We start from the raw sequence: 57,334 nt of genomic DNA on the forward strand, positions 1-57,334 counted from the left end.
GGCGGATAAGAGTTTAAATCAACGCCGGAATACACAACTTTTGTGATGTCCTCGGCTTCAGGGAAACGTTCAATGACGGTTTGTTTAATAAATTCGCTCACAGTTGTGATCATGGAGACATTGTCGAGTACTTCTTTTCCTTGCGCGAAGGTCATCTTTTTTTCAGAAAACATTTCGTTATGCAGGCTCAGAACGATCTTGCTGTTTGGTGAGGCTTTTTTATATAAAGAGACATTTAAAGGCCTATTGAACACATGAATGAGGTCAAAGGAAGAGGCTCGCAGCTCTTCGGCTACCGCCTCGCGGTAATGTTCTTTTGGCAGATGGATATAATGTACGCCGTCTTTTGTTTCTCTTTTTGGGAGCGATGGATCTTCTATTGAAAAAATGGTCAGGTCGTACCTGCTGCTGAAATAGGGCGTGACACCGTCAATCATCATTTGAATAGCGCCGCCGCGTACTGCGGGCGCCGGCAGCTTTTCTGTACAGATAAAGGCAAGCTTCATTTTTATTCCCCCTGATACAGCGACGATAAATAGGCGATTTCGTTGGTCAAGCCATCCTTTAAGGATGTGGCGGGATCATAATGCAAGAGCTGCTTTGCTTTTGAAATATCCGCCCACGTGTTGCTCGGTTCCCCTGCTATTTTGTCCGAAAAGTGCAGTGTTGCTTTTCTACCGGAAATATCCTCAATGAGGGAGACAACCTTTAAGACTGAGGCACGCTCAGCACCGCCGATATTTACTGTTTCACCAATAAGGTGGGTTTTCCCAAGAACAGCGGTGATGCCTTTGACACAGTCGCCGATATAAGTGAAATCTCTTGACTGCTGCCCATCACCGAAGATGGTAAGCGGCTTTTGCTGAAGGTGCTGCTTAATGAGCCGGTGAAAAGCCATATCCGGCCGCTGTCTTGGCCCGTATACGGTAAAAAAACGGAGAATCACAATTGGAATGCCAAAGCTTTGTTGATACACATGGCAAAGCTTTTCTCCCGTAAGCTTTGTTACCCCGTACGGAGATAAAGGAGAAAGCGACGTGTTTTCGCTGACTTTTCCTTGTTTTTCGCCATAGACCGAAGAGGTGGATGCAAAGACGAACGTTTGAATAGAATGTTCCCGGCACGCCTCGAGGAGCCTTTGGAGCGCTTGGATATTATGTGCGGCATATGGGTGAAAATGATTGCCCCAGCTTGAGCGGACACCCGGTATGGCCGCCAAATGAAAGATGACGTCCACTCCTTCCAGTAAGGGAGCAAGATCCGCTGTCAGCAGATTTTCCTTTATGAACGTAAATCGCTTTTCCGGCAGCAGGTTTTTAAGGTTTTTTAGTTTCAAGGAAAATGGAGTAGGACCGATAAAGTCATCGATTCCGATAATGTTATGTTTCTTATCTTTTAGTAATTCTTCGCAGAGGTGGGAGCCGATAAAGCCCGCTGCTCCTGTGACGAGTATTTTCATGGACGGCCAACTCCCGTACAGATCAGGCCGCAAGCCTCGATCAGTTCTTTTTTCAGTACGTTGCGCCCGTCAATCACAAGACGCCCTTTCATGATATCTGCAGCCTTTTTCCAATCAAACGCTAAAAACTCAGGCCATTCTGTCGCCAAAAATAAAAAGTCACTCTCTTCGACCGCATCAAAAGCTTGAGAATGCTGAGTTACATGTTGCCGCAAATGTTCTGGAAGTACAGCTTCAGGATCATATGCATGAACATCACATCCCAGCTCCGCCAGCCTTTCCATCAGTCTGACAGCCTGAGAATTCCTGATGTCATCGGTATTCGGTTTGAAGGAAATGCCGAGTACAGCCGCTTTCTTGCCTTGAAGTGTTTCGAAGAATGACTGTATTTTTTTGATATACAGGCCGAGCTGGGTGTCATTAATGTGCTGCACGGCCCGGAGCAGGAAGGTCTCCGTGTTTTTTTCCTGGGCAGCAAATTGCAGCGCCTGCAGATCCTTTGGAAAACAAGAGCCTCCGTATCCGATGCCTGCCTGCAAAAAGTGCTCCCCGATCCTTGGGTCTAGACCGATAGCGCGGGAAATATCTGAGATATCTGATTGATAGGCTTCACATATGCGGGCCATTTCGTTAATGAACGAAATTTTGGCCGCTAAAAAGAAATTGTTGGCATATTTGATCAGCTCTGCTCCCGCTAAGCTTGTAACGATAAAAGGGGTATCAATGTGTTTGTAAATGGATTTGACGATGGCTGCCGATACGTGATCTTCTTCCTGAACACCGATGACTGTTTTGTCAGGATGCAGCATGTCATATAAGGCATTGCCTTCCCGCAGAAACTCCGGATTGGATACGATATTAAAGAGGTTTTTAGACACTCCGGAGGCAATCAGAAGTTTTGCTATGTTTTCATTAGTCCCGGGCGGAACAGTGCTTTTCGTAATAATGGTTTTATACGATCGGATCGCCTCGCTTAAATCACCGATGACGGACTGCAGGGCTTTCGTATCAGCTGATCCGTCCGAACGCGGCGGAGTTCCGACTGCGATAAAAATAACGGGACATTCCTCCATGCTCGATTTCACTTCAGAAGAAAACGAGAGATTGCCGCAACGAAGTATTACATCTGAAAGCCCAGGCTCGTAAAAGGGAATGACTCCTTTTTTCAGCTGCCCGATTTTTTTGACGTCTTTGTCTGTGCATATCATGTCATGTCCGATGGATGCCAGTGCCGCTGATAGGGTTAAACCGACATACCCGGCGCCAACCACACAAATTTTCATCACCTGAGCTCCTTTACAAGATTACTGGTCATATATCAATATCCTATTAAAAAAGGGCTGGTTCGTGATTCCGCTTTCTGCCCAGTTGCTCCCGCCTAATTTCAGATGTACAAACATCGGGATGCGCTCTTGGAATATCATGTAATAAACATGAGCTGAGGGGAAAATAACATGATAAAAAAAGCGATCATTCCTGCAGGCGGATTCGGCACGAGAAATCTGCCGGTGACGAAGGTGATTCCGAAAGAAATGTTTCCGGTAGGATCTAAGCCTGTGATTCATTATCTTGTTGAAGAATTAAAGGAGTCAGGCATTGAGGACATTTTGATGGTTGTATCGAGCCATAAAAATCTGATTGTCGACTATTTTGATTCCTCTTTGGCACTTGAGGCTTTTTTGGCCTCTAAGAATAAACTGCATTTGCTTAGTGAGCATCCCATTCCGGATATACGGATTCACTATGTGCGCCAGCCTTATGCAAAGGGTCTTGGCGACGCCATTTCTTTCGGAAAGCAATTTGCAGGCAAAGAGCCTTTTGCCGTCGTTTTGCCAGATGATCTGATTTTTTCCGCCAATCAGCCGGCTTTAGGACAGCTGATTGAAGCGTATACGAAATATCAGTCCAGTGTGATCGGCTTAAAAGAAACAAAAACGGAGGATTTACATCATTACGGGGTGATAAAAGGGGAGCCTGTTGAAAAAGGGCTTTATCGCATACAGGATATTGTGGAAAAGCCTAAACAAAACCCTCCGTCTCATTTTGCCGCAGCAGGGCGTTATATTTTCACACCTGATATTTTTAATGAGCTGGAGGCATTAGAAGCTGATAGCGGAGGAGAAGTGCAGGTAACGGATGCGATAAAAGCTTCGCTCGGGGCATGTACTGTATACGGGAAATTGCTAGAGGGCGAGCGGTATGACATCGGCCTGCAAAAGGATTATCTGAAGCTGATTTACGATATGCTGAAAATGGAAAAGAACCCCCAATAATCGGGGGTTCAATCAGCGTGGAGATCGCCGAATGTGGTCATGATTCCCTCTTCGTCAAGTTCTTCTTCATAGCGCTCATGGGCTCTGCTTTGATAAACGGTAATTTCTTTTCCAGTGATATCTGTAGCGATGAAATTTTCGTAAGACTCCGTATTGCCGATATTCTCTTCGGCATTCATCGTCATATCATCATAGCTGAGCGGAGGGTTTTCCATATCCTGCGGCGTTTGTGAGTTACCATATTTTTCGACATCCTGATAGGAATCCTCACTGTCATATGGCGCTCTGATTTCTTCATCATCATCAAATTCAAATTGCCCGAACGGTGTTTCTTCTTCAATCGGACGGTCTTTGGAAACCACGTCCTGTGACGAATACTCCGCGAGGGTTGTGGCAGTCGGAAGCGCTTCAAGTCGTTCGAAAGGGATTTCCTTTCCGCTGACTTCACAAATGCCATACGTACCGTTTTCTATCGCCTTCAATGAATGCTCAATGTCCCGAAGGTGCTCTCGCTCATGTAAATCGAGAGCGATGTCTTTCTCACGCTCGTAAAGTTCTGTCGCCTGATCGCCGGGATGGTTGTCGTATGCCGAAAGCTCACCCCACGAATCATAAGGAAAGGCTGAGTTAAGCTGAAAATGGTCATTGTCTTTGAAACGGTTTAAGATATCTTTTTTCGTTTGTTCCAGTTCATTTTTTAAATGCTGAAGCTGTTCTTTCGTAAGCAATGTGATCGCCTCGTTTCTCTGTGATGCATACCTTTAGTATGAACAGATCGCCTGAGAACTTTCATAAATGGCGGGTGGAGGAATATAGGAGGTTTTCCTTTTATGGTAAGCGGATACAACCTTTGCTATCAGTGGAGAAAGAAATTTGAGCTTTGTTTCTTTTTCATTTCTGAAATTAGGTTTATAATAGGTAAGGCAGGCCATTTGGACTGCATGATCTGTGTTTGACACAAAGGAGACACAGGTGTATGGTATTAAAAGCATTTTAAGGATTATGGAGGAATGTCTCATGGTGACAACGGTGCAGCGTACGTTCCGAAAGGAAGTTCTACATGCATTACATAAAGCCAAAGAAGTCAACCATGCTGTCTTAATAAGCTATTCGAGACAAATCGAGTCTCTTGACCCTCTATCATTTTTCAATTACGGAGCAAAAAAATATACAGGCAATCGATTTTTTTGGTCAGATCCTGAAAGTGAATTGACAATAGTCGGTCTTGGCAAAGAAGCGGTTTTCCAGACAAATCAAAAAAACAGCGAGCGGTATCGTGAGGTTTTTGAACAATGGGAGCGCTTTAAAAAGACGGCTTTTCATATTTATGAAGAAGAAAAGCTGCAGCATTCTGCAGTGGGACCTGTGTTATTCGGAGGATTTTCTTTTGACCCTTGCGAAGAAAGAGGTTCACAATGGGACCATTTCTCGGAAGGGGATTTCTTTGTGCCTGCGCTTATGCTGACGATGACTGCTGAAGGCCCGTTCTTAACAGTTAACAGATGGGTAAGCGGAGGAGAAGACGCAGAAGCTGTTTTAGAAGGCTTAAAAGCTTTTGCGGCGGAATTTATGGTTCCCGATTTCAAGCAAGAAGATCAGGCTGTGATTGCAGCAGCCGAAGAGCTGGATAAGGATGATTGGCTGAAAGCAATCGAAACAGCCACAAGCCAAATTAAAGGGAAACAATATGATAAGGTTGTTCTTGCCCGAGAGCTGCTGCTCACGTTTGACGGTCCAATCCAAATAGAACCGGTGCTTAAAACCCTTCTGGACGATCAGCAGACAAGCTATGTTTTTGCAATTGAACAAGAAGGCAAAACTTTTGTCGGCGCGTCTCCGGAAAGACTGATCAAAAGAGACGGCGGCACTGTCATGTCTTCCTGTCTGGCAGGCTCCATTAAACGAGGCGTGAATGAAGAAGACGACCGCCGGATAGGCCTTGAATTATTAAACGATGAGAAAAACCTGCTTGAGCATGATATTGTGGTAGGTATGATTCATAATGCTTTTGTATCAAGCTGTTCAGAGGTTGAAAAGCCTGATGGACCTGTTTTGTACAAAACAAAAAGCGTTCAGCACCTGTTTACGCCGATTGTCGGACAGTTGCGCGAGTCTGCTTCGATTTTTGACTTAATTGAGAAGCTGCACCCCACTCCGGCGCTTGGGGGATCACCTCAGGAAAAAGCTGTTGACGTGATCAGGGAGATTGAACCGATGTCCCGCGGCTGGTATGCGGCCCCTATCGGCTGGATTGACAGCCAGGATAACGGGGAATTCGCGGTAGCCATTCGTTCAGGGCTCATCGAAGGAAGCACAGCAAGGCTGTTTGCCGGGTGCGGTATTGTGGAAGACTCGGAACCAATCTCGGAATATGAAGAAACACAGATTAAATTGAAGCCGATGATCTCTGCATTAGGAGGTGAGAGGCGTTGACAGTCAACCCGATTACTCATTACATCGGAAGTTTTATTGATGAATTCGCCCTTTCCGGAATTACGGACGCCGTCGTTTGTCCGGGCTCAAGATCTACACCGCTGGCTGTTCTTTGTGCTGCGCATCCCGATATCAGCGTCCATGTCCAAATTGATGAAAGATCTGCCGGATTTTTTGCCTTAGGTTTGGCAAAAGCGAAGCAGCGTCCCGTACTATTGATCTGTACATCTGGAACAGCCGCGGCCAACTTTTATCCGGCTGTGGTTGAAGCCCATTATTCAAGGGTGCCTATTATTGTGTTAACTGCTGATCGGCCTCATGAGCTGCGCGAAGTAGGCGCACCGCAGGCTATTAATCAGCACTTCTTATTCGGTAACTTTGTTAAGTTTTTCACAGACTCTGCTCTTCCTGAAGAGTCTCCGCAAATGCTGAGATACATCCGAACGCTGGCAAGCCGCGCTGCCGGAGAAGCACAAAAGCGCCCAATGGGGCCTGTCCATGTGAATGTGCCGCTGCGCGAACCGCTGATGCCGGATCTTTCAGATGAGCCGTTTGGAAGAATGAGAACAGGCCGTCATGTGTCTGTGAAAACGGGTACGCAGTCTGTTGACCGCGAGTCCCTGTCTGATGTGGCTGAGATGCTCGCAGAGGCTGAAAAAGGAATGATCGTCTGCGGAGAGCTCCATAGTGATGCGGACAAGGAAAACATTATTGCGCTTTCAAAAGCGCTTCAGTATCCAATTTTAGCGGATCCGCTGTCTAATCTGCGGAATGGTGTTCATGATAAAAGCACTGTTATTGATGCGTATGATTCGTTTTTAAAAGATGATGAGCTGAAGCGGAAACTCCGTCCTGATGTTGTCATTCGGTTTGGACCGATGCCTGTTTCAAAACCGGTTTTCTTATGGCTTAGGGATGATCCGGCGATTCAGCAAATCGTGATTGACGAGGATGGAGGGTGGAGAGACCCGACACAGGCAAGCGCGCATATGATTCATTGTAATGCGTCTGTTTTTGCTGAGGAGATCATGGCAGGCCTTACTGCTGCTGCCAGATCCTCAGAGTGGCTGGAAAAGTGGCAGTTTGTCAATGGGCGGTTCCGCGAGCATCTGCAAACAATCAGCAGTGAAGATGTTTCGTTTGAAGGCAATCTCTATCGAATCCTTCAGCATCTTGTGCCTGAAAACAGCTCGCTGTTTGTGGGAAACAGCATGCCGATCAGGGATGTTGATACGTTTTTTGAAAAGCAGGACCGCCCTTTCCGGATTTATTCAAACCGGGGAGCAAACGGGATAGACGGTGTCGTCTCCTCTGCCATGGGGGTATGTGAAGGAACAAAAGCGCCTGTTACCCTTGTGATTGGAGATTTATCTTTTTATCACGATTTAAACGGCCTGCTGGCGGCCAAAAAGCTGGGTATTCCTCTTACTGTGATTCTTGTCAATAATGACGGAGGAGGGATTTTCTCCTTTTTGCCGCAGGCTTCTGAGAAGACACACTTTGAAGATTTGTTCGGCACACCGACAGGGCTCGATTTCAAGCATGCGGCTGCACTTTACGGCGGAACGTATTCATGCCCGGCTTCTTGGGATGAATTCAAAACAGCTTACGCGCCGCAGGCAGACAAGCCCGGACTCCATTTGATTGAAATCAAAACGGATCGCCAATCAAGAGTCCAGCTTCATCGCGATATGCTGAATGAGGCTGTGCGGGAAGTGAAAAAACAATGGGAACTGTAAACATAACGGTATCAGATGGTATCCGATATGCAGTGGCAGACGAGGGACCGAATGCTTCCGAAGCCGTCGTCTGCCTGCATGGGTTTACCGGCAGCAAACAATCATGGACTTTTCTTGATGAGATGCTGCCTGATTCCCGCTTGATCAAAATTGATTGTTTAGGGCATGGGGAAACCGATGCCCCGCTGAATGGGAAAAGATACAGCACAAGCCGGCAAGTTTCTGACCTTGCCGAGATTTTTGATCAATTAAAACTTCACAAAGTGAAATTGATTGGGTATTCTATGGGAGGAAGGCTTGCTTACTCTTTTGCGATGACATATCCCGAGCGGGTATCGGCACTTGTGCTTGAAAGCACGACGCCGGGGCTCAAAACACTTGGGGAACGGCGGGAACGAATTATGCGGGACCGGAAGCTTGCTGATTTTATTTTACGAGACGGGCTCAAAGCATTTGTTGCGTATTGGGAGAATATCCCTTTGTTTTCATCTCAGCAGAGGCTGGCTGAAGATATTCGGCACAGGATACGATCGGGCCGTCTGCGGAACAATAAGATTGGGCTTGCGAACAGTTTAACCGGCATGGGCACCGGTTCACAGCCTTCCTTGTGGAGCCGTGTAGAGGAAATAGATGTTCCTGTGCTTCTTATCTGCGGGGAGTGGGACGAAAAATTTTGCGCCATCAATCAAGAGGTGCATAAGATGCTTCCTTCTAGTAGAATAGAGATTGTTCCAAAAGCAGGACATACGGTCCATGTGGAACAGCCGCGATTGTTTGGTAAAATAGTGAGTGAGTTTTTGACAAGCATCTGACTCATTCACATAGAGAATAAAAGGAGGTCATCATATGGCTGAATGGAAAACAAAACGGACATACGATGAGATATTGTATGAAACGTATAATGGCATTGCAAAAATAACAATCAACCGACCTGAGGTACATAATGCGTTTACCCCTAAAACGGTTGCTGAAATGATTGATGCGTTTGCTGACGCAAGAGACGACCAAAACGTTGGGGTTATCGTGCTTGCCGGTGCAGGGGACAAAGCATTTTGTTCAGGAGGAGACCAAAAAGTGCGGGGCCACGGTGGATATGTAGGAGACGATCAGATCCCGCGTCTTAACGTATTGGATCTTCAGCGTTTAATCCGCGTCATCCCGAAACCGGTTGTCGCGATGGTGTCCGGATATGCGATCGGCGGAGGCCATGTGCTTCACATCGTATGTGACTTGACAATTGCTGCGGACAACGCAATTTTCGGACAAACAGGACCTAAAGTGGGAAGCTTCGATGCAGGTTACGGTTCTGGCTACCTGGCTCGAATTGTAGGACATAAAAAAGCACGTGAAATCTGGTACCTATGCCGTCAGTACAACGCACAGGAAGCACTGGACATGGGTCTTGTCAACACAGTCGTTCCTTTGGAACAGCTTGAAGAAGAAACGATTAAATGGTGTGAAGAAATGCTTGAAAAAAGCCCGACCGCACTGCGCTTTCTTAAAGCTGCGTTTAACGCGGACACAGACGGACTTGCTGGAATTCAGCAGTTTGCAGGGGATGCTACCCTTCTTTACTACACAACAGATGAAGCAAAAGAAGGCCGTGATTCCTTTAAGGAAAAACGCAAACCTGATTTCGGACAGTTCCCTCGTTTCCCGTGATCAGCAATACTTAGTAAACCAACAGCTTGAGACTTTGCGGTCCAAGCTGTTTTCTTTTCAATACAGACATTTTACCTCGGAGATGATGACATGCTGACAGAACAGCCCAACTGGCTCATGCAGCGGGCACAGCTGACACCTGAGAGAATCGCTCTCATTTATAGAGACCAAACCGTGACATTTGCAGAATTATTTGCCGCGTCTAAGCGAATGGCGGCACAGCTTGACGCTCATTCGGTTCGGAAAGGGGATACTGCGGCTATTTTGCTCCAAAACCGTGCGGAAATGGTATACGCCGTTCACGCTTGTTTTTTGCTTGGTGTTAAGGCGGTGCTTTTGAATACGAAGCTGTCAACACATGAAAGGCTGTTTCAGCTGGAGGATTCGGGATCCGGCTTTTTATTGACAGATTCAAGCTTTGAGAAGAAAGAATATGAACACATCGTTCAAACGATTGATGTGGATGAACTGATGAAAGAAGCAGCAGAGGAAATTGAGATCGAGGCTTATATGCAAATGGATGCAACGGCAACGCTGATGTATACGTCGGGTACGACAGGAAAGCCCAAGGGAGTTCAGCAAACGTTCGGAAACCATTATTTCAGTGCGGTGTCGTCCGCTCTTAATTTGGGTATAACAGAACAAGACCGCTGGCTTATCGCATTGCCGCTCTTTCATATCAGCGGATTGTCCGCATTATTTAAATCTGTGATCTATGGAATGACTGTCGTGCTTCACCAGCGTTTTTCCGTAAGCGATGTGCTGGATTCTATCAACAGGCATGAAGTGACAATGATATCTGCGGTGCAGACTATGCTGGCCAGTCTTTTGGAAGAAACAAACCGCTGCCCTGAATCCATCAGATGCATTCTTCTCGGCGGCGGTCCTGCACCGCTGCCATTGCTTGAGGAATGCCGTGAGAAAGGATTCCCTGTCTTTCAGTCATATGGAATGACAGAAACATGCTCGCAAATTGTTACCCTGTCGCCGGAATTCAGTATGGAAAAGCTCGGATCTGCGGGGAAACCGCTGTTTTCGTGTGAAATCAAAATAGAGCGGGACGGACAGGTATGTGAACCGTTTGAACACGGTGAAATTATGGTCAAAGGCCCGAATGTCATGAAAAGCTATTTTAACCGGGAGAGCGCAAACGAAGCCTCTTTTCAAAATGGCTGGCTGAAAACAGGTGATCTTGGTTATTTGGACAATGAAGGCTTTTTATATGTATTAGACAGACGTTCAGATCTGATCATTTCTGGCGGAGAAAACATTTATCCGGCCGAAGTGGAGTCAGTGCTGCTTTCACACCCCGCTGTGGCCGAAGCCGGGGTTTCAGGGGCTGATGACAAAAAATGGGGGAAAGTGCCTCACGCCTATCTTGTCCTTCACACGCCTGTGAGCGCAGAAGAATTGACTGACTACTGCAAAGAACGCTTGGCGAAGTATAAAATTCCGGCAAAATTCTATGTGCTTGACCGCCTGCCGCGCAATGCGTCTAATAAGCTCTTGCGAAATCAGCTGAAGGATGCGCGTAAAGGAGAACTGCTATGATCGAAATAGAAAAAATCACGCTTTACCATTTGAGCATGAACTTAAAGAAACCGTTTAAAAACAGTATCGAAACGCTTCAAGAGCGTAAATTTCTGATCGTGGAAGCCATTGATACAACAGGTGTCACAGGCTGGGGAGAAGTTTCCGCTTTCTCTTCGCCTTGGTACACCGAGGAAACCATTGGAACATGTTTGCATATGCTAAAAGATTTTTTTATCCCAAATGTCGTCGGCCGTGAATTCAATCACCCTTCAGAAGTGCCGGACAGCCTGGCGCGTTATAAAGGAAACCGGATGGCAAAAGCGGGACTTGAATCGGCTATATGGGATATCTATGCCAAAAAGAAGGGCGTATCCCTTGCTGAGGCATTGGGCGGAACAAGAGATAAAGTCCCTGCCGGGGTGGTAGTCGGCCTGGCGCCTCTTGACGATATGCTGAAGGAAATTGAGAGCTATCAAAAAGAAGGCTATCAAAGAATAAAAATTAAAATTCAGCCTGGGCAGGATGTGGAATTGGTCAAGGCCATCCGCAGCCGATTCCCAACCATCCCGCTTATGGCCGATGCCAATTCCTCGTACGAATTGAAGGATATCAGCCGTTTAAAGGAGCTTGATGAGTACCATTTAATGATGATTGAGCAGCCCCTTCAATCCGACGACATCGTTGATCACCGCCACCTGCAGAAACATTTGAAAACGGCCATTTGCCTTGATGAGAGCATTTGTTCAGTTGATGATGCGAGACGGGCGATTGAGCTAGGAAGCTGCAAAATTATTAATATAAAACCTTCTCGTGTCGGCGGCTTAACAGAAGCCTTAAAAATTCATGATTTATGCAAAGAGCGTCATATGCAGGTTTGGTGCGGCGGAATGCTGGAAACAGGCATATCAAGAGCGCAGAACGTGGCGCTTGCTTCACTGCCTCAATTCACAATACCTGGCGATATATCTTCATCCTCACGATATTGGGATGAAGATATTGTAACCCCTGATATTCGTATTGATAATGGATTTATTTCTGTGTCAAAACAGCCTGGTTTAGGGGTTGAGGTGAATCAAGACATTATGCGAAAATATGTGACCAAAATGGATGTTTTCACACAGCATGGGTAAGAAAAAAGAATTTTGCTATTTTGAATAAATGACACTGTGCTGTTACAGTAAAAGTGTTCGTTGAATACATCCCTTCTCGTTTGGACCGGCTGCTGACCCAGCCGGTTTTTTTATGTAAATCAGCTTGACAAAAATGGCCAAACGCGATAATTTTGCACAAAGGAAACTTTTTGTCCTGTGTAAATAAAACATGCTTTTGGCTAATTTAATGTCACATGTCTAAGAACTGACAACATAAGATAAAACAATCGGACATTGATGGCAAAGAGGAGGAGAAATATGAGACGAGGGCTGATGGCAGCAGTGCTTTTTGCGACCTTTGCTTTAACGGGATGCGGAACGGATTCAGCCGGAAAAAGCGCTGATCAACAATTACAAGTGACAGCGACAACATCTCAAATTGCCGATGCAGCAGAAAACATCGGAGGTAAACATGTAAAAGTCACCTCTTTAATGGGACCGGGGGTTGATCCGCACCTTTACAAAGCTTCCCAAGGTGACACGAAAAAATTAATGTCTGCCGATGTTGTTCTGTACAGCGGGTTGCATTTGGAAGGGAAAATGGAGGATGTCCTCCAAAAAATCGGCGAACAAAAACAATCGGCGGCAGTAGCTGAGGCCATTCCGAAAAATAAGCTTATTCCCGCGGGGGAAGGCAAGACGTTTGATCCCCACGTCTGGTTCAGCATTCCGTTATGGATCTATGCGGTGGATGAAATTGAAGCGCAATTCAGCAAAGCAATGCCTCAGCACGCAGATGCCTTTCGGAAAAATGCCAAAGAGTACAAAGAAGATTTGCAATATTTAGATAAGTGGTCGCGTAAGGAGATCGCACATATTCCGGAGAAAAGCCGTGTGCTTGTGACTGCTCATGATGCGTTTGCGTACTTTGGGAATGAGTATGGATTTAAGGTAAAAGGCCTGCAGGGACTCAGCACAGATTCGGACTATGGATTAAGGGATGTTCAGGAGCTGGTTGATCTTCTGACAGACAAACAAATAAAAGCTGTGTTCGTAGAAAGCAGTGTATCTGAAAAATCAATCAATGCAGTGGTGGAAGGCGCTAAAGAAAAAGGCCATACAGTCACAATCGGCGGTCAGCTTTATTCGGATGCCATGGGTGAAAAGGGCACAAAAGAAGGCACATACGAAGGAATGTTCCGCCACAATATCAACTCGATTACTAAAGCGCTTAAATAAAGAAAAGAGGTGAAGGATATGTTCCCTGTTGAGCTTGATAATGTGACGGTTGCTTATCATAAAAAGCCTGTACTGCAGGACATTTCGCTGCAGGTGCCGGAAGGAAAACTTATTGGCATTATCGGCCCAAACGGCGCGGGAAAATCAACCTTGATCAAAACGATTCTCGGTCTTGTGCCCCGGGCTTCCGGAGACATCTCTATTTACGGCAAAGACTATAAGGATCAGCGGACCAGAATCGGATATGTTCCGCAGCGCGGCTCGGTTGACTGGGATTTCCCCACAAGCGCGCTAGATGTCGTCCTAATGGGAAGATACGGGAGAATCGGTTTATTAAAGAGGCCAAAGAAAGAGGATGTGGAGATGGCGAAGGCCGCATTAGCAAAAGTCGGGATGCTTGATTATGCGAAGAGGCAGATCAGCCAGCTCTCAGGCGGCCAGCAGCAGCGGGTGTTTCTTGCCCGGGCACTCTGCCAGAACGCTGACATTTATTTTATGGATGAACCGTTTGCAGGTGTCGATGCAGCGACGGAGCGCGCGATTATGACGCTGTTGGCAGAACTCAAAGAAAAAGGAAAAACCGTGCTTGTCGTCCATCATGATCTGCAGACCGCCGAGGATTATTTCGATTGGATCTTACTGCTTCATTTAAGAAAAATCGCTTTCGGACCGGCGGAAAACGTTTTTACGATCGAAAACCTGCAAAAAACGTATGGAGGAAGGCTTACGTTTTTAAAAGATAAAGTGCTGGCAGAAGGACATAAGGAGTGAGCGCAATGTTTGAAAGTTTGTGGCTGCAGCTCCAGCATCCGAATACACAGTGGGTGCTGGCCGGTACGCTTTTGCTCGGGACGGCAAGCGGTGTTTTGGGCAGCTTTGTGCTGCTGAGAAAGCAAAGTTTAATCGGCGATGCGATGGCCCATTCAGCTCTGCCGGGAGTGTGTCTCGCTTTTCTGTTCACCGGGCAAAAATCACTGCCTTTCTTTTTACTGGGTGCGGCGCTCGCCGGACTGCTCGGAACGTTTTGTATTCAGCTGATTCCGCGGCTTTCAAAAACAAAGGAGGACTCGGCGATCGGGATTGTTCTTTCTGTGTTTTTTGGCGTCGGGATCATTCTGCTGACATATATTCAGCAACAGGGGGCGGGAAGCCAAAGCGGGCTTGATTCTTTTTTATTCGGCCAGGCTGCTTCATTGGTCAGGCAGGATATCATCCTTATAGCAGGAATATCCGCTGTTCTACTGCTCCTTTGTATTGTTTTCTTTAAGGAATTTACATTGATTACTTTTGATCTCGCGTTTGCAAAGGGATTAGGAATCCCGGTGCGTTTTTTAAACGGGCTTTTGGCTTGTCTGATTGTCTGTTGTGTCGTCATTGGGCTTCAGACTGTTGGTGTGATATTAATGGCGGCTATGCTGATTACACCTGCCATAGCTGCGAGATATTGGACCGAACGATTAACCGGGATGATCGTCATTGCCGGGATTACAGGCGGGGTCAGCGGAGTGGCCGGAACCCTGCTTAGCACCACGATGAAGGGAATGGCGACAGGGCCATTAATGATCTTATCTGCAACGCTGCTCTTTCTTTTTTCAATGATTTGCGCGCCTAAGCGGGGATTGGCTGCTAAAGCCATAAGGCTGATGAGGCTGCGGCGCAGAACAAGCAGGGAGCAAGTGCTTTTGGCGATTTATGAACAGTATGAAAAGAATAATCTTTGTGTAAATGTTGAAAGTGTAAGAAAGAAAAGACGCCTATCCCCTTCATTATGCCTTAAGGCATTAAATGACTTGGAACAAGAGAGGTGCATTGAGCGTATCGAAAATGGGATTTGGCAAATCACAAGCAAAGGGGTAGAAAAAGGCTATCACACAGCTTTGAAGCAGCGGATGTATGAAGTGTATCTCATGCATGAAATGGAACTTGCCAATATAGAATCCGATCAGGACTACTTTGACCCGGACCGTTTACCGAGAGAAACGAGAGAGCGGCTTTATTCACTCTTAAAGCTGTATGGACGGATGCCTGAGCGTCGAAAAGCGTCTCATGATGCCGAGAAGGGACAGATCGCAAATGAGTTTTGAAGCATGGATTATAGCTACCGGTGTATTAGTCGGTGTAAGCTGCGGATTGATCGGCACATTTCTTGTGCTGAGAAGCATGGCGATGCTGGCCGACGCAATCAGTCATACAGTGTTGCTTGGCATTGTCGGCGCTTTTCTAGTGACGGGAAGTCTCGACGGGATTTCTATGTTTATCGCCGCAGCCGCAACCGGTCTATTAACGGCTTTCTTGGTTCAGCTTCTTCATAGCAAGGGGGTTCAATCAGATGCTGCCATAGGCGTTGTGTTTACATCTTTATTTGCAATCGGGGTTATTTTGCTTTCTGTGTATGGAGCGAATGTCCATCTCGATATTGAGCACTCGCTAATGGGAGAAATCGCTTTTGTGCCGTGGAATACGGTGACGTTATTCGGGGTTGATATTGGGCCGAAAGCGTTTTGGATGCTGGCATCTGTTCTGGTTTTAAACGTAGTGTTGATCAGTGTGTGCTATAAGGAGTTTAAAATCGCTTCGTTTGATCCTCAAATGGCTTTAGCCTTGGGAATACCGGTTTTGCTCATTCATTACGTGCAAATGGGCATGCTGTCCCTGACAACTGTTGCTTCCTTTGATTCGGTGGGTGCCGTATTGGTTGTGGCCATGCTGATTGTTCCGCCTGCTGCGGCACATTTGCTGACAGACCGGCTTCTTTATATGCTGATTCTCAGCGCGTTGATTGGCGGGCTGTCGGCGGTCATGGGCTATTTCTTCGCAACGTGGCTTAATGTTTCGATTTCAGGAGCGATGGCGGCCATGACAGGTGTATGTTATGCAAGCGCCTTTTTGTTTTCAACTGCAAACGGGGTCATAACTAAAAAGCTGAGAACACTCAACATGCAAAAAGAAAGAGCTGGCTGATGCAGCTCTTTCTTTTAATTATAAATCATGCGGCTTAAACGTTTTGCAGTCTGTTTCCCGGCTGTTTTCAGCCGTTTCACCAGTATGGCTGACAACATAAATGGCATCAGCGGTGCATTTGTTACCTTTGCCCCAATAAGAACAGTTGTTGACCTCACATAGAATTTTCTGCTCCATGCCATCCCCTCCTTATAAAGGTTCTGGATTAGTATAGCCGGCTGGCTTACCCTCTATTCCTCCTGGCGGATATAGCGTTTATCTCGCATAAACATTTTCCAGAAGAAAAAGAAGCCCGGAAATAGAATGATAAATGCAACGATATACGTTGCAAACAGCGCTCTGAACGTTGCTGGCTCTGTGAAGCCTGACATGACTGTCACATCGGGATAAATCATATACGGAAGATGCGCCCGCCCGTACGCGTAGCTTGCGAGAAAATACTGTATCCCAATCGCAACAAGTGCAAGCCGCGGTTTTCCGATGTTTTGCCCAAAGCTCTTATTAGGCAGAAAAAGAGCGATTCCAGCAATGACAAATGTAATGAACGATGCAATAATCCAAGTAAAATCATTCAGCATTCCGCTGTACAGCCAGTTTGCTTCATTCCGCATCGTCACCATAATGCATACAGCAAACAACAGTGAAATCGGGCCGGTAATTAGGGCGCTTTTTCTGTAGGCTCGGTACGCATCCTGTTCCTCTGCCACATTTGAAACATCTGCAAGCAGCAGCGAGGACAAAAATAAGGTGCTTAAAATCGCAAACCCGATAAATGAATAGGCGTTGGGGCTTGAAAAGATTTTAGACATATTTAAGTTATAGATTCCATCCGTTTTTTCTATAAACCCTCCGTGTGTCACAGGAAGCACCAAAATTAAAATAGCAGGAATGATAAAGCCGGAGATGCCGGAAATATATCTTAGCGTTTTCCGCTCCTTTGCTGTATTTGAAAAAACGAGAAATCCGCTTCGAATCGCTAAAAGCAGCAAAATCATGCTTCCGGGAATTAATAAAACGGTTCCGAGCACAAATGTCGCGCCGGGGAAAAAACTGAAAAGCGCCACGACGATGGCTACTATAAAGACGTTTGTGACCTCCCAAGTCGGGGACAAAAAGCGATTCGCAATATCGGTGGCCTTCATATGCTCCTTATTTAAATAGATCATAGACCAAAATCCCGCTCCAAAATCCATTGTCGCCATGACGGCGTAAATAAACACAAAGCCCCAGATAATTGAGATGGCGATCAGAGCGTCAGTTGAAATCTCCATTTGTCGATCTTCCTTCCATTTGGTTTCCTGTTTGCGGAGCCATTACGACTCCGCTGTATTTAAATCTTCGTCAACCGGGTGCTTGCGGAAATAATACAGCAGCACGTAGACGACAGCTGCGCCTAACACGGCATAAACAAATGTGAAAAATAAGAACAGCACCCCGATCGAACCAGTCGTTGTTACGACATCTGACGTTTTCAACAGATGATAGATGACCCAAGGCTGCCTCCCCGTACATGCGAAAATCCAGCCGAATTCAATGCCGATGAGACTAAAAGGGCCTGCTGTCATGAAAATGACCAAAAGCCACGTTGGGAAACGGTCTTTCTTAAGCACCTTTCTCCAGACCACACCGATAATGGAATAAAGAATAAGCAGCATGCCTACACCGACCATCGCATTAAACAGCGTGTGAATGAAAAGCGGCGGCCATTCATCTCTCGGAAATGCATTTAATCCCTTTACAACAGTGTCAAAACGGTTCGCTGCCAAAAAGCTTAAAGCCCATGGAATCTCGATTGCCCATTTTACTTTTTCTTCATTCGGGTCGGTAAAACCGCCGATAGCGAGCGGGGCGTGGGATCTTGTTTCAAACAGGCCTTCCGCACCGGCTAATTTTTCGGGCTGGTATTCGTACAGCATCTGTGCAGATTCGTGTCCGTTCAAAGCGGTCAGCAATGAAAAAATACCGCCGATCGTCAGTGCGAGCAAAAGGGCTTTCCGGTGAAAGCGATAGACCTTTTCCTTTTTTCTCGTCCGGATCATTTTATATGCTGCCACAGAAGCCACGATAAACGCACCGGTCATAAACGCGGACAGCACGACATGGCCTGCTGTGATAAAAAAGCTAGGATTAAAAAACGCAGCCCACGGGTCAACATCTGTAATTTTTCCGTTTAAAATTTTAAAACCGGCGGGCGTACCTTCAAAAGCGTGAACATTCGTGATCAGAACAGCGGATGCTGCTGCCCCGACTAACACAAAGAAAACAGCAACAATCCTCATTGCAGGTGATAAGCGGTCTGCTGCGTATACATAAATCGACATGAAAAGGGCTTCGACAAAAAAAGCATAGATTTCAATTTGAAACGGCAGGGACATGACCCGGCCGATGACTTCCATAAATCCCGGCCATAAAAGCGCGAGCTGAGTGCCCGCGATCGTTCCGGTCGGTATGGCGACCCCCAGCAAAACGGCTTGTGCTTTCGTCCATCTTTTCGCCATGATCGCATAATGGTCATCTTTCGTTTTTTGATAGATCAATTCCGCCACTAAAATCATGAGCGGGAGACCGACTCCAAGCGTTGCGAAAATGATATGAAAGCCCATTGTCGTGCCAAAGAGGCTTCTGGCCAAAACTAAATCATCCACAATCGTAAACCACCTTTCTAAAAAGACGTTCTGTATGTATTTTGGGTTTATTATCTGCTTCCTCGGTTAGATTATTCTTCCTATTCTTAAATGCCATGAGGTTTACGATGTGAAAACAGAGGGAAGGATATAAGAAGATTGACAAAACGTTTGTAAGGTTATAAAATAAAACGTAATTATTACGATTTATTGAAAGGAGATTCACATGAAAGAAGGAATTCATCCGAAGAACCACAAAGTGATATTTCAGGATGTCAACAGCGGCTACCGTTTTCTCAGCACCTCTACGAAAACATCTAATGAAACAGCAAAGTGGGAAGACGGAAACACATATCCTGTCATTAAAGTAGAGGTAAGCTCTGACACGCATCCGTTTTATACAGGCCGCCAGAAATTCAATGAAAAAGGCGGACGAGTTGAGCAGTTCAAAAAACGCTATAACATGGGGAAATAAGGCAGACCAGAGGGTTTGTCTTTTTTTATTATGACGAATAAACAAGGGTTGTGATATATTGAAGAGTAAAAAGAATAGAAAGGGACAACGAACATGAGTCTTCTAAATGATATTCTCGAATTTAACAAGACATTTACTGAACAAAGAGAGTATGAAAAGTATCAAACATCAAAATTTCCAGATAAAAAAATGGCGATTCTTTCTTGCATGGACACTCGTCTGGTTGAACTGCTGCCGCATGCGATGAATTTGCGAAACGGTGATGTGAAAATCATTAAAAGTGCCGGTGCGCTTGTGACACACCCATTCGGAAGCATCATGAGAAGTTTACTCGTCGCAGTGTACGAGCTGAATGCAGATGAGGTGTGTGTGATCGGGCATCACGATTGCGGCATGAGCAAAATCAGCAGCAAAAGCATGCTTGAAAAAATCAAAGCAAGAGGGATTCCGGAAGAACGCATCGAAACAATAAAGTACTCCGGTGTAGACTTTGATCAATGGTTTAAAAGCTTTGATTCAGTGGAAGCGAGTGTGAAAGACAGCGTAGACGTTATTAAACATCACCCGCTGTTCCCTGAAAACGTTCCGGTCCATGGCTTAGTCATTGATCCTAAAACCGGAAAACTGGATCTTATCGTAAACGGTTATAACAATTAATGTTTTTGTTTCTTTTCAGGAACGGGATCGACTCCTCCCGGATGGAACGGGTGGCATTTCAAAATCCGTTTGATTGTCAGCCATCCGCCTTTTAAAGCGCCATGTGTTTTAATCGCTTCGATTCCATATTGGGAACAGGTCGGATAAAAGCGGCACGTTGGCGGTGTCAGGGGCGAGATGAATTTTTGATATCCTCTGATCAGAGCGATGAATAGGGTTTTCATGTTTCTTCAGCAACCTTTCTGATGCAAGTATAAGAAAAAAAACACAGATTGAAAAGTTAATCAATAATTCTTATCGGAAAAGTATGTTATAATGAAATTACATTTTTAAAAAAGGGGAGAGTGCCATTATGCCTTCAGTAGAAAGTTTTGAGCTTGATCATAATGCGGTTGTTGCTCCATATGTAAGACATTGCGGCGTGCATAAAGTGGGAACAGACGGCGTTGTAAATAAATTTGACATTCGTTTTTGCCAGCCAAATAAACAGGCGATGAAGCCTGACACCATTCACACACTCGAGCATTTGCTCGCGTTTACGATTCGTTCTCACGCTGAGAAATACGATCATTTTGATATCATTGATATTTCTCCAATGGGCTGCCAGACAGGCTATTATCTAGTTGTGAGCGGAGAGCCGACATCAGCGGAAATCGTTGATCTGCTTGAAGACACAATGAAGGAAGCGGTAGAGATTACAGAAATACCAGCTGCGAATGAAAAGCAGTGCGGCCAAGCGAAGCTTCATGATCTGGAAGGCGCTAAACGTTTAATGCGTTTCTGGCTTTCACAGGATAAAGAAGAATTGCTAAAAGTATTTGGCTAAAATAGAAAGGACCTTTTTGCGCTTAAGCAAAAAGGTCTTTTTTGTGACGTCTCATATTTTGTGTACCATTTGCTGTAAGCGTTTGCTACTATTTAGGTAAACGATGAAAGGGTGATGGCATGAAAAAGATGTTGGTTGTTCTGCTTTTTTCTGCTTTTTTGCTTAACGGATGTGGATCTGGTGAAAGTAAAGCAAATACAGATGAGACGCCCGAGGTTTTGGATGTCAAGCTGACCGGGCCTGAAAAAGTAAATCCCGGAGAAAGCGCTGCTTATGAAGCAGCCGTAACATATGGTGATGAAGCTGTGACGGATGCCGATGAAGTAGAGTTTGAAGTATGGAAAGAAGGGGAAAAAGACGCAAGCCAAATGTTTAAGGCGAAACAAGAAAAAGGCGTATACCGATTGGAAACGACGTTTAAGGAAGATGGTGTATACACTGTCCAATCCCATGTCACAGCAAAAAAACAGCATAGCATGCCGACCTTAAAAGTCCAAGTCGGAGACGCCGATGCTGCCAGCAATCAGTCAGAAGAGGAGCATTCACATCATCATTGATTGTGTGAATCAGAGTGATTTTCTTGTGGCGGATCAATGGTATGCTTTACATTATAGGCTTTTACAGTCGTCCAAATGGTTACAAGCAAAACAGCCAGCACAATCAAAATACTTATCGTAATGAGAAGCGTCATGACATTCCACCTCCCGTTTTTTAACAATTGTAGCATAATAGTAGAAATCGTGACAGATAAGGGTAAAAAAGAGGTTTTAGCGTACGATATTAAGGGTATACATAGTCATATAACAAGGAGGAGATACCATGTCAGAACAATTGATTCAAGCAGTGAACAAACAAGTAGCCAACTGGACGGTCATGTATGTGAAACTACATAATTATCACTGGTATGTGAAAGGAAAAGATTTCTTCACGCTTCATGAAAAGTTTGAGGAGCTGTACAACGAAACGGCAACTTATATTGATGACTTAGCAGAACGTCTTTTGGCGCTGAACGGAAAACCGATTGCAACAATGAAGGAATCCTTAGAAACGGCTTCTGTCAAAGAAGCGGCTGGAAATGAAACAGCTGAACAAATGGTTCAAAGCGTATATGATGATTTCACAGTCATCGCGGAAGAGCTGAAAAACGGCATGGATTTAGCTGATGAAGTCGGTGACGAAACAACAGGGGACATGCTTCTTGCGATCCATCAAAATATTGAAAAACATAACTGGATGCTAAAAGCTTACCTAGGTTAAGTCCAAAAATAGAACGGCCGGATGTCTTAAAAAAGACGTCCGGCTTTTCTTTTTGTATCTGAAAAATAGGCGACAACCAGTCCATTTTTCTGAAAAATCCAATCCGTTCGGCTTGTTTTCCATAGAATATCGTAAGGCCGTTTCTGTGAAAGGATGTTGGGATAAATGGATAGAGACTTTGGCATCTTTTCGTTTTTAGCAGTCAGCGTTTCAGCAGCGGGTTTTTTCTTTGGAGGTTTTCAGTATTCATTTCTGATTTTGCTCTCTCTGATGGCAATTGAATTTATCAGTACGACTTTGAAGGAAACCATTATTCATAAACTGTCATTTATAAAGGTATTTGCCCGGCTTGTCAAAAAATTAGTCACGCTGGCTCTGATCTCTGTATGCCACTTTTTTGATCAGCTGCTGAATACAGAGGGATCAATTCGTGACTTGGCTATTATGTTTTATATTCTTTATGAATCTGTGCAAATTGTTGTGACAGCCAGCTCTCTTGGCATACCGGTTCCTCAGATGCTTGTCGATCTTTTAGAAACGTTAAAAAATAAATTTAAGCGCAAACCGTAACTTTTCCCTGTTCGCGGGTCATAATAAAGCCCAGAGCGTCGGTCGCACTTTCTTCCGGCAAAAGCTATCGCAAAAAACTGTACGAGCTAGTCTGCATGCAGAACCTGACGGCGTGCTGGGTTTCCCTTATTTTTTGATAAAAGGCTTCCGAAGAAACGTAACTGTGGTATGATGTATGGAAGATAGCTAGGAACGGATTTGAGGGATAAACATGTACGAGTTTAAAGATTATTATCAGAATACTGTTCAGCTTTCCTTTGACGATCAGCCTTTCTCGGACAGCCCGAAGCATGTCTGGGTGATTTGCCGTTTTGGCGGCAAATGGCTTTTAACAGAACATGAGGACAGAGGCTATGAGTTTCCAGGCGGGAAAGTAGAGCCGATGGAGTGCGCAGAAGAGGCTGCGCTCCGGGAAGTAAAGGAAGAGACGGGCGCGAGAGTCAAAAGCCTCAAGTATCTCGGACAGTATAAAGTTCTCGGAAAAGAAAAAGTGATTGTAAAAAATATATATTTTGCAGATATAGAAAAGCTCGAAAAGCAAGCTGATTACTTTGAAACGAAAGGCCCGGTTTTGTTTCACGAGCTTCCGGAGAACCTTTCCCGCAATAAAAAATTCAGCTTTATTATGAAGGATTCCGTACTTCCGATCAGTTTGAAAAAACTGAAAGAATCTGGATGGATTGAATAAAAAACCCGGCACATATGCCGGGTTTTTTATGTCCTCCCCTTCGTCCATTTCTTTTCCAGCAGCTCGACGCCCTGATACATCAGAGTGGCGAAGATGGCGATGATCAGCAGGCTTAAGAAGACGAGTGTAAAATTGAAGACTTGGAATCCGTAAATAATCATATATCCTAATCCGACCTTCGAAACGAGGAATTCCCCTACAATGACGCCAACCCATGATAAGCCGACGTTCACTTTTAGTGTTGAAATAATCGCGGGGGAGGATGCAGGCAGTATGACTTCTTTAAAAATAACCCACTTTTTTGCGCCGAATGTTTGCATGACTTTCGTATAGTTTTCGTCGACCTCCTGGAAGGCGGTGTAGACAACGATGGTTGTGATAATGACGCTGATGATGGCTCCCATCGCAATGATGCTGATAAAACTGGGGCCGAGCGCGACAATCAGGATTGGGCCCAGGGCCACTTTCGGCATTGCATTCAAAATCACAAGATACGGATCTAAAATTCTGGCAAGTCGGTTAGACCACCATAACAAAGCGGCGAGACACGTGCCCATAAACGTCCCAAGCAAAAAGCCAAGCACCGTTTCAAATAAAGTGACGCCGATGTGTGACAGTAAAGAACCGTCACCAAGTTTCTCCAGCAATAATCGCCACACAGCTGATGGAGAGCTGAAGATCAGCGGATCGATCCAGCCCTGCCTGCTGGAGATTTCCCAGCCCGAGAAAAAGAGAATAAATATGGCAAGCTGAAAGGAATGGACCTTCCACTTTTCCTTTTTCTGTTTGAATTGATACTGCTCGTGAAGCAGATCAATGGTTTCTTTGCTGTTTCTCAAGAGAATTCAGCTCCTTCCATATCGTTTGAAACAGTGTCTGGAAGGAAGGTTCCTGACGGGCGTCAAAAGGCAACATCGCGGCCAATTCCTTAGGAATGGTAAAAATCTGATGGATGGTGCCCGGCTGATTTGAAAATAAAAAGATCGTATCGCTCATCGCTATCGCTTCCCCTATATCATGAGTGACAAGCACTGCTGTTTTTTGATATTCCTTTAATGTGCGGAATACCAGGTTTTCCAAAGACAGCTTTGTCTGAAAATCAAGCGCGGAAAATGGCTCATCCAGCAAAAGCAGACTAGGGTTAGGCGCAAGTGTTCTTGCAAGCGCAGCCCGCTGGCGCATCCCGCCTGACAGCTCTTTCGGATATTTTTTCTCCACATCTATGAGGCCGAACTCCGGCAATAGACCGAGTGCAGCGGCTTTGCTTTCTTCTGTCAGCGTGTCGGCGATTTTTAGACCGAGAAGCACATTTTCCTCGATAGATTTCCAGGGAAATAAGTAATCCTGCTGAAGCATATAGCCAATATTATGTTCTTTTTGATTCGGCTCACGGCCTTCAATCAGAACTCTGCCTTCCGATGGCTCAATCAAACCGGCAATAATGGAAAGCAGTGTTGTTTTTCCGCAGCCGCTTGGACCGAGAAATGAGATGAAATCACCTTTTTCGGCATCGAAATGAATATCCCGCACAGCCGTTGTTTTTTCTTTAATAGAAAAATAAGTATGGGTTACATGGTCGACATGTAAGAAAGACATAGATGGCGCCTCCTATTTCTCCGAGGTGACTTTTTCAGCAATTTCTTTATTTACAAGCTGATTGTATGGAATGTGCTTCGGCAGTTCTCCCGATTGATCCATAATGGTTTGGAGAAGCTCCCATTCTTTTTCGTTAAGCAGAGGGTCTGGCGAATATGAATGCTGTTTTTTATAGCGTTCAATGGATGTTTCGATTACGTCTGGGTCGGTATCATCAAATTCATCTTTAATGGCATCTGTGATGTCCTTCGCAGAATGGTTTTCAACCCACTGCTGCGCCTTATAAATGGCCTTTGTAAACTTGACGGCTGTGTCTTCATTTTTCTTCAAATAGCTTTGTTTCGCCATAAAAGTCGTATAAGGAACCTCTCCTGATTCTTCTCCGAATGAAGCCACGATATGGCCGATGCCTTTTTTCTCAAAGAGAGAAGCCTGCGGTTCAAAGAGCTGTACATACTCACCGGTTCCAGAAGCAAACGCATTGGCAATATTGGCGAAGTCTATGTTCTGGATGAGGTCTATATCCTTATGCGGGTCAATCTTATGTTTGTTCAGTACATACTCGCCGACCATTTGCGGCATGCCGCCTTTTCGCTGACCGAGAAACGTTTTTCCTTTCAGCTGATCCCAGTCGAAGTGTTCAACATCTTCTCTCGCGACAAGAAACGTTCCGTCTGTCTGAGTCAGCTGGGCGAAATTAATGACGGGATCTTTAGCCCCTTGCGCTTCGACATAAATAGATGTTTCTGACCCGACAAGCGCGATGTCGGAGCCGTTGGAAAGAAGCGATGTCATCGTTTTGTCTCCGCCCCAGGTCGTATTCACATCGACATCAAGCCCTTCTTCTTTAAAAAAACCTTTAGACTCAGCAACATATAAAGGTGCGTAAAAAATTGAATGGGTCACTTCAGCTACTTTGACTTTGGTGAGCGTTTCTTCCTGCTTGCAAGCCGCCAGGGCGATCATCAGAAAGATACTGCCGACACAGGCGAAGCCCAGCCTTAACCATCTGTTCACATAGACAACCTCCTTATTTCGCATCAAGTTAATATCCTTTTTTGCTTTACATATCGTATGATGGGTATAAAAATGTGTGAATGCCTAATCAGGTTCTCCGGATGTAATTTTGGAGTAAGGAAAGCATATAGAAAAAAAGGAGGCGGCTGTTTTGATTGTAGAGAAAAGAAGATTTCCGTCGCCAAGCCAGCATGTGCGTTTGTATACGATCTGCTATCTGTCAAATGGATTACGGGTTAAGGGGCTTCTGGCTGAGCCGGCGGAACCGGGACAATATGACGGATTTTTATATTTGCGCGGCGGGATTAAAAGCGTGGGCATGGTTCGGCCGGGCCGGATTATCCAGTTTGCATCCCAAGGGTTTGTGGTGTTTGCTCCTTTTTACAGAGGAAATCAAGGAGGAGAAGGCAATGAGGATTTTGCAGGAGAAGACAGGGAGGATGCATTTTCTGCTTTTCGCCTGCTTCAGCAGCACCCAAATGTCAAGAAGGACAGAATTCATATCTTCGGTTTTTCCCGCGGCGGAATTATGGGAATGCTCACTGCGATCGAAATGGGCGGGCAGGCAGCTTCATTTGTTTCCTGGGGAGGCGTCAGTGATATGATTCTTACATACGAGGAGCGGCAGGATTTGCGGCGGATGATGAAAAGAGTCATCGGCGGAACACCGAAAAAGGTGCCTGAGGAATATCAATGGAGGACACCGTTTGACCAAGTAAACAAAATTCAGGCTCCCGTGCTGTTAATCCATGGAGAAAAAGACCAAAATGTTTCGATTCAGCATTCCTATTTATTAGAAGAGAAGCTAAAACAACTGCATAAGCCGGTGGAGACGTGGTACTACAGTACATTCACACATTATTTCCCGCCAAAAGAAAACCGGCGTATCGTGCGGCAGCTCACACAATGGATGAAAAACCGCTGACAGTGAAATATGTTATGATAAAGAAAAAAGAGAACGAAAGGGGATTTCACTTTGGGAATGCCTGTTGAATTTAATACACTGATTGTGACAAAAGGAAAAGAAGTTCGCATAGATGAGAATATATTCACGTTAGAGAAGGACGGATACCGAGTATATCCGATGGAGATTCCAATGGATGTACGCAAAACAAAGTTTGGCGAAAAGTCAGGCACCGCTGAAGTGCAGAAGCTTCAATGGGAAGAAGGCCGTACCATCATTACATACAAGCTGACTTCTTTGCATTCCGTCAATTAAAACAAGCCAAGAGCATAATTGCTCTTGGCTTTTGTTTTTTATACGAGAGGGCCGCCTGCCTGGGCGATGGCATCGGTATGTGTGAACTTTTTAAAGTTCTCTTTGAATTCATTTGCAAGGTAGACTGCTTTTTCTTTGTATTCTTCCTTGTTGGTCCACGTGTTTTCAGGCTGAAGGATATGATCAGGAACGCCAGGAACATGTGCCGGAATGTGCAGGCCGAAAATATCGTCAGTTATCATTTCAGCATCCTCTAATTTACCTTCAATCGCTGCTTTGACCATTGCTCTAGTGTAAGAAAGCTTCATTCGTTCGCCTGTGCCGTAACCGCCCCCGGTCCAGCCGGTATTGACTAAGAAAACGTCTGCGCCGTGTTCATCGATCTTTTTGCCGAGCATTTCAGCATAGACGTGAGCAGGAAGCGGCAGGAACGGTGAGCCGAAGCATGTAGAGAACGTCGTTTCAGGAGACGTTACACCACGTTCGGTTCCGGCAAGCTTACTCGTGTAACCGCTCAAGAAATGGTACATGGCCTGCTCCTTCGTCAGTTTGCTGATCGGAGGCAGGACTCCGAAGGCATCAGCCGTCAAAAATACAATTGCTGACGGATGGCCGGCCATGCTTGGAGTCACGATGTTATCAATCATATGAATCGGGTAAGCTGCCCGCGTGTTTTCAGTATAGAAGGAATCATCATAATTGGCTTCGCGTGTATCTTCATCAACAACGACATTTTCGAGAACAGACCCGAAGCGGATCGCGTTAAAGATTTGCGGCTCCTTTTCCTCGCTTAAATGAATGCACTTAGCGTAGCACCCGCCTTCAATATTAAAGACGCCTGTATCAGACCAGCCATGTTCATCGTCACCGATCAGCTTGCGGTCAGCATCTGCCGACAGGGTGGTCTTGCCTGTTCCTGACAGTCCGAAGAAAAGGGCGACATCGCCTTTTTCACCGACATTGGCGGAGCAGTGCATAGATAAAATATCTCTTTCAGGCAGCAGGAAATTCATAATGGAGAAAATGGACTTCTTCATTTCACCGGCATACTCAGTTCCGCCGATTAAGATCGTCCGCTTTTCAAAAGAGACAATAATAAACGTTTCGGAATGAGTGCCGTCTGTTTTTGGATCCGCTTTGAAATGCGGAGCAGAAAGAATGGTGAACGGCTGCTCAACTGTTTTCTTATCATTTCCTTCCGGACGGATAAACAGCTGCCGCGCAAATAAATTGTGCCATGCGAACTCATTTACGACAGTGATCGGCAGCCTGTATTTCTCGTCTGCTCCGGCAAATCCTTCGAAAACAAACAGTTCATCTCGCTCCTTTAAATAGCTGACAACTTTCGTATACAGCCGCTCAAACGCTTCTTCTGAAATCGGCTGATTCACCGGGCCCCAATCGATCTTATTTTTCGTGCTTTCTTCCTCCACGATGAATTTATCTTTAGGTGAGCGTCCTGTGTAAGCGCCTGTTGTCGCGCGAACAGCACCTGTGGATGTTAAAATGCCTTCGTTTCGGGAGAGGACTTTTTCTGTTAGCTGTGCTGCTGATAAATTATGACGCACATTTGGACATGTTAATAAGGCTTGTAAATCAGCGGTCAAATCAACTGAGTTCATATGAAACCTTCCTTTATCGTTTTTTGTGTTTTGCTAATTGTGAATTAGTATAACATATATTTTCAAATAGTCTATACTATTTATTATTTTTTGTGTGTGCATTTCCATTGTTTTCCCTCAATATAGGTGCCTATTTCTTCTGAATCATATTGACATTGCAAACCCTTTTACGATAAGATATTTCATTGAGCGGATACTCTTATCCCGAGCTGGCGGAGGGACAGGCCCTATGAAGCCCAGCAACCGGTTTCTCTGTTATTTATTATGTTCAACTGAGTGAGACAACCAAGGTGCTAACCTGTTGCAAGGTTGTATGATTCCTTGAGCGATAAGAGTGAAAGGCACAAAGACCAAACCCTTTCCTCGATGGAAAAGGTTTTTTTATTTCATAAATATGCCAATTAACATTCTCTAATATAACTGTACATTGTATAAGAGGGAGCGAGTTCCGTATCATATATACAAGGTCTTTCGGGAGGCCTTGTGCAGGAGGAAGCAAATCATGAGTAAAAATCGTCGTTTATTTACATCAGAATCTGTTACGGAGGGGCATCCGGATAAAATCTGTGACCAGATTTCTGACAGCATTTTAGATGAAATTTTAAAGAAAGACCCTAACGCGCGTGTTGCTTGTGAAACATCTGTGACAACAGGTTTGGTTCTTGTAAGCGGAGAGATCACAACTTCTACGTATGTTGACATTCCGAAAACGGTTCGCCAAACCATTAAAGAAATCGGATACACACGTGCAAAATACGGATTTGATGCGGAAACTTGTGCGGTTTTAACATCAATTGATGAGCAGTCTGCTGATATCGCGATGGGCGTCGACCAAGCGCTTGAAGCCCGTGAAGGCACAATGAGCGACGAAGAAATTGAAGCGATTGGTGCGGGTGACCAAGGATTAATGTTCGGTTATGCGTGCAACGAAACGAAAGAGCTTATGCCTCTTCCAATTTCACTTGCCCATAAATTAGCCCGCCGCCTAAGTGAAGTCCGTAAAGAAGATATTCTTCCGTACCTTCGCCCTGACGGCAAAACACAGGTAACGGTTGAGTACGATGAAAATAACAAACCAGTCCGCATTGACGCGATTGTGATTTCAACTCAGCATCACCCTGAAATTACACTTGAGCAAATTCAGCGCAACATTAAAGAACATGTAATCAATCCGGTTGTTCCTGAAGAGCTGATTGATGAAGAAACAAAATATTTCATCAACCCTACAGGACGTTTCGTAATCGGAGGCCCTCAAGGGGATGCGGGACTTACAGGACGCAAAATCATCGTTGATACGTACGGCGGCTATGCACGCCACGGCGGAGGCGCGTTCTCAGGTAAGGACGCGACGAAGGTAGACCGTTCTGCAGCTTATGCGGCAAGATACGTTGCGAAAAACATCGTTGCGGCTGAGCTTGCTGATTCTTGCGAAGTACAGCTTGCTTACGCGATCGGTGTTGCACAGCCTGTGTCAATCTCAATCAACACATTCGGTTCCGGAAAAGCTTCTGAGGAAAAATTGATTGAAGTTGTTCGCAATAACTTTGATTTACGACCTGCCGGCATTATCAAAATGCTTGATTTGCGCCGTCCGATCTACAAACAAACTGCTGCGTACGGCCACTTTGGACGTCACGATGTTGACCTTCCTTGGGAGCGCACAGACAAAGCGGAGCAGCTGCGTAAAGAAGCGTTAGGAGAATAATTTTATAGCCGCTTACTGGTTAAGCGGCTTTCCCTTTTTTATCGTTGTATTCATGTTTATTTTTTTACATAACTGTGAAACCAAATACTATTCACAGCGTCTATAAATAGGGGTTCAATGATGACAATTTTAATTATGGAGGCAATACTATGTGTGGATTTGTCGGGGTTTTTAACAAGCATCCGTTAGCTCAAACCGCTGATCAAGAAGAACTAATCAAACAAATGAACCAAATGATCGTTCACCGCGGTCCTGACAGTGATGGATATTTCCATGATGAGCACGTCGGCTTCGGATTCAGACGGCTCAGCATTATTGATGTAGAAAATGGCGGACAGCCTTTATCATATGAAGATGAAACATATTGGATTATCTTTAACGGAGAAATCTATAACTATATTGAACTGAGAGAAGAACTTGAAGCAAAGGGGTACACATTCAACACGGATTCGGACACAGAGGTTCTTCTTGCGACTTACCGTCACTATAAAGAAGAAGCGGCGTCCAAACTGCGCGGTATGTTTGCCTTTCTGATTTGGAATAAAAACGATCATGTGCTTTATGGGGCAAGAGATCCATTCGGCATTAAACCGTTGTACTACACAACGATCAATGATCAGGTTTATTTTGCCTCAGAGAGAAAAAGTTTAATGGTTGCTCAGAATGATATTGAAATAGATAAAGAGGCATTGCAGCAGTACATGTCTTTCCAATTTGTTCCTGAACCAAGCACGCTTGATGCCCATGTGAAAAAAGTAGAGCCGGGTTCACAGTTCACAATCCGCCCGGACGGCGATATCACATTCAAAACGTATTTCAAAGCGAACTTCAAGCCGGTTCAGACTGAAGAAGACAAGCTTGTGAAAGAAGTCCGAGACGCGATCTATGACTCTGTAAACGTTCATATGAGAAGTGACGTTCCTGTCGGTTCATTCCTGTCTGGCGGGATTGATTCTTCCTTTATTGTGTCTGTTGCGAAAGAATTTCATCCAAGCTTAAAAACATTCTCTGTCGGCTTTGAACAGCAGGGCTTCAGTGAGGTTGATGTAGCGAAAGAAACGGCAGCGGCGCTGGGCATTGAAAATATCAGCAAAGTCATTTCGCCTGATGAATACATGAATGAGCTTCCGAAGATCGTTTGGCATTTTGATGACCCGCTTGCTGATCCGGCAGCGATTCCGTTGTACTTTGTTGCAAAAGAAGCGAAAAAACATGTTACGGTTGCTTTATCAGGTGAAGGAGCGGATGAGCTCTTCGGCGGATATAACATTTACCGTGAGCCGCTTTCGCTTAAACCGTTTGAACGGATTCCGTCCGGCCTGAAAAAGATGCTTCTGCACGTTGCTGCCGTTATGCCTGAAGGTATGAGAGGAAAGAGCCTGCTTGAGCGCGGTTGCACTCCGCTTCAAGATCGTTATATCGGTAACGCGAAAATCTTTGAAGAGTCTGTCAAAAAGCAGCTGTTGAAGCATTATAATCCGAACCTTTCATATCGTGATGTGACGAAGACTTACTTTACAGAAAGCAGCTCGTACAGCGATATCAACAAAATGCAGTATGTCGATATCCACACTTGGATGCGCGGCGACATTTTGTTAAAGGCGGATAAAATGACGATGGCGAATTCTTTGGAACTGCGTGTGCCGTTCTTGGATAAAGTCGTATTCGACGTCGCTTCAAAAATTCCTGATGAGCTGAAAACGAAGAACGGCACGACGAAGTATCTTCTTCGCAAAGCCGCTGAAGGAATTGTGCCTGAGCACGTATTAAACCGCAAAAAGCTTGGTTTCCCTGTACCGATCCGTCATTGGCTGAAAAACGAAATGAACGAATGGGTGCGGAATATTATTCAGGAAAGCCAAACGGATGCTTATATCCATAAGGATTATGTCCTTCAGCTTCTTGAAGACCATTGTGCGGACAAGGCTGATAACAGCCGTAAAATCTGGACTGTACTGATCTTTATGATCTGGCACAGCATCAATATTGAAAAACGGTATATGCCTGAAGAGCTGAGCCATCAGCCTAAAGAAGTCATCTTTGTGTAACAGACAACAAGGCTTTCGAGTAGTCGAAAGCCTTGTTGTTATCCTTTTATTTCTCCATCATCATTGGTTTACCCAATTCGTACGGAATATTCAGAAAAATGATTTAATGATATTTTTTTCTAGGGGAGAAGAAAGCATGCAAAAACAAAAACAAGAGCTGCACCGCGGACTCGAAGAAAGGCATATTTCTTTAATGTCTTTAGGAGCTGCTATAGGAGTAGGGTTGTTCCTCGGCTCCGCATCAGCTATTCAATTAGCAGGGCCTGGTATTTTGGTAGCGTATGCCGCAAGCGGCCTGGTCATGTTTTTTATTATGAGAGCGCTTGGGGAAATGGCCATTCAAAAACCGGTCGCAGGCTCCTTCAGCAGGTATGCGCGTGATTATTTGGGACCGCTTGCAGGCTATTTAACAGGGTGGAACTACTGGTTTTTATGGGTTGTCACCTGTATGGCTGAAATTACTGCTGTCGGCATCTATATGGGGTTCTGGTTTCCGGACGTGCCAAACTGGATTTGGGCATTATCGGCGCTGGTCATTATGACGGGTGTTAATTTCCTGGCTGTCAAAGCTTACGGCGAGCTGGAATTTTGGTTCGCATTGATTAAAATTGTTGCGATCTTATCCATGATTGCTGTCGGTTTATTGATGATTATTGCAGGAGTCGGCAATGGGGGCATTGCCACTGGAATCAGCAATTTGTGGAACAACGGAGGATTTTTCCCTCATGGATTAAAAGGGGTTCTATTGTCTCTTCAAATGGTCATGTTCGCCTATTTAGGGATTGAAATGATCGGGGTGACGGCTGGCGAAGTGAAAAACCCGCAAAAATCGTTAGCCAAAGCAATCGATACAGTATTTTGGCGGATTTTGATTTTTTATGTAGGCGCTTTATTTGTCATTATGTCTATTTACCCGTGGCAGGAAATTGGCTCTCAAGGAAGTCCATTTGTTCTCACATTTCAAAAAGTGGGCATTCCATCGGCAGCAGGTATCATTAACTTTGTCGTGTTGACTGCCGCGCTGTCTTCATGCAACAGCGGTATTTTCAGCACAGGACGGATGCTGTTTAACTTGGCGGAACAGAAAGAGGCGCCACAAGCATATGGTCAGCTGACGAAAGGCGGCATCCCGGGTAAAGCTGTTCTGGCTTCAGCGGGGGCTTTATTAGTTGGAGTGCTGTTAAACTATGTTGTCCCTGCGAAGGTATTTACTTGGGTTACAAGTATTGCGACGTTCGGAGCGATTTGGACGTGGGCAATCATTTTGCTTTCTCAAATAAAATACAGGAAAAGTTTGAAGCCGGAAGAAAAGAAACAATTAAAGTACAAAATGCCTTTATTTCCGTTTACATCTTATGTGTCATTGGCATTTCTAGCATTCGTCGTCATTCTTATGGCTTACAGCCCTGATACAAGAGTAGCCGTGATTATCGGGCCGATATGGTTTCTCATCTTGCTGGCTGTGTACTATGGAAAAGGGTTTCACAAAAAAAATGCAGCAGCTGCCAGCGAACGAAATATCAGCTGACAAAAAGAGCTCCCAGTGGGCTCTTTTTGTGTGTGCTCATAGAAAATAGAGAACAGGAAAGAATAGGTATGTGTGTTTGCAGAGGCTGTTTATAGTTTTGTGATAAGATAAAAGTCATACGTTTCATGCTATATGTGAACGTTTTATGGAAAAATCGAAACCCGAACTGTTATGACGTCCGGGTTAACGATGGTTATTGCTTTCAAATATAATTTGAAAAATGGTAAAGTAAGACGAAGCAGGTCTTATGTTTGTTGAAGAAATTTATAATATTGGCCCTTTTCTACATATTCTGACCGTATTCTTTGCATATCTTTTCGGTCTTCTTCCGTCAAAGGGCGGATAACTTTTGCAGGGCGGCCAAAGGCGAGATGGCCAGGCGGAATGATTTTTCCGGGCGGGACAAGACTGCCGGCACCAATAAAAGCGCCTTCGCCAATTTCGGCTCCGTCTAAAATGATTGAGCCCATGCCGATTAAGGCGTTCTTGCGGATAACAGCGCTATGAAGTGTAACCTGATGGCCTATCGTGGCGTCATCTTCAATGAGTAGCGTCTTGTTCGGGCTTTGATGGAGGCAGCTTAAATCTTGGATATTGACTCTGTTTCCGATTCTGGTCGGCGCCACATCTCCCCTTATGACAACAGAAAACCAAATGCTGGACTGTTCTCCGATAACGACATCACCGGTAATTGTTGCATTATCAGCTATAAAGGCTGTTGGGTGAATATCTGGCTTGTGTTCCTTATAAGGGTAGATCATAAGTTTCATCCTTCTTTCTCTATTTAAATTTCGTATGAGGTGAAGAGCATGTGGACCTGGAAAGCAGACAGACCTGTTGCAGTGATTGTCATCATTCACGGGGCAAGTGAATATCACGGACGATATAAATGGCTGATTGAAATGTGGCGGTCTTCGGGTTATCACGTAGTCATGGGCGATTTGCCTGGACAGGGAACAACGACAAGAGCGAGAGGGCATATTCGCTCGTTTCAAGAATACATTGATGAAGTAGATGCTTGGATAGATAAAGCGCGAACCTTTGATCTGCCGGTTTTTCTTCTAGGTCACAGCATGGGCGGTCTGGTCGCGATTGAATGGGTTAAACAGCAAAGAAATCCCCGGATTACGGGAATTATTTTATCATCACCGTGTCTCGGACTGCAAATTAAAGTCAATAAAGCGCTTGATCTTGCATCAAAAGGCCTGAATGTCATCGCTCCGTCACTTAAGGTTGATTCGGGATTATCAATTGATATGGCGACGCGCAATGAGGACGTCATCGAGGCTGACCAAAATGATTCGTTATACGTCAGGAAAGTTTCTGTCAGATGGTACAGAGAGCTTTTAAAGACAATTGACTCGGCAATGGTGCCGACAGAGGCATTTTTGAAAGTTCCGCTTCTTGTGATGCAAGCCGGTGATGACAAGCTTGTTGACAAAACGATGGTCATCAAGTGGTTTAATGGTGTTGCTTCTCATAATAAAGCATACAGAGAGTGGGAAGGGCTTTACCATGAGATCTTCAATGAACCCGAGAGAGAAGATGTCTTTAAAGCAGCAAGAGCGTTTACTGATCAATATATTTGAACTAGTAGGGGGTGCATGTGTTGACAGTACCGGAACATCCTTTTGGATTGATGGCAAAGGTATATCGAGATATTTTTCCGCTCGTTCATCAAGAACTGGACATATGGAAACAAAAATCAGAATCGATTCATAACAGTGAATTGAAAGCACAGGCAACCGCAAGTATTCGGGACAAAACGTTTCACTGTGAAGGCGGCGGCATACTGGCCTTATTGTCAGGCAGCCAAAAGCAGAAATGTGTCGAGTTTATCATCGCGTATCAAACGATTAGTGATTATTTGGACAATCTGTGTGACCGCAGCACCTCGCTGGACCCGCAGGATTTTCGGATGCTCCATGCCTCAATGCAGGACGCACTGACAGTGGGGGCGGAACTGCAAAATTATTATCAATTCAGGGAAGAACAGGATGACAGCGGATATCTGAACGAACTGGTCAAAACGTGCCAGCGTGTCCTTGGTTCCATTGAGCACTATGACATGATTAAACCTTATCTGCTTGAACTGTGCGGCTATTATTGCGATTTGCAGGTGCATAAGCACGTTATTGAGCATGAGCGTGTTCCGCGGCTTGAAAAGTGGTTTACTCAATATGAATCAGAGCTGCCTGAGATGGAATGGTATGAATTTTCAGCCTGTGCAGGCTCAACGTTAGGCATTTTCTGTCTGGTTGCGTATTCGTTCCAGCCTGATTTCACAGAAAGCACCGCTAAAAAAATCCGCGACAGTTATTTTCCTTACATACAGGGTCTTCATATTCTTCTTGATTATTTGATTGATCAAGAGGAGGACTTGCTGGAAGGAGACTTGAATTTCTGCTCGTATTATCAGTCTCATGAAGAGATGATGAATCGGCTTGAACACTTTATCCATAAAGCCGACGAGCATTTACAAGGCATTCCGCATGAAAACTTCCATCGTTTAATCAATCGCGGCTTGCTTGGTGTTTATTTGTCAGATGATAAAGTGGCAGGCCAAAAGGAAATGGGCCGGCTCGCAAAGAAGCTGATCAAAGCCAGCGGAAAAACCTCCCTTTTCTTTTATATCAACGGCAGAGCCTACCGGAAATTTCAAAAAATGTCCTGGATGAAAAACTCAAAGAAAAAAGCTCAAATCATTTGCTGATCTGAGCTTTTTTTTCGATGGCGACAATAAATGGCGGGTCATTTTGCTGATTGATAAATCCGTATGTTAATACACGGGCTGATTGCTGGTCCAAGTCCCGGCAAAACTCAAGCACGTCGTTTTTTTCAGCTTTGCCTTCCGGGTGGCCATGATAGACGACGAGAACAATCAGACCTTCATCTTTCATGATGCTGAGAAGCTGTTCAATTGCTTTGATCGTGGAACTTCCGTTTGTCGTAATTGATTTGTCCCCGCCCGGCAAATAGCCGAGGTTAAATACCGCGGCCGCCACTTTGCCATGTGTTTCAGGCGGGAGGGATTCAGCGATTTTATCATGGCTTTTGTGAAATAACGTTGTTCGCGCTTGATACATGTCACCGAGCCGTTCCTTTGTATTGGCCACGGCTGATTCTTGGATGTCGAATGCGTACACATGACCGTTTTCACCAACAAGCTCCGCTAAAAACTGTGTATCATGTCCGTTGCCCATTGTCGCGTCTACGACAATATCTCCTTCTCCCGCGGCCATTTTCAGCAGTTCTTTGCTGTAAGGAAGAATTTTCTTCAAAATCATAGCGCTGATTCCTCCTCAAGCTGCTGAAAGAACTTTCCTTGATAGCTGCCTCGATTTTCTAGCTCTTTATTAATGGCGCCAAGCACTTCCCATTTGTTGACGCTCCACATTGGCCCGATCATCAACTCAATCGGTCCGTCGCCTGTAATGCGGTGGACGATCATTTCAGGCGGAATGATCTCAAGCTGATCGCAGACGAGCTGCACATAATCATCTTGAGAAAGAAATTCCAGCTTTCCCTTTTCATATTGCTTGACCATCGGCGTGCCTTTCAGTAGGTGAAGCAGATGGATTTTAATGCCCTGGACGTCCAAATCTGCGACGGCCTTTGCCGTTTCCATCATCATGTCCCGGTCTTCCAAAGGCAGCCCGTTGATAATATGCGAGCAGACACGTATGCCGTGTTTTCTTAATTTATTGACGCCTTCCACATAGCAGTTAAAATCATGTGCGCGGTTGATCAGAAGTGCAGTCCGTTCATGAACTGTTTGAAGCCCAAGCTCCACCCACAAATACGTACGTTCATTCAGCTCTGCCAAGTAATCAACGACATCATCAGGCAGACAGTCCGGGCGTGTGGCGATCGAAATGCCGACCACATCATCTAAGGCGAGGACGGATTCAAATTTCTCACGAAGCACTTCAACCGGGGCGTGAGTGTTTGTGAAAGCCTGAAAATAAGCGATGTACTTGCCGTCCTTCCATTTTTCGTGCATGCGGTTTTTGATGTCATGGAATTGCGTAATTAAATCATCGGCCCGGTTCCCGGCAAAATCGCCGGAGCCTGCTGCGCTGCAAAAAGTACAGCCTCCGTGGGCTACGGTGCCGTCCCGATTCGGACAGTCAAAACCGCCGTCAAGCGCTACTTTAAACACCTTATGGCCGAAATGTTCTCTGAGATGATAATTCAATGTATGATAGCGTTTTTCCGTATTTGAATAAGGAAAAGGATTGTTCTGCATCACAATTCATGTGCCTCCTTGCGTACGATTGCATCCTAAAATTGTAGCACGCATTTCACAAGAGAACAAATGAATATCGACCATAAATTACTTTATTGAATAAAGTCAGATGAGGCTACAATATGAATGATGGATGATTTCCATTACCAAGAGGAGGGGTTACTGTGGCAACAAGACAATCAGTAGATGAACATCTCCAGCAATGTATGCAGGCCTATGATTATGCTGAAGAACAGCTGAAAATCGCTTCTAAACAAGAGCATTATAACGATCAAGAATATAGTGATGCACAAATGCAGCTAGAAGATGCGGTAAATGCCTTGAATAAACTATGGCTGTCGTCAAATGATCAGCAGAGAGAACAGCTGTACAGAATGAGACTTCAGCTTCAATCTTTGCAAAATAATATGATCCTGCAGCACCCTCTTGATGTGTAGGAAAACGGACCCTTTTAAAAGGGTCCGTTTTTTTGTAAAAAAAGGATTGACTTTGTGAGTCAAAGTATTTATTGTATTAAGTGTACTAATTGAAGTAATACACTATAGACACTAATATAAAATCATTTATATATTGACATTAAGGGAGGCAGTTATGAAACATAAAAAACGAAACAAACGTAACGTGCCAATGCTGATTGCGGCATCTGTGATCGCTTGTTCTTTTTTTCTTGTTCTTGTGATGATCGGTTTTGAATGGCAAAAAAGTATAATTGATCATTTTTATCTATAAAAGGTTCAGATCGTATAGAAAGTAGGGAAGTAAATGATTCAAATCGATCCAAGAAGCTCAACACCCATTTACGAACAAATTATTCAGCAAATGAAAGAGCTTTGTTTGAAAGGGATCATGAAGCCTGGTGATAAGCTTCCTTCTGTCAGAGAATTGGCAACGATCATTATTGCGAATCCGAACACTGTCAGCAAAGCGTATAAAGAACTTGAGCGAGAGGGGATTATTGAAACGCTGCGGGGCAGAGGGACCTATATATCGGAGAATGCAAAAACGACACTGGTTGAAGGGAAGATGACGATGATTAAAGAGCAACTCAAACAGCTCATCATCGATGCACACTATGCAGGGGTTGAGCTGGAAAAACTGCACGAATGGATAAAGGAAATCAGCGCTGATGTTAAGGGAGGCAAAAAAAATGATTGAACTGCGGCAGCTGTCAAAAGCGATTGACGGCAATCAAGTATTAAAAGATGTTTCATTAACAATCGAAAAAGGAGAAATCTTTGGATTGCTTGGACGCAATGGATCGGGCAAAACGACGATGCTTCGCTTAATCCAGCAAATCATTTTCGCTGACAGCGGAACGATTTTATTTGACGGCGTAGAAATCAAAAAGCACCCGAAAGTCAAACAAAATATCATCTACATGCCTGTTCAAAATCCTTTTTACGACAAGTATACATACAAGCAGCTTGTCGATATCCTGAGAAGAATATATCCGAAATTTGATGTCACGTACGCGAATGAACTGATGAACAGATACGAAATTCCGGAAACGAAAAAATACCGTGAGCTGTCGACAGGCTTGAAAAAACAGCTGTCGCTCGTTCTGTCGTTTGCGGCGAGACCGGCGCTGATCCTCCTGGATGAGCCGACGGACGGTATTGATGCGGTAACTAGACATGATGTGCTGCAGCTGATGGTCGATGAAGTGGCAGAGCGTGATACGAGCATCCTGATTACGTCCCACCGGCTTGAAGACATAGAGCGGATGTGCAACCGAATTGGTTTTCTTGAAGATAACAGCCTGACCAACGTCATGGATCTTGATGAGTTAAAAGAAGAATACATTAAAATTCAAATGGCGTTTGACACAGATGTCAATCTGGCGATCAGGGAGCAAAACATTCCGATGCTCGATCAGGCCGGCGTGTTTTACACAGTGCTGATTCCGAAAAGCGATGAGGAGAAAAAGAGCTTTTTGAGAGAGCTGAAGCCAAAAGTATGGAATGAGCTTCCTGTCAACTTAGAAGAAGTGTTCATTGCGAAGTTTGGAGGGAAGCGGAGATGGTAGACCGAGGTCTCCTCTATCGAGAGTGGAAGCAGAATCAAGTGGTGATTTTGTTAAGTATCGCGTTTTTAGTGCTGGCAAATCCGCTTTCTATCGTTAATACGTATTTGTCTTATCAAGGATGTCTTGATCGCCAAGACCCGCAATATTGTGATTTTATTGTGAATTATTCCATAAGCAATCTGATAGATCTCAACTGGGTGCCGGGTGTCATTTTGGCGGTCTGCTTCCTCGGAATGGAACGTTCGAAAGGCACGATGGATTTTATATTAAGCCTTCCATATAACAGAAGCCAAATTTTCCAGACGAAATTTTGGTTAGGCGGTTTTGTGATTGTGCTGTCGCAATTGATTGGCTTTTTACTCGCATGGCTGCTGATTGTTGTCTATAACCCTGAACACGTCTACTTTTTTGAGCACAGCAGCGTTGGAGTAATTGTGATTAGTTTTATGGCTTTTTCACTGGTGATGGCCGCCGGAGCTTTAACTGGAAATGCTTTTGCCCAGCTGTTAACGGCGTTTTCTGCAGCTATATTGCCGTATTTAATTATTGCATTGCCGGTTGGAAACCTTGAAGTTGTTTTTGGTGTGAGTATATGGGAAATGTTCCCTTCCCCTGAGAGTTATTTCTCTCTGGCAAGCAATTTATCGAACCTAGTACCGATTAGTTACGTTGTAAATGAATGGATGACTAACAGTAAATATCTTTTATTGATTCCAGCCGTAATGAGCATTCTATTTTACTTGATTGGTTTGATAAGCTTCAAAAAGCATCCAAGTGAACGAAACGGACACTTTTTCTTATGGAACAGATTAGACCGTCCGGTGCAAATTCTGGTTATGGCTTTCGGCATCCTTGGATTTGGTTTATTTGGATACTATACCGGACATTCCATTATTGGTTATATTTTGGGTATGATCATTGGGGCAGTGGCTGGATTCTTTGTGAGCTACTTCTCTATTTATAAGAAAACAAAAGTGTAAGAAATGCCTTAGGTTTGGAGGGAAGTGAGTTGCCGGATTCCGGACTGCTTTACAAAGAGTGGCGGCAGAATAAAGTAGCCTTAGTTATCACCATTTTGGTTTTTATATTAGGTAATCCATTATCAATTTTAAATATGTATCTCATCTATCAAGGCTGTGTCACTGGAAAAGAAAATTGGGTCGGCCCCTGCGTATTCAGCGTTGATTATTTAAACAGCTCATTTATCTCATTGTTTTGGATTTGGGGAGTCGTTTTGGCGGTCAGCCAGCTAGGGATTGAACGAAGCAAGGGCTACTTTGACTTTACATTAAGCCTTCCTTATACACGAGGGCAGATATTTAACGCGAAGTTCTTTACTGGCGGAATGGTGATTGTGATCCCGCAGCTCATAGGTTATGTTTTATCTGTTTTACTGATTTTGTTTTTGAAGCCTGATCAGGCCGTTTATTTTCACAATTACAGCTTGGGAATGATTATTGTTAGCATGCTGGCTTATTCTTTGATTATGGCCGGAGGAGCTTTGACAGGCAATAGTTTCGCACAGCTTCTAGTCTCATTTACCGTGGCCATTTCGCCATTTTTGCTCATCAGCCTGCCTGCGATCAACCTCGAGATCCTTTTTGGCGGATCAATAGATTTTATCCATGGTCCAGTACCCAAATGGGTGCAGTATTTCATTCCGATAATTTATGTAGACTCGAAATGGGCTGAGAATTCACCATATTATTTAGTCATTCCGGCTATCATGACTATCATTTTTTACATCATCGGCTATATTAGCTTTGTCAAACTGTCTAATGAAAGAAACGGATATTTCTTCTTATGGAAGCCGCTTAACCGCCCGGTGCAGATCATCGTTATTATCATAGGAATTATGGGCTTCGGCTATTTTGGTTTTACGGCAAGCGAGAGCTTTGCCGGTTATGTCGTCGGCATGGCTGCAGGCGCCGTGATTGGTTTCTTCATCAGTTATTTTGCGATTTATAAAAAAATGAAACTTTTGTAAGGGAGAGAGAACATATGATTGATGTTCAGCATATTGACCATTCTTTCACGATCGGGAAAAAGGGTCGTGAGAATGAAGTTCCAGTATTGAAGGATGTTTCATTGAGCGTGGCGAAAGGGGAAATCGCCTGCATTGTCGGACGAAGCGGATCAGGAAAATCAACGCTTCTGAATTTAATATCCGGCTACATCTCGCCGACAAAAGGGCGGATTGTCATTAATGGCACTGATGTTACGGGGTTTAATGAAAAGGAATGGGCGCAATTTCGGCTTGACCATTTCGGGTTTATTTTTCAAAGCTTTCAGCTCATTCCGGGCTTAACAACGTATGAGAATGTTGAAATGCCGCTGGCGTTAAAAGGGATCAAGCCCTCTGAGCGGAAGCAAAAGGTGCAGGACATGCTGAAACGCGTCGGTCTGGAAAATCACGCTGCTCATTATCCGAATGAACTGTCAGGCGGCCAGCAGCAGCGTGTCAGTATTGCTCGAGCATTGATTTTAAATCCTTCGATTATCTTAGCGGATGAGCCGACGGGAAGCCTTGATTCAGAAACGGAACATGAAGTGCTGGAATTGATCCAGCAGCTGAATCGTGAGCGTGGTATTACATTTGTGATCATTACTCACGATGATGAAGTCGCTTCTATCGGACATTCAAAATTTCAGCTTCATGATGGTGTGCTAAAAGGAGGAATTACCGTTGAGGTTTAAGGATCAGGTTCATTTTATCAGAAGAAATATGAAAAAAAACAGGCTTCGCGTCTTTATGACGATTCTTGCGACAACAATGGCGTGTGCGTTTTTGGTTGTGCTGTCGTCCGTTGGATTTGGGATTCAAAAGACAATTACAGATATGACAATGAGCCAGCAGATTGTAACGAAAGTCAGTGTAATGGGCAAGGAAGGAGACAAGCCTATTAAAAAAGCTGATTTAGAGAAGTATGATCACGTAAGGTCAGTTGTAGAAAGAACGCAAGTGTATGAACCAAACAAAGCTACTTTAGGCAATCGTACAAATGAAAGCTCAAATCTCATTTTTACTAATATGAATGATGAATTAAAGGCCAATATGGAATTGGAAAAGGGAAGAGTCGCAAAGTCGGAAAATGAAATCGTAGTAGGATACGACTTCGCAAAAAGATTATTAACGAAAAAAGAATCGGAAGAATATAACAAAAAAATCGAAGAAGCAAAAGGAAATCCAGAAGATATAAAAGAACCAAAGGGCTATACGAAAGATATACTGAACAAAACAATAGAACTAAGTGTATCGAAGACAGATCCTAAAACAGGGGATGTTACAAAAACAAAAACATATGACTTTAAAATTGTCGGTATTACAAAAAAACCATCTCAAGACTGGATGGAGGACTCAAACATTTTTATCAGTGATCAATTCAAAAAAGATTTTTCGGAATTCTTAGATTTCAAAGGCGGAAATGTTGAAACGAACATTGGTGTTTTTGCTGATAAGTTTGAGAATGTGGAACAGCTGACAAATGATCTAACAGATGACGGGTACTATGTCACATCAGTGACTACCGAACTTGAGGGAGCCAATACCTTCTTCATGGTCTTCAAAATCGGACTGATCTTTGTCGGATGTATCGCAGTTATCATTTCAGCGATCGGCATTTTTAACACGATGACGATGGCGGTGACAGAGAGAACGCAAGAGATCGGCATTATGAAAGCGATTGGGGCGAGCCCGTCAATCATTCGCCGAATGTTCTTGATGGAAAGCGCGTATATCGGAATTTTAGGCTGTGTGATTGGGATTATCATTTCTTACGGCGTGAGCTACCTTGTCAACCTGGCCGTTCCGATGATTCTTGCGGCCACAAGCGGAAGCGATGCGGGCGACTTGAATTACACATTCTCCTACATCCCGGCGAGTCTTGTGATCATTGCCGTTGTGATTTGCGGAGGGGTCGCAGTCATTTCCGGAATGAACCCGGCGAGAAAAGCAACAAAAACCAACGTGCTGACAGCGTTGAGAAGAGAACTATAATGCGAACGAGCCGGCTGAGACAGCCGGCTTTTTCTATAGCGCATGATAGCGTTTTGCTATACACTTGATAAAAAAGGAAAAAGTGCGGTGAGTTGATTGTTTAAACTTTTGCTGATTGAAGATGATGAATCGCTGTTTCATGAAATCAAGGATCGTTTAACGGGATGGTCCTATGATGTATACGGCATTCAGGATTTCAGTCAGGTGCTGCAGGAATTTGCGGCGGTTAATCCTGATTGTGTCATTATTGATGTACAGCTGCCTAAATTTGACGGCTTTCATTGGTGCCGGCTGATCCGCTCCCGGTCAAATGTTCCGATTCTCTTTTTATCCTCCCGGGATCATCCTGCTGATATGGTGATGTCCATGCAGCTCGGGGCAGATGACTTTATTCAAAAGCCATTTCATTTTGATGTGCTGATCGCGAAAATCCAAGCGATGTTCCGGCGTGTGCACCATTATAATACGGAGCCGAATACGATTAAAACGTGGTGCGGCGCTGCTGTAGACGCGGAGCAGAATCTCGTCAGCAATGACAAAGGATCTGTTGAACTGACCAAAAATGAAATGTTCATTCTAAAACAATTAATAGAGCAAAAAAACAAGATCGTCAGCCGGGAAGAGCTGATCAGAAGCTTGTGGAACGATGAGCGTTTTGTTAGTGATAATACGCTGACCGTCAATGTCAATCGCCTGCGAAAAAAACTGGACGTCCTGCAGCTTGGTGCATATATCGAGACAAAGGTGGGCCAGGGCTACATCGCGAAGGAAGAGGACAAGTTCTATGATTAAAGCATTCCTTATCGAAAGGCGGAGCTGGATTGCCGCGTTTTTGTTTCAGCAGGCTTTGATGCTGTTCATTGCTTTTGTCGATCCTTCCATATCATTCGGGAATGTACTTTATATGGTGTATTTGTGCATCTTGTTTTTTATCATATTCCTTTGGTTCCGCTATCGGAAAGAAACAGCGTTTTATAAAAGCTTGAAAACATGGGAGAACAATCTCGATGTGACAGCCATAAATGAACCGGAAACGCCGTTTGAAGCAATGGTTGAAAGAAGCATTGCCGGGCAAACAGAACACTTGAAGCAGACCGCAGCACGGCATCGCTTAGCATTGGAAAATGAAAAAGATGAGCTGATGGCATGGATCCATGAGGTCAAAACCCCATTAACAGCGATGCATTTAATCATTGATAGAATGGAAGAAAAAGCACTGAAATCCCAGCTGTCATATGAATGGCTGCGTATTCACCTGCTTCTTGATCAGCAGCTTCATCAAAAACGCATTTCATTTATTGAAAACGATCTGTCAGTAGAATTCATTCAGCTTCAGCCTTTGATCTTTAAAGAAATCAAAGATTTACAATCGTGGTGTATCCAAAAAGGGATCGGTTTTGACATACAGCTCGATGCCAAAGAAGTGCTAAGCGATGCAAAATGGCTGGCGTTTATCATCAGGCAGCTGCTGACAAACGCGGTGAAATACAGCGAAGCCTCTGAAATCGAGATTAAAAGCTTTCAAAAAGGGGAACAGACGCAGCTCCAAGTGAAAGATTGTGGCAGGGGCATTGATCCAAAAGATGTACCGCGTATTTTTGATAAAGGGTTTACATCCACAACGGATCACCATGATCAAGCGTCAACTGGCATGGGGCTGTACTTGGCAAAAAAAGCAGCGGCGCCGTTATTGATCCTTATTGATGTTGAGTCGGAGTTTGGTGCGGGGACAGTTTTTACATTAACCTTTCCAATACGGAATCAATTTGAACATGTCATAAGCGTGTGACGAAAATGTCACATGCTTTTCTTTTTTGTTCGCCGTATCGAAGGAAAAGCCCGGCATTCCTTTTTATAATGAGATTATCCAATATAAAGGAGACTGCATAAATGGTGATTTTAGAAGCGAATAAAATTCGAAAAAGTTATGGAAACAAGCTGAATAAACAGGAAGTGCTGAAGGGCATCGATATTCACATTGAAAAGGGCGAATTCGTCAGTATTATGGGTGCTTCCGGGTCGGGAAAAACCACTTTGCTCAACGTTCTTTCCTCAATCGATCAGGTCAGTCACGGAACCATTCATATTAATGGAAATGACATGACGGCTATGAAGGAAAAGCAGCTGGCTGAATTTAGAAAACAGCATTTAGGCTTTATCTTTCAGGATTACAATTTGTTAGACACATTGACAGTGAAAGAGAATATCCTTCTGCCTTTATCGATCACGAAACTATCAAAAAAGGAAGCCAATCGCAAGTTTGAGGAAGTTGCAAAGGAACTGGGAATATATGAATTGCGGGATAAGTACCCGAATGAAATTTCCGGCGGCCAGAAGCAGAGAACATCCGCCGGAAGAGCGTTTATTCATGACCCGAGCATTATTTTCGCTGATGAACCGACCGGCGCGCTTGATTCGAAATCGGCCTCTGATCTATTAAATAAGCTGAGCCAGCTCAATCAAAAACGAAACGCCACGATTATTATGGTTACCCATGATCCCGTCGCTGCCAGCTACTGCGGCAGAGTCATTTTTATTAAGGATGGGCAAATGTATACACAGCTGAATAAAGGGGGCCAGGACAGGCAGACGTTTTTCCAGGATATTATGAAAACGCAAGGCGTGTTAGGCGGGGTGCAGCATGAACATTAATCAGCTCATCCTGCGAAATTTGAAAAAGAATCTTCGGAATTACTATCTGTATGTGTTTGCGCTCATCTTTAGCGTGGCGCTTTATTTCGCCTTTGTCACGCTGCAGTATGATCCAGCAATTAACGAAGTGAAGGCTTCGATCAAGGGAGCAGCGGCTATTAAAACCGCTTCGATTTTGCTTGTGGCTGTTGTGGCGATCTTCATTTTATATGCCAATACGATTTTTATTAAGAGACGGAGTAAAGAAATCGGGCTGTTTCAATTAATTGGAATGACGAAGCATAAAATTTTTCGCATCTTAAGTGCAGAAAATGTCATGCTGTATTTCGGTTCATTAGCGATCGGGGTAGCGGCCGGGTTTTCGATATCGAAGCTGGTCTTGATGATTCTGTTCAAAATTGTCGATGTCAAAGCGGATGCGAAACTGCATTTTTCTGAGCAGGCCTTGGTCCAAACGGTCATTGTGTTCTGCGGCATTTACCTTTTGATCATGATCATGAATTATACGTTTATCAAAAAACAGAGTATTTTATCTTTGTTTAAAGTAACGTCCTCCACTGAAGACAAAGTGAAGAAAATATCATTTTTCCAAATGCTGATCGGCGCTTTAGGCATCGTGTTGATTTTGACAGGATACTATGTGTCTTCTGAGCTGTTTGGCGGAAAATTTAAGACCATTAATGAACTGTTTGTTGCGATGAGCTTCATTCTGGGGAGCGTCATTATCGGGACGTTTTTGTTTTATAAAGGATCAGTTACGTTTATCTCGAATATCATTCGAAAAAGCAAGGGCGGCTACTTAAATATTTCTGAGGTTCTGTCACTGTCATCGATCATGTTCAGAATGAAATCGAATGCGCTGCTGCTGACGATTATTACAACCGTTTCAGCGCTCGCCATCGGGCTGTTATCTCTTGCTTACATCTCGTATTACTCATCGGAAAAGACCGCTGAACAAAATGTAGCGGCTGATTTTTCATTCATGAATGAGAAAGATGCCAAGTTATTTGAAAACAGATTGAGGGAAAGCAACATCTCGTTTGTAAAAAAGGCAACACCTGTCCTGCAAGCAAATGTTGACATTGCAAATATTATGGATGGAACTCCGAAAGAGATGCAGGGCGACCCCAGCAATATGCAGCTTGCTGTTGTTAGCGACAAAGATGTAAAAGGAGTCGATGTGGCGGCTGGAGAAGCCGTTTTCTCAGGATACACCGACTTGCTGCAAAAAATAATGGTTTTCAAGGACTCTGGTGTTATTAAAGTAAAAAGCAAACATGAGACGCAGCCATTAAAATATAAAGGATTAAGAGAAGAGTTTCTTGTATCCTACACGTTTACAAGCGGGGGCATGCCCGCTGTCATTGTGGATGACAGCCTGTTTAAACAGCTGAACAAGGATAAGGACCCCCGCATTCAGCTGGCGCAATCTACATTTATCGGCGTCAATGTGAAACATGACGATCAAATGGAAAAAGCAAATGAGCTTTTTCAACAGGTGAACAAGAAAAACGAGCATTTATCAAGACTGGATACAAGCGCTGCGCAAAAATCACTGTTTGGTATGGTGATGTTCATCGTCGGCTTCTTAGGGTTAACGTTCCTGATTACATCAGGTTGTATCCTTTATTTTAAACAAATGGGTGAAAGTGAAGATGAAAAACCGAGCTATACGATTTTAAGAAAACTCGGCTTTACGCAGGGCGACCTGATAAAGGGGATACGCATCAAACAAATGTACAACTTCGGCATTCCGCTTGTTGTCGGCCTCTTCCACAGTTACTTTGCCGTCCAATCCGGCTGGTTCTTATTCGGATCAGAGGTATGGGCGCCTATGATTATGGTGATGGTGTTATATACTGCGCTCTACTCCATTTTTGGTTTTCTGTCAGTTCTTTATTATAAGAAGGTCATTAAATCGTCGTTGTGAAACAGAAAAAGCTCCAGACATTCTGGAGCTTTTTGTTTATCGTTTAGGCGCCCGATAACCGGCGGCTTCAGCTTCTTCAACTGAGCAAAACATTTCAGCCGGATCGGTTGTCCTGTCATAGTATGTACTGCCTGGCGTGTGGTAGATGCCGTTTTTGCTTCCTTTGATATTACAGCCTTCTGCTTTGTCAGCTGTTTTGGTTTCATCACTTTTACTCGTATTGTTTGAAGAACTTCCAGTGTCTTCATGAGAACTGGCGGTTTGGCTTTCTGTCTCTTTTAATTGATTTTCAAGCTTTGTTTTATCTTGTCGGAGTGTTTCGTTTTCAGCCTTTGCCGTTTTTGCATCTTCTTTGAGCTGCTTTTGATTTTCTTGAAGCTCTTTAATTTCAGCTTTTAATGATTTCTGAGTCTTTTTTAGATCGCTATTTTCGTTTTTAAGCTTCTCAAGCTTGTCGTGATCTTCTTTGTTGTCTTTTAATTTCTTTGCTTCAGAGCTGACAGATTTATATTCTTTCTCAAGTTCTTCGTGCTCTTTTGTGAGGTTTTTATATTCGGCGTTTAGCGCTGAATATTTTTTCTCGGCATTTGCTGCGGCAGTGTCAGGTTCTTCCAATGCTGCCCCGGTAAAGAGCAGCACAAGGCCTCCAATGAAAAGCGGCCAAAAAAGTCTCTTGGAGAAACGTTTTTCCTTTTTCAGTACATATCTGACAAGGTGATATAATCCATAGCCCAGTGAAATGAGACATGCCAGAAAACCTAAGAATGCTAATACCATTTCCATAATATGACCCCTTTTTCTATTTATTTTACATTTTTCAAACAATATTTGTTAGATTTTTTCACGCTCATCAGTTGAAAAATGTGAGAGAGACAGATAGAATGAATGTGCTATGATAACTGGATTCGTACGGAGCCGTTTTAGGTTTCGTTTTTTTCATGAGATTTTTTAGGTAAGAAAGGGGGATGAGTATGCCGCGTGCTCTTAAAATTTTAGTCATTGGAATGTTTATCAATGTGACGGGTGCTTCTTTTTTATGGCCGCTGAATACGATTTATATCCATAATCATTTAGGAAAGTCGTTAACAGTAGCCGGACTTGTCCTGATGCTGAATTCCGGCGCCAGTGTGGCTGGTAATTTATGCGGAGGTTTTTTGTTTGATAAAATCGGCGGTTTTAAATCGATTATGCTTGGGATAGCCATTACGTTAGCAAGCCTGATGGGTCTTGTCTTTTTTCATGATTGGCCAGCCTATATTGTGCTGCTGACGATTGTGGGCTTTGGCTCCGGTGTTGTTTTTCCGGCCAGCTACGCAATGGCGGGATTGGTATGGCCTGAAGGGGGAAGGAAGGCATTTAATGCGATATATGTCGCGCAAAACGCGGGTGTGGCCGTCGGTTCAGCGCTTGGCGGTGTCGTGGCATCTTTCTCGTTTTCATATGTATTTTTGGCGAATGCCGCGCTGTATCTGGTCTTTTTCTTTATTGTATATTTCGGATTTCGAAATATTCAGACGGGAGATGCATCCCAAACGTCTGTGCTTGATTACGATGCTGTGAACAGCAAAGCAAAATTTGCCGCACTGATCATTTTAAGCGGAGGCTATGTACTCGGATGGCTGGCTTATTCTCAATGGTCAACCACAATTGCTTCGTACACACAAAGCATTGGAATATCTCTTTCCTTATACAGCGTGCTATGGACGGTTAACGGAATTCTCATTGTGCTCGGCCAGCCGCTCGTCAGTTTTGTGGTGAAAAAATGGGCCGAGTCGCTAAAAGCGCAAATGGTCATCGGCTTTATCATTTTTATTGTGTCTTTCAGCATGCTGCTGACTGCAAAGCAATTTCCGATGTTTCTCGCTGCGATGGTGATCCTGACGATCGGAGAAATGCTTGTTTGGCCTGCTGTGCCGACAATTGCCAATCAGCTTGCCCCTAAAGGGAAAGAAGGCTTTTATCAAGGCTTTGTCAACAGTGCGGCGACAGGAGGCAGAATGATTGGTCCCCTGTTCGGAGGAGTGCTTGTCGATCATTACGGCATTAAGGCCCTTGTTTTATCTCTGTTGGTATTGCTGCTGATCAGTATTGCCACAACGCTTCTATATGACAAACGGCTAAAATCAGCTAAAGAAACAAATAAGCAGGCATCAATTTCTTCATAATAAAAGATCCCGCCGAATGAGCGGGATCTTTCAGCGTGTCGACAAACCCTCGCATTCGTTGTCAGGCCTGCGCTTCGGTGCTCACGAATTAGAACATTCGCTCCGCTCCTATGCTCGTCCTTCCTAGACTTCAAGGGTTTTCAATCACGCTGAAAAGATGACAAAATCCTAAAATGAAAACCATTTTAGGATTTTGTCAACAATCTGAAAGATCCCGCCGGATGAGCGGGATCTTTTTACATAATCGGAAGCACTTTAACGGCATCCTTTACATTTGAATATGTTTTCAGCGACGAAAAATTGGCATCCAGTTGATTCATTTTCATAGCCAATTCAGGCTTAATGCCGGTAATGATTAACTCAGTTCCGGTCAATTTCAGCAAATGGCTCAGCTTGAAAATTTGGTCGGCCGTTTGTTCGTTCACTTGGGCCAATCCGGATAAATCAATGATCAAATAATCATCTTTGGATGTTGATAAGATATTCGTCAATGTGCAAACAATGGAATTAAATCGCTCCTCTGTCAGGTTTCCGACTAGCGGAAGAGCTGAAATGCCATTGCGAATCGGGACAATAGGAGTTGAAAGTGCAGTAATTTCCGTGAGGGAATCCTCGAGAAGCTTTTCATACTCTTTTTGCTTGGTGATGTCTTTCTGAATTCCGACAAAATACGTTTTATCCTCTATAACCATTGGATCAATATTTAATTCATTCCAGAACATCGTTCCGTCTTTTTTGTAGTTTTGAATCTGAACGGTGACCGGTTCTTTATTTTGTAAAGCGGTTCTGATGTTCTCCGCTTCTGCAGGATCTGTGTGTTTCCCCTGTAAGAAGCGGCAGTTCTTTCCTAAAATTTCCTCGGTCTCGTAGCCGGTCATTTGAACAAAGCCTTGATTTACGTAGACAATAGGATTATCTTCAAGTGCGGGATCTGTAATTACCACACCGACTCGCACGTGATCAAGCGCTTTTTTGATGACTTCCAGCTGTCCTGGTATCCCAAATGATTGAAAACTAGCCATATAAATCCCCCTTAGGCCGTCAGCTTGCTATGCGAAAGCCTGATATTCCCCTTTTTAAAAATGAATTCTACAGTAACCGTAGCACAACACATGTTCTGATTCAAGCAAGTGCAGTTTGTTGTTTGTCATTAGGGCTTGTCCTCGTATACACTAAAAATAAGAACAGAATTTGAACATATGAACGGAAAGGTTTTCTACATGCTAAATAGGTGACTAGGTAAATGTCACTGGGTGAAAAATGAATCCAATGCATCAAGCTTACCGATCATGTGTTCACATATAATGGAAGAAACAAGCTTTTTACAGATTTGCCGGTATGTAGATATCGAAAATCATCGGAATCGTTTAAGGGGGCTGGATGGCCTGAAGTCGCTTTACGAAATAAGGGCTTTAGGAAGGTGATGATGAAGATGCTGCATCAGGTACTTATTGCTTGTGTAATTGGAGGAATCATGGGGATTCTCGGTCATGTGAAAAAGAGAGGCAGACTGGAGAAGCCCAGAATGACGAAGCGGTTTATCTACCTTGGATTTTTGGAAGATTGGTTTATCGGAATGACAGCTTCCATTTTACTTGTATTATCCGCTGACCCCGATTCAGGAATTCAACTTGTCATCTTATCCATTATCTCAGGCTACGGCGGTGAAGCTGTTCTCAGAAGTTTTGACTTTGTGAGAGAACTGAACAGCGGCGGCGAACCGGCCGAGTCCAAACGTCAAACTAAAACTCCACCCGAATAATTGTCCTCAATCTTCGCCCGTTCAGGGTACATTCCCATTGTATACAAACCTGCTTGCACTTATGAACAGAATTCTATAAAATACAGTTAGATTACGGTTGCGATAAGAACAATGAAGAGGAGCAGTAAGAAACAGATATTGTTGCAGAGAGTTGACGGCTGGTGAAAGTCAATCAAGTTTGTTTCCGAACTCACCTCAGAGTTGCAGCGGTGAAAAGCCGCTGACGCATAACTGCGTTAAAAGTATCAAGTGAGTGCGGCGTATGCCGCGCTAACGAGGGTGGTACCGCGGGAAAACGAAAGTCTCTCGTCCCTTTTAGGGATGAGGGAGTTTTTTTTAGTTTGGGAATATTCTGAATAATCCTCTCCTTCCCGTCAATACTTGAACCATACACGCCGTATTCAATCAGAAGGAGGTTTTTACTTTGAGTTTTCAGCACAAAGAGATAGAAAAGAAATGGCAAACATATTGGCTTGAAAACAAGACATTTGCCACTCTTGATAATAATGAAAAACAAAAATTTTACGCGCTGGACATGTTTCCTTATCCGTCTGGAGCTGGGTTGCACGTCGGCCATCCTGAAGGATACACAGCTACGGATATTCTGTCCCGCATGAAGCGCATGCAGGGCTATGATGTCCTTCATCCAATGGGCTGGGACGCATTCGGCCTGCCAGCTGAACAATACGCGCTTGACACAGGGAACGACCCCGCTGTGTTTACGAAGCAGAATATTGATAACTTCCGCCGCCAAATTCAAGCGCTTGGCTTCTCATATGACTGGGATCGCGAAATCAATACGACTGACCCTGAATACTATAAATGGACGCAATGGATTTTCTTAAAGCTATACGAAAAAGGCCTTGCTTACGTTGACGAAGTGCCTGTAAACTGGTGCCCTGCGCTCGGTACGGTTCTTGCCAACGAAGAAGTCATTGACGGCAAGAGCGAACGCGGCGGCCATCCGGTAGAGAGACGCCCAATGAAGCAGTGGATGCTGAAAATCACCGCTTATGCGGACAGGCTCCTTGAGGACTTGGAAGAGCTTGATTGGCCGGAAAGCATTAAAGATATGCAGCGCAACTGGATCGGCCGTTCGGAAGGCGCTCACGTTCATTTTGCTATAGATGGACATGATGATTCCTTTACGGTGTTTACAACAAGACCAGATACGCTGTTTGGCGCTACATATACTGTCCTTGCCCCGGAACACGCATTGGTGGAAAACATCACAACGGCAGAGCAAAAAGAAGCTGTTGAAGCTTATATCAAAGAAATTCAATCAAAGAGTGACCTAGAACGCACAGATCTTGCGAAAACAAAGACAGGCGTATTCACAGGAGCGTATGCGATCAATCCTGTAAACGGAGAAAAACTGCCGATTTGGATTGCGGATTATGTTCTTGCATCATACGGAACAGGTGCTGTCATGGCAGTTCCTGGCCACGATGAGCGTGATTTTGAATTCGCCAAAACATTCGGCCTTCCGGTGAAGGAAGTCGTAAAAGGCGGGAATGTTGAGGAAGCAGCTTATATTGGCGACGGCGAGCACGTGAACTCTGATTTCCTGAACGGCCTTCACAAACAGGAAGCGATTGAGAAAGTGATCGCTTGGCTGGAAGAAACGAAAAACGGTGAGAAGAAAGTGACGTACCGTCTTCGTGACTGGCTCTTCAGCCGCCAGCGTTATTGGGGCGAGCCGATTCCGGTCATTCATTGGGAAGACGGAACGTCAACAGCTGTCCCTGAAGAGGAGCTGCCGCTGATTTTGCCGAAAACGGATGAAATCAAACCGAGCGGAACGGGCGAATCACCGCTTGCGAACATTAAAGAGTGGGTGGAAGTCACAGACCCTGAGACAGGGAAAAAAGGAAGAAGAGAAACGAATACAATGCCGCAATGGGCGGGAAGCTGCTGGTATTTCTTGCGCTATATTGATCCGCACAATCCGGATCAGCTGGCATCACCAGAAAAATTGGAAAAATGGCTTCCGGTCGATATGTATATCGGCGGTGCAGAGCATGCCGTGCTTCACCTTCTGTATGCCCGCTTCTGGCATAAGTTCCTTTATGATATCGGCGTAGTGCCGACGAAAGAACCGTTCCAAAAGCTGTACAACCAAGGAATGATTCTCGGCGAAAATAACGAAAAAATGAGTAAATCTAAAGGGAACGTTGTCAACCCTGACGAAATCGTGTCCTCTCACGGTGCTGATACGCTGAGATTGTACGAAATGTTCATGGGACCTCTTGATGCTTCAATCGCCTGGTCTGAATCAGGATTAGACGGTGCGCGCCGTTTCCTTGACCGTGTATGGCGCCTATTTATTGAAGACAGCGGTGAGCTTAATGGCAAAATCGTTGAAGGCGCGGGTGAAACATTGGAGCGCGTCTATCATGAAACGGTTATGAAAGTCACAGACCATTATGAAGGCCTTCGTTTCAACACGGGTATTTCCCAGCTGATGGTCTTTATTAATGAAGCTTATAAAGCATCAGAACTGCCGAAAGAATATATGGAAGGCTTCGTGAAGCTTCTTTCTCCTATCGCGCCACACTTAGCGGAAGAGCTTTGGGAGAAGCTTGGCCATTCCGGCACAATTGCCTACGAAGCTTGGCCTGTATATGATGAAACAAAACTTGTGGATGATGAAGTTGAAATCGTTGTTCAGCTGAACGGAAAAGTAAAAGCGAAATTACAGGTTCCTGCCGATGCAACGAAAGAACAGCTGGAACAGCTTGCTCAAGCAGATGAAAAGGTCAAAGAGCAGCTTGAAGGCAAAACGATTCGGAAAATCATCGCGGTGCCTGGGAAGCTTGTCAATATTGTGGCAAACTAAGCCTAGAAAAAATCCCCTTTGCCAAAAGGGGATTTTTTTCATCAGTCTCAGAATAGCAATCGTTCAGCTGACTTTGATATACTGAACATGATCACTGTGAATAGGAGTGTTTTCTTTGGAAATAAAAGAAATCAGCACAGCCGCTTTGAAAGAAAAAATTGAGGCGGACGAAGAATTATATTTAATTGATGTCAGAGAAGATGAAGAGGTAGCGGAAGGCATGATCCCGCAAGCCGTTCATATTCGCATGGGGGATATTCCTGAAAAAATGGAAACCCTTGATAAAGACAAAGAGTACGTATTTATCTGCCGCTCAGGAATGCGCAGCATGAACGTCTGCAAGTACCTGGATGAGCAAGGCTTTAAAACAGTCAATGTTGAAGGCGGCATGATGGCCTGGGAAGGCGAAACAAAACCAAAAAACTAGGGGAGAGCAGTCCCCTAGTTTTTATTTGTATTCCGGAAGCCAATCGCCGTGTGCTGCAAATAAATCGTCACACATGGAGATGATGTCTTTCATGGAAAGCTCCGCGCTTGTATGCGGATCAAGCATTGCAGCTTGGTAAACCGCTTCTTTTTTTTGTGTGACAGCCGCTTCGATTGTCATCAGCTGTGTATTAATATTCGTCCGGTTTAAGGCTGCAAGCTGCTCAGGCAGTTCTCCGGCGAAGCACGGTGTAATTTTTTTTCTGTCGGCGACGCATGTCACTTCCACAACCGCTTTTGAAGGAAGGTTGGTGATCAGCCCTGTATTCAAGACGTTTCCTCCGAAGGTGAATGGTTCGTTTGTTTCCATTGCCTCTATAATTCTTGAACCATATTCCTTTGAGCGTTCGTGCGTAAGGTTTTTATTATTGACGATATCATCCCGCATTTTCTCCCAATTTTCAATTTGCTTGACGCACCTTCTCGGATATTCGTCGAGCGGGATTTGCAGCTCGCTGATCAGTTCAGGGTAATTCCGTTTAATAAAGTATGGGTGATACTCTGCGTTATGTTCGGACGATTCCGTGACATAATAGCCGAACTTATCCATTAATTCAAACCGCACCATATCATGATGCTTTGTTTTTTGTTTTTCTTTCGCTCTCCTTTTGATTTCTGGATATAAATCTGTGCCGTCTTTTTTGACTTCCAAAAGCCAAGCCATATGATTGATGCCTGCGATGCGTTCCTCAATTCCGTCATGCTCCATTCCGAGAGCTTTAAATAAATCCTTCGTGCACACTTGAACACTGTGGCAGAGCCCGATTGTTTTGATATTGGTATAGCGGAGCATGGCGCCTGTAAGAGTGGCCATTGGATTTGTATAGTTTAAGAACCATGCGTCAGGGCACATTTCCTCCATATCTTTTGCGATATCAAATAAGACCGGGATTGTTCTGAGAGATCTGAATATCCCGCCAATGCCGACTGTATCGGCGATCGTCTGGCGCAGCCCATACCGTTTAGGAATCTCGAAATCGATGACTGTGCTCGGTTTGTATCCTCC

Annotated in this window: 60 protein-coding genes, 1 riboswitch and 1 other annotated feature (2 of these 62 only partly in view); of the genes, 41 read left to right on the forward strand and 19 right to left on the reverse strand. The window is 44.4% G+C overall.

Translation table 11 applies throughout. The annotated features are described in order from the left end of the window. The 3 genes in view from ACQVGT_RS05545 to ACQVGT_RS05555 are tightly spaced (at most 2 nt apart) and all read right to left on the reverse strand, a layout consistent with a single transcriptional unit that may run on beyond the window. Positions 1–506 carry the 5' end (the start) of a glycosyltransferase family 4 protein gene (locus tag ACQVGT_RS05545; RefSeq protein ID WP_015384456.1) on the reverse strand. It extends 718 nt beyond the left edge of the window, so only the first 506 of its 1,224 coding nucleotides appear in the window; the start codon lies at positions 504–506; the stop codon falls past the left edge of the window. A gap of 2 nt (positions 507–508) precedes the next feature. After that, positions 509–1,459, reverse strand: a complete 951-nt coding sequence (locus tag ACQVGT_RS05550) for an NAD-dependent epimerase/dehydratase family protein (RefSeq protein ID WP_015384455.1) — start codon at positions 1,457–1,459, stop codon at positions 509–511. After that, positions 1,456–2,742: a UDP-glucose dehydrogenase family protein gene (locus ACQVGT_RS05555; RefSeq protein WP_015483601.1), complete on the reverse strand. Its 1,287-nt coding sequence runs from the start codon at positions 2,740–2,742 to the stop codon at positions 1,456–1,458. Before ACQVGT_RS05555 ends, ACQVGT_RS05550 begins: the two co-directional genes overlap by 4 nt. 171 nt (positions 2,743–2,913) lie before the next feature. Here ACQVGT_RS05555 and ACQVGT_RS05560 point away from each other — a divergent pair, with 171 nt between their 5' ends. After that, positions 2,914–3,732: a UTP--glucose-1-phosphate uridylyltransferase gene (locus tag ACQVGT_RS05560; RefSeq protein WP_015384453.1), complete on the forward strand. Its 819-nt coding sequence runs from the start codon at positions 2,914–2,916 to the stop codon at positions 3,730–3,732. Between the two features lie 8 nt (positions 3,733–3,740). Here ACQVGT_RS05560 and ACQVGT_RS05565 read toward each other — a convergent pair whose 3' ends face one another. Then, positions 3,741–4,460, reverse strand: coding sequence for a yteA family sporulation protein (locus ACQVGT_RS05565; RefSeq protein WP_003229046.1), 720 nt, complete (start codon positions 4,458–4,460; stop codon positions 3,741–3,743). A 289-nt stretch (positions 4,461–4,749) separates the two neighbouring features. Here ACQVGT_RS05565 and ACQVGT_RS05570 point away from each other — a divergent pair, with 289 nt between their 5' ends. From ACQVGT_RS05570 to mntD, 10 genes are all read left to right on the forward strand, one after another. Continuing rightward, on the forward strand, positions 4,750–6,165 hold the full coding sequence (locus ACQVGT_RS05570; protein WP_015483599.1) for an isochorismate synthase: 1,416 nt from the start codon (positions 4,750–4,752) through the stop codon (positions 6,163–6,165). Then, positions 6,162–7,904, forward strand: a complete 1,743-nt coding sequence (gene menD, locus ACQVGT_RS05575; protein WP_015384451.1) for a 2-succinyl-5-enolpyruvyl-6-hydroxy-3-cyclohexene-1-carboxylic-acid synthase — start codon at positions 6,162–6,164, stop codon at positions 7,902–7,904. The genes ACQVGT_RS05570 and menD overlap by 4 nt, the downstream gene beginning before the upstream one ends. After that, on the forward strand, positions 7,892–8,716 hold the full coding sequence (gene menH, locus ACQVGT_RS05580; RefSeq protein WP_015483598.1) for a 2-succinyl-6-hydroxy-2,4-cyclohexadiene-1-carboxylate synthase: 825 nt from the start codon (positions 7,892–7,894) through the stop codon (positions 8,714–8,716). Before menD ends, menH begins: the two co-directional genes overlap by 13 nt. A 34-nt stretch (positions 8,717–8,750) precedes the next feature. Beyond that, entirely contained in the window at positions 8,751–9,566 is an 816-nt protein-coding gene (gene menB / locus ACQVGT_RS05585) for a 1,4-dihydroxy-2-naphthoyl-CoA synthase (protein ID WP_003229054.1), read from the forward strand. 90 nt (positions 9,567–9,656) lie between these two features. Then, on the forward strand, positions 9,657–11,117 hold the full coding sequence (locus tag ACQVGT_RS05590) for an o-succinylbenzoate--CoA ligase (protein WP_015483597.1): 1,461 nt from the start codon (positions 9,657–9,659) through the stop codon (positions 11,115–11,117). Next, complete coding sequence (gene menC / locus ACQVGT_RS05595) at positions 11,114–12,229, forward strand: o-succinylbenzoate synthase (RefSeq protein WP_015384449.1); 1,116 nt, start codon at positions 11,114–11,116, stop codon at positions 12,227–12,229. The genes ACQVGT_RS05590 and menC overlap by 4 nt, the downstream gene beginning before the upstream one ends. A gap of 279 nt (positions 12,230–12,508) precedes the next feature. After that, a complete protein-coding gene (gene mntA / locus ACQVGT_RS05600; protein ID WP_015483596.1) occupies positions 12,509–13,429 on the forward strand; it encodes a manganese ABC transporter substrate-binding protein/adhesin MntA in 921 nt (306 codons plus the stop codon). 18 nt (positions 13,430–13,447) lie between these two features. Beyond that, positions 13,448–14,200 carry a manganese ABC transporter ATP-binding protein MntB gene (gene mntB / locus ACQVGT_RS05605; RefSeq protein WP_015483595.1) on the forward strand — a complete coding sequence of 251 codons (753 nt, stop codon included), beginning with the start codon at positions 13,448–13,450 and terminating at the stop codon, positions 14,198–14,200. 5 nt (positions 14,201–14,205) lie between these two features. Then, on the forward strand, positions 14,206–15,513 hold the full coding sequence (mntC, locus tag ACQVGT_RS05610) for a manganese ABC transporter permease MntC (RefSeq protein ID WP_015384446.1): 1,308 nt from the start codon (positions 14,206–14,208) through the stop codon (positions 15,511–15,513). Further along, on the forward strand, positions 15,503–16,390 hold the full coding sequence (gene mntD / locus ACQVGT_RS05615) for a manganese ABC transporter permease MntD (RefSeq protein ID WP_015483594.1): 888 nt from the start codon (positions 15,503–15,505) through the stop codon (positions 16,388–16,390). Before mntC ends, mntD begins: the two co-directional genes overlap by 11 nt. 18 nt (positions 16,391–16,408) lie before the next feature. Here the strand turns inward: mntD and ACQVGT_RS05620 are convergent, their stop codons facing one another. The 3 genes from ACQVGT_RS05620 to ACQVGT_RS05630 are packed head-to-tail and all read right to left on the reverse strand — an operon-like array spanning position 16,409 to position 19,035. Continuing rightward, positions 16,409–16,567 carry a DUF1540 domain-containing protein gene (locus ACQVGT_RS05620; RefSeq protein ID WP_003229069.1) on the reverse strand — a complete coding sequence of 53 codons (159 nt, stop codon included), beginning with the start codon at positions 16,565–16,567 and terminating at the stop codon, positions 16,409–16,411. 53 nt (positions 16,568–16,620) lie between these two features. After that, on the reverse strand, positions 16,621–17,661 hold the full coding sequence (locus ACQVGT_RS05625; RefSeq protein WP_015384444.1) for a cytochrome d ubiquinol oxidase subunit II: 1,041 nt from the start codon (positions 17,659–17,661) through the stop codon (positions 16,621–16,623). A gap of 42 nt (positions 17,662–17,703) precedes the next feature. Further along, positions 17,704–19,035 (reverse strand): cytochrome ubiquinol oxidase subunit I, encoded by a 1,332-nt coding sequence (locus ACQVGT_RS05630; RefSeq protein ID WP_003229073.1) that lies wholly within the window; start codon positions 19,033–19,035, stop codon positions 17,704–17,706. Between the two features lie 205 nt (positions 19,036–19,240). Between ACQVGT_RS05630 and ACQVGT_RS05635 the strand changes: the two genes are divergently transcribed. Both ACQVGT_RS05635 and ACQVGT_RS05640 read left to right on the forward strand, forming a co-directional pair. Beyond that, positions 19,241–19,489: a type B 50S ribosomal protein L31 gene (locus ACQVGT_RS05635; protein WP_015384443.1), complete on the forward strand. Its 249-nt coding sequence runs from the start codon at positions 19,241–19,243 to the stop codon at positions 19,487–19,489. Between the two features lie 93 nt (positions 19,490–19,582). Further along, the gene (locus tag ACQVGT_RS05640; RefSeq protein ID WP_014477744.1) at positions 19,583–20,146 is read left to right on the forward strand and encodes a beta-class carbonic anhydrase; all 564 of its coding nucleotides are present in this window, start codon (positions 19,583–19,585) and stop codon (positions 20,144–20,146) included. On the opposite strand, the gene yidD is transcribed toward ACQVGT_RS05640, so the two are convergent. Further along, positions 20,143–20,370 (reverse strand): membrane protein insertion efficiency factor YidD, encoded by a 228-nt coding sequence (gene yidD, locus ACQVGT_RS05645; RefSeq protein WP_003229076.1) that lies wholly within the window; start codon positions 20,368–20,370, stop codon positions 20,143–20,145. The two genes, ACQVGT_RS05640 and yidD, sit on opposite strands and share 4 nt — an antisense overlap. A gap of 128 nt (positions 20,371–20,498) precedes the next feature. Here yidD and ACQVGT_RS05650 point away from each other — a divergent pair, with 128 nt between their 5' ends. Beyond that, on the forward strand, positions 20,499–20,972 hold the full coding sequence (locus ACQVGT_RS05650; RefSeq protein WP_003219361.1) for an S-ribosylhomocysteine lyase: 474 nt from the start codon (positions 20,499–20,501) through the stop codon (positions 20,970–20,972). Between the two features lie 119 nt (positions 20,973–21,091). Then, positions 21,092–21,529: a FixH family protein gene (locus ACQVGT_RS05655; RefSeq protein WP_015384442.1), complete on the forward strand. Its 438-nt coding sequence runs from the start codon at positions 21,092–21,094 to the stop codon at positions 21,527–21,529. Here ACQVGT_RS05655 and ytzI read toward each other — a convergent pair. After that, positions 21,523–21,663, reverse strand: a complete 141-nt coding sequence (gene ytzI, locus ACQVGT_RS05660) for a YtzI protein (protein WP_003229081.1) — start codon at positions 21,661–21,663, stop codon at positions 21,523–21,525. The genes ACQVGT_RS05655 and ytzI overlap by 7 nt on opposite strands. Before the next feature lie 128 nt (positions 21,664–21,791). Here ytzI and ACQVGT_RS05665 point away from each other — a divergent pair, with 128 nt between their 5' ends. The 3 genes from ACQVGT_RS05665 (at position 21,792) to ytkD (ending at position 23,487) form a co-directional block, all read left to right on the forward strand. Then, entirely contained in the window at positions 21,792–22,229 is a 438-nt protein-coding gene (locus tag ACQVGT_RS05665) for a Dps family protein (protein WP_003229083.1), read from the forward strand. Between the two features lie 165 nt (positions 22,230–22,394). Then, the gene (locus ACQVGT_RS05670; protein ID WP_014477741.1) at positions 22,395–22,799 is read left to right on the forward strand and encodes a phage holin family protein; all 405 of its coding nucleotides are present in this window, start codon (positions 22,395–22,397) and stop codon (positions 22,797–22,799) included. Between the two features lie 211 nt (positions 22,800–23,010). Continuing rightward, positions 23,011–23,487, forward strand: a complete 477-nt coding sequence (gene ytkD / locus ACQVGT_RS05675) for an RNA deprotection pyrophosphohydrolase (protein WP_003229087.1) — start codon at positions 23,011–23,013, stop codon at positions 23,485–23,487. A 26-nt stretch (positions 23,488–23,513) separates the two neighbouring features. Here ytkD and ACQVGT_RS05680 read toward each other — a convergent pair whose 3' ends face one another. From ACQVGT_RS05680 to ACQVGT_RS05690, 3 genes are read right to left on the reverse strand one after another with little or no spacing between them, the layout of a single operon-like run. Next, entirely contained in the window at positions 23,514–24,326 is an 813-nt protein-coding gene (locus ACQVGT_RS05680) for an ABC transporter permease (protein ID WP_015384439.1), read from the reverse strand. Then, complete coding sequence (locus tag ACQVGT_RS05685) at positions 24,301–25,083, reverse strand: ABC transporter ATP-binding protein (protein WP_003229092.1); 783 nt, start codon at positions 25,081–25,083, stop codon at positions 24,301–24,303. The genes ACQVGT_RS05680 and ACQVGT_RS05685 overlap by 26 nt, the downstream gene beginning before the upstream one ends. Positions 25,084–25,095: 12 nt before the next feature. Beyond that, complete coding sequence (locus tag ACQVGT_RS05690; protein WP_015483593.1) at positions 25,096–26,100, reverse strand: ABC transporter substrate-binding protein; 1,005 nt, start codon at positions 26,098–26,100, stop codon at positions 25,096–25,098. Positions 26,101–26,251: 151 nt separating this feature from the next. On the opposite strand from ACQVGT_RS05690, the gene ACQVGT_RS05695 reads away from it, so the two are divergent. Beyond that, positions 26,252–27,025 carry an alpha/beta hydrolase family protein gene (locus tag ACQVGT_RS05695; RefSeq protein ID WP_003246204.1) on the forward strand — a complete coding sequence of 258 codons (774 nt, stop codon included), beginning with the start codon at positions 26,252–26,254 and terminating at the stop codon, positions 27,023–27,025. A 51-nt stretch (positions 27,026–27,076) separates the two neighbouring features. Continuing rightward, positions 27,077–27,319, forward strand: a complete 243-nt coding sequence (locus tag ACQVGT_RS05700) for a DUF2584 domain-containing protein (protein WP_004398611.1) — start codon at positions 27,077–27,079, stop codon at positions 27,317–27,319. Positions 27,320–27,357: 38 nt separating this feature from the next. Here ACQVGT_RS05700 and pckA read toward each other — a convergent pair whose 3' ends face one another. Beyond that, on the reverse strand, positions 27,358–28,941 hold the full coding sequence (pckA, locus tag ACQVGT_RS05705) for a phosphoenolpyruvate carboxykinase (ATP) (protein ID WP_015384436.1): 1,584 nt from the start codon (positions 28,939–28,941) through the stop codon (positions 27,358–27,360). A gap of 196 nt (positions 28,942–29,137) precedes the next feature. After that, a riboswitch (SAM riboswitch) is annotated at positions 29,138–29,276 on the forward strand. Positions 29,277–29,443: 167 nt separating this feature from the next. On the opposite strand from pckA, the gene metK reads away from it, so the two are divergent. The 3 genes from metK to alaP all read left to right on the forward strand — a co-directional run bounded on the left by metK (position 29,444) and on the right by alaP (position 34,222). Next, positions 29,444–30,646, forward strand: a complete 1,203-nt coding sequence (gene metK / locus ACQVGT_RS05710; RefSeq protein ID WP_003229102.1) for a methionine adenosyltransferase — start codon at positions 29,444–29,446, stop codon at positions 30,644–30,646. Between the two features lie 149 nt (positions 30,647–30,795). Continuing rightward, positions 30,796–32,694, forward strand: coding sequence for an asparagine synthase (glutamine-hydrolyzing) (asnB, locus tag ACQVGT_RS05715; protein WP_046340259.1), 1,899 nt, complete (start codon positions 30,796–30,798; stop codon positions 32,692–32,694). A gap of 136 nt (positions 32,695–32,830) precedes the next feature. Next, the gene (alaP, locus tag ACQVGT_RS05720; protein ID WP_003229105.1) at positions 32,831–34,222 is read left to right on the forward strand and encodes an alanine permease AlaP; all 1,392 of its coding nucleotides are present in this window, start codon (positions 32,831–32,833) and stop codon (positions 34,220–34,222) included. Positions 34,223–34,467: 245 nt separating this feature from the next. Here alaP and ACQVGT_RS05725 read toward each other — a convergent pair whose 3' ends face one another. After that, positions 34,468–34,983 carry a gamma carbonic anhydrase gene (locus tag ACQVGT_RS05725; protein WP_004399093.1) on the reverse strand — a complete coding sequence of 172 codons (516 nt, stop codon included), beginning with the start codon at positions 34,981–34,983 and terminating at the stop codon, positions 34,468–34,470. Positions 34,984–35,031: 48 nt separating this feature from the next. On the opposite strand from ACQVGT_RS05725, the gene ytpA reads away from it, so the two are divergent. Both ytpA and tbcS read left to right on the forward strand, forming a co-directional pair. Then, positions 35,032–35,811 (forward strand): phospholipase YtpA, encoded by a 780-nt coding sequence (ytpA, locus tag ACQVGT_RS05730; RefSeq protein ID WP_014477734.1) that lies wholly within the window; start codon positions 35,032–35,034, stop codon positions 35,809–35,811. Between the two features lie 20 nt (positions 35,812–35,831). Next, the gene (tbcS, locus tag ACQVGT_RS05735) at positions 35,832–36,935 is read left to right on the forward strand and encodes a tetraprenyl-beta-curcumene synthase (RefSeq protein ID WP_015483591.1); all 1,104 of its coding nucleotides are present in this window, start codon (positions 35,832–35,834) and stop codon (positions 36,933–36,935) included. Here tbcS and mnmM read toward each other — a convergent pair. Together mnmM and mnmL are read right to left on the reverse strand one after the other, a co-directional pair. Next, complete coding sequence (mnmM, locus tag ACQVGT_RS05740) at positions 36,925–37,509, reverse strand: tRNA 5-(aminomethyl)-2-thiouridylate-methyltransferase MnmM (RefSeq protein ID WP_014480625.1); 585 nt, start codon at positions 37,507–37,509, stop codon at positions 36,925–36,927. The genes tbcS and mnmM overlap by 11 nt on opposite strands. Beyond that, on the reverse strand, positions 37,506–38,474 hold the full coding sequence (gene mnmL / locus ACQVGT_RS05745; RefSeq protein ID WP_015483590.1) for a tRNA modification radical SAM protein MnmL/YtqA: 969 nt from the start codon (positions 38,472–38,474) through the stop codon (positions 37,506–37,508). Before mnmL ends, mnmM begins: the two co-directional genes overlap by 4 nt. 161 nt (positions 38,475–38,635) lie before the next feature. Here mnmL and ACQVGT_RS05750 point away from each other — a divergent pair, with 161 nt between their 5' ends. From ACQVGT_RS05750 to bceB, 12 genes are all read left to right on the forward strand, one after another. Further along, a complete protein-coding gene (locus ACQVGT_RS05750; protein ID WP_003229117.1) occupies positions 38,636–38,908 on the forward strand; it encodes a YtzC family protein in 273 nt (90 codons plus the stop codon). A gap of 154 nt (positions 38,909–39,062) precedes the next feature. Further along, on the forward strand, positions 39,063–39,200 hold the full coding sequence (locus tag ACQVGT_RS05755) for a hypothetical protein (RefSeq protein WP_003229119.1): 138 nt from the start codon (positions 39,063–39,065) through the stop codon (positions 39,198–39,200). Between the two features lie 33 nt (positions 39,201–39,233). Beyond that, complete coding sequence (gene ytrA / locus ACQVGT_RS05760; protein ID WP_003229121.1) at positions 39,234–39,626, forward strand: GntR family transcriptional regulator YtrA; 393 nt, start codon at positions 39,234–39,236, stop codon at positions 39,624–39,626. Continuing rightward, the gene (gene ytrB / locus ACQVGT_RS05765) at positions 39,619–40,497 is read left to right on the forward strand and encodes an ABC transporter ATP-binding protein YtrB (protein ID WP_004398506.1); all 879 of its coding nucleotides are present in this window, start codon (positions 39,619–39,621) and stop codon (positions 40,495–40,497) included. Before ytrA ends, ytrB begins: the two co-directional genes overlap by 8 nt. Then, positions 40,491–41,477 carry an ABC transporter permease YtrC gene (gene ytrC, locus ACQVGT_RS05770; RefSeq protein WP_015483589.1) on the forward strand — a complete coding sequence of 329 codons (987 nt, stop codon included), beginning with the start codon at positions 40,491–40,493 and terminating at the stop codon, positions 41,475–41,477. Before ytrB ends, ytrC begins: the two co-directional genes overlap by 7 nt. A 29-nt stretch (positions 41,478–41,506) precedes the next feature. Then, the gene (gene ytrD / locus ACQVGT_RS05775) at positions 41,507–42,484 is read left to right on the forward strand and encodes an ABC transporter permease YtrD (RefSeq protein WP_015483588.1); all 978 of its coding nucleotides are present in this window, start codon (positions 41,507–41,509) and stop codon (positions 42,482–42,484) included. 14 nt (positions 42,485–42,498) lie between these two features. Continuing rightward, complete coding sequence (gene ytrE / locus ACQVGT_RS05780; RefSeq protein WP_003229129.1) at positions 42,499–43,194, forward strand: ABC transporter ATP-binding protein YtrE; 696 nt, start codon at positions 42,499–42,501, stop codon at positions 43,192–43,194. Continuing rightward, complete coding sequence (ytrF, locus tag ACQVGT_RS05785; RefSeq protein WP_015251399.1) at positions 43,184–44,494, forward strand: ABC transporter permease YtrF; 1,311 nt, start codon at positions 43,184–43,186, stop codon at positions 44,492–44,494. Before ytrE ends, ytrF begins: the two co-directional genes overlap by 11 nt. A gap of 96 nt (positions 44,495–44,590) precedes the next feature. Further along, complete coding sequence (gene bceR / locus ACQVGT_RS05790; protein WP_015483587.1) at positions 44,591–45,286, forward strand: two-component response regulator BceR; 696 nt, start codon at positions 44,591–44,593, stop codon at positions 45,284–45,286. Continuing rightward, positions 45,279–46,283: a two-component sensor histidine kinase BceS gene (gene bceS, locus ACQVGT_RS05795; protein ID WP_015384427.1), complete on the forward strand. Its 1,005-nt coding sequence runs from the start codon at positions 45,279–45,281 to the stop codon at positions 46,281–46,283. The genes bceR and bceS overlap by 8 nt, the downstream gene beginning before the upstream one ends. 101 nt (positions 46,284–46,384) lie before the next feature. Beyond that, on the forward strand, positions 46,385–47,146 hold the full coding sequence (bceA, locus tag ACQVGT_RS05800; protein WP_003229137.1) for a bacitracin ABC transporter ATP-binding protein BceA: 762 nt from the start codon (positions 46,385–46,387) through the stop codon (positions 47,144–47,146). Beyond that, complete coding sequence (bceB, locus tag ACQVGT_RS05805) at positions 47,136–49,076, forward strand: bacitracin ABC transporter permease BceB (protein ID WP_015384426.1); 1,941 nt, start codon at positions 47,136–47,138, stop codon at positions 49,074–49,076. The genes bceA and bceB overlap by 11 nt, the downstream gene beginning before the upstream one ends. 36 nt (positions 49,077–49,112) lie before the next feature. On the opposite strand, the gene ACQVGT_RS05810 is transcribed toward bceB, so the two are convergent. Then, positions 49,113–49,859, reverse strand: a complete 747-nt coding sequence (locus ACQVGT_RS05810) for an LMBR1 domain-containing protein (protein ID WP_015483586.1) — start codon at positions 49,857–49,859, stop codon at positions 49,113–49,115. Between the two features lie 188 nt (positions 49,860–50,047). Here ACQVGT_RS05810 and ACQVGT_RS05815 point away from each other — a divergent pair, with 188 nt between their 5' ends. Then, positions 50,048–51,241 (forward strand): MDR family MFS transporter, encoded by a 1,194-nt coding sequence (locus ACQVGT_RS05815; protein ID WP_015384424.1) that lies wholly within the window; start codon positions 50,048–50,050, stop codon positions 51,239–51,241. A 236-nt stretch (positions 51,242–51,477) separates the two neighbouring features. On the opposite strand, the gene ytvA is transcribed toward ACQVGT_RS05815, so the two are convergent. Next, entirely contained in the window at positions 51,478–52,263 is a 786-nt protein-coding gene (ytvA, locus tag ACQVGT_RS05820; protein ID WP_015384423.1) for a YtvA family blue-light photoreceptor, read from the reverse strand. A gap of 404 nt (positions 52,264–52,667) precedes the next feature. On the opposite strand from ytvA, the gene ACQVGT_RS05825 reads away from it, so the two are divergent. From ACQVGT_RS05825 to ACQVGT_RS05835, 3 genes are all read left to right on the forward strand, one after another. After that, positions 52,668–53,003, forward strand: coding sequence for a DUF4257 domain-containing protein (locus ACQVGT_RS05825; RefSeq protein ID WP_003246114.1), 336 nt, complete (start codon positions 52,668–52,670; stop codon positions 53,001–53,003). A 102-nt stretch (positions 53,004–53,105) separates the two neighbouring features. After that, positions 53,106–53,320: a binding site (T-box leader), on the forward strand. 107 nt (positions 53,321–53,427) lie between these two features. Next, on the forward strand, positions 53,428–55,842 hold the full coding sequence (leuS, locus tag ACQVGT_RS05830; RefSeq protein WP_015384422.1) for a leucine--tRNA ligase: 2,415 nt from the start codon (positions 53,428–53,430) through the stop codon (positions 55,840–55,842). Positions 55,843–55,957: 115 nt separating this feature from the next. After that, entirely contained in the window at positions 55,958–56,269 is a 312-nt protein-coding gene (locus ACQVGT_RS05835; RefSeq protein ID WP_004398993.1) for a rhodanese-like domain-containing protein, read from the forward strand. A 21-nt stretch (positions 56,270–56,290) separates the two neighbouring features. On the opposite strand, the gene melA is transcribed toward ACQVGT_RS05835, so the two are convergent. Further along, positions 56,291–57,334: the 3' portion of an alpha-galactosidase MelA gene (gene melA, locus ACQVGT_RS05840; protein ID WP_015384421.1), read on the reverse strand. It continues 255 nt past the right edge of the window; only the last 1,044 of its 1,299 coding nucleotides appear in the window; the start codon falls outside the window, past its right edge — the gene reads right to left on this strand; it ends in the stop codon at positions 56,291–56,293.

The sequence above is a fragment of the Bacillus sp. SCT118 genome, assembly GCF_058566435.1.

Coding starts and splice junctions, on each gene's coding strand:
- mntB (WP_015483595.1), top strand. CDS start 13,448: ATGTTCCCTGTTGAGCTTGATAATGTGACGGTTGCTTATCATAAAAAG.
- mntC (WP_015384446.1), top strand. CDS start 14,206: ATGTTTGAAAGTTTGTGGCTGCAGCTCCAGCATCCGAATACACAGTGG.
- bceB (WP_015384426.1), top strand. CDS start 47,136: ATGAACATTAATCAGCTCATCCTGCGAAATTTGAAAAAGAATCTTCGG.
- ACQVGT_RS05555 (WP_015483601.1), bottom strand. CDS start 2,742: ATGAAAATTTGTGTGGTTGGCGCCGGGTATGTCGGTTTAACCCTATCA.
- ACQVGT_RS05815 (WP_015384424.1), top strand. CDS start 50,048: ATGCCGCGTGCTCTTAAAATTTTAGTCATTGGAATGTTTATCAATGTG.
- ytrC (WP_015483589.1), top strand. CDS start 40,491: ATGGTAGACCGAGGTCTCCTCTATCGAGAGTGGAAGCAGAATCAAGTG.
- ytrE (WP_003229129.1), top strand. CDS start 42,499: ATGATTGATGTTCAGCATATTGACCATTCTTTCACGATCGGGAAAAAG.
- menH (WP_015483598.1), top strand. CDS start 7,892: ATGGGAACTGTAAACATAACGGTATCAGATGGTATCCGATATGCAGTG.
- ACQVGT_RS05665 (WP_003229083.1), top strand. CDS start 21,792: ATGTCAGAACAATTGATTCAAGCAGTGAACAAACAAGTAGCCAACTGG.
- ACQVGT_RS05635 (WP_015384443.1), top strand. CDS start 19,241: ATGAAAGAAGGAATTCATCCGAAGAACCACAAAGTGATATTTCAGGAT.
- mntA (WP_015483596.1), top strand. CDS start 12,509: ATGAGACGAGGGCTGATGGCAGCAGTGCTTTTTGCGACCTTTGCTTTA.
- ACQVGT_RS05625 (WP_015384444.1), bottom strand. CDS start 17,661: ATGGAGATTTCAACTGACGCTCTGATCGCCATCTCAATTATCTGGGGC.
- ACQVGT_RS05670 (WP_014477741.1), top strand. CDS start 22,395: ATGGATAGAGACTTTGGCATCTTTTCGTTTTTAGCAGTCAGCGTTTCA.
- ACQVGT_RS05685 (WP_003229092.1), bottom strand. CDS start 25,083: ATGTCTTTCTTACATGTCGACCATGTAACCCATACTTATTTTTCTATT.
- ACQVGT_RS05755 (WP_003229119.1), top strand. CDS start 39,063: ATGAAACATAAAAAACGAAACAAACGTAACGTGCCAATGCTGATTGCG.
- ytzI (WP_003229081.1), bottom strand. CDS start 21,663: ATGACGCTTCTCATTACGATAAGTATTTTGATTGTGCTGGCTGTTTTG.
- ACQVGT_RS05825 (WP_003246114.1), top strand. CDS start 52,668: ATGAAGATGCTGCATCAGGTACTTATTGCTTGTGTAATTGGAGGAATC.
- ACQVGT_RS05620 (WP_003229069.1), bottom strand. CDS start 16,567: ATGGAGCAGAAAATTCTATGTGAGGTCAACAACTGTTCTTATTGGGGC.
- ACQVGT_RS05640 (WP_014477744.1), top strand. CDS start 19,583: ATGAGTCTTCTAAATGATATTCTCGAATTTAACAAGACATTTACTGAA.
- bceS (WP_015384427.1), top strand. CDS start 45,279: ATGATTAAAGCATTCCTTATCGAAAGGCGGAGCTGGATTGCCGCGTTT.
- pckA (WP_015384436.1), bottom strand. CDS start 28,941: ATGAACTCAGTTGATTTGACCGCTGATTTACAAGCCTTATTAACATGT.
- ACQVGT_RS05655 (WP_015384442.1), top strand. CDS start 21,092: ATGAAAAAGATGTTGGTTGTTCTGCTTTTTTCTGCTTTTTTGCTTAAC.
- asnB (WP_046340259.1), top strand. CDS start 30,796: ATGTGTGGATTTGTCGGGGTTTTTAACAAGCATCCGTTAGCTCAAACC.
- ACQVGT_RS05650 (WP_003219361.1), top strand. CDS start 20,499: ATGCCTTCAGTAGAAAGTTTTGAGCTTGATCATAATGCGGTTGTTGCT.
- menB (WP_003229054.1), top strand. CDS start 8,751: ATGGCTGAATGGAAAACAAAACGGACATACGATGAGATATTGTATGAA.
- bceA (WP_003229137.1), top strand. CDS start 46,385: ATGGTGATTTTAGAAGCGAATAAAATTCGAAAAAGTTATGGAAACAAG.
- alaP (WP_003229105.1), top strand. CDS start 32,831: ATGCAAAAACAAAAACAAGAGCTGCACCGCGGACTCGAAGAAAGGCAT.
- metK (WP_003229102.1), top strand. CDS start 29,444: ATGAGTAAAAATCGTCGTTTATTTACATCAGAATCTGTTACGGAGGGG.
- ACQVGT_RS05570 (WP_015483599.1), top strand. CDS start 4,750: ATGGTGACAACGGTGCAGCGTACGTTCCGAAAGGAAGTTCTACATGCA.
- ACQVGT_RS05560 (WP_015384453.1), top strand. CDS start 2,914: ATGATAAAAAAAGCGATCATTCCTGCAGGCGGATTCGGCACGAGAAAT.
- ACQVGT_RS05810 (WP_015483586.1), bottom strand. CDS start 49,859: ATGGAAATGGTATTAGCATTCTTAGGTTTTCTGGCATGTCTCATTTCA.
- mnmM (WP_014480625.1), bottom strand. CDS start 37,509: ATGATTTTGAAGAAAATTCTTCCTTACAGCAAAGAACTGCTGAAAATG.
- menC (WP_015384449.1), top strand. CDS start 11,114: ATGATCGAAATAGAAAAAATCACGCTTTACCATTTGAGCATGAACTTA.
- ACQVGT_RS05725 (WP_004399093.1), bottom strand. CDS start 34,983: ATGATCTACCCTTATAAGGAACACAAGCCAGATATTCACCCAACAGCC.
- ytrB (WP_004398506.1), top strand. CDS start 39,619: ATGATTGAACTGCGGCAGCTGTCAAAAGCGATTGACGGCAATCAAGTA.
- ACQVGT_RS05590 (WP_015483597.1), top strand. CDS start 9,657: ATGCTGACAGAACAGCCCAACTGGCTCATGCAGCGGGCACAGCTGACA.
- ACQVGT_RS05550 (WP_015384455.1), bottom strand. CDS start 1,459: ATGAAAATACTCGTCACAGGAGCAGCGGGCTTTATCGGCTCCCACCTC.
- ytkD (WP_003229087.1), top strand. CDS start 23,011: ATGTACGAGTTTAAAGATTATTATCAGAATACTGTTCAGCTTTCCTTT.
- ytpA (WP_014477734.1), top strand. CDS start 35,032: ATGTGGACCTGGAAAGCAGACAGACCTGTTGCAGTGATTGTCATCATT.
- mntD (WP_015483594.1), top strand. CDS start 15,503: ATGAGTTTTGAAGCATGGATTATAGCTACCGGTGTATTAGTCGGTGTA.
- yidD (WP_003229076.1), bottom strand. CDS start 20,370: ATGAAAACCCTATTCATCGCTCTGATCAGAGGATATCAAAAATTCATC.
- ytrA (WP_003229121.1), top strand. CDS start 39,234: ATGATTCAAATCGATCCAAGAAGCTCAACACCCATTTACGAACAAATT.
- ytvA (WP_015384423.1), bottom strand. CDS start 52,263: ATGGCTAGTTTTCAATCATTTGGGATACCAGGACAGCTGGAAGTCATC.